The sequence below is a fragment of the Polynucleobacter sp. JS-JIR-II-50 genome, assembly GCF_018687895.1.
GTDB lineage: Bacteria > Pseudomonadota > Gammaproteobacteria > Burkholderiales > Burkholderiaceae > Polynucleobacter.
Genome location: NZ_CP061307.1, coordinates 57672 through 112145, shown reverse-complemented (window position 1 = coordinate 112145; position 54474 = coordinate 57672). Strand labels below are relative to the sequence as shown.

Annotated in this window: 72 protein-coding genes (2 of these 72 running past the window's edge); 13 read left to right on the top strand and 59 right to left on the bottom strand. The window is 45.9% G+C overall.

Going from position 1 to position 54474, the window contains the following annotated elements:
• Positions 1 to 1414 carry the 3' portion of a tetratricopeptide repeat protein gene (locus tag FD963_RS00655; protein ID WP_215362489.1) on the top strand. Its footprint begins 254 nt before the window's first position, so 1414 of the gene's 1668 nt are visible here — the last part of the coding sequence; its start codon lies beyond the left edge, outside the window; its stop codon occupies positions 1412 to 1414.
• 113 nt (positions 1415 to 1527) lie between these two features.
• Here the strand turns inward: FD963_RS00655 and FD963_RS00650 are convergent, their stop codons facing one another.
• Entirely contained in the window at positions 1528 to 2784 is a 1257-nt protein-coding gene (locus FD963_RS00650; RefSeq protein ID WP_215362488.1) for a porin, read from the bottom strand.
• A gap of 208 nt (positions 2785 to 2992) precedes the next feature.
• On the opposite strand from FD963_RS00650, the gene FD963_RS00645 reads away from it, so the two are divergent.
• Positions 2993 to 4453, top strand: a complete 1461-nt coding sequence (locus tag FD963_RS00645) for a sel1 repeat family protein (protein ID WP_215362487.1) — start codon at positions 2993 to 2995, stop codon at positions 4451 to 4453.
• On the opposite strand, the gene tatC is transcribed toward FD963_RS00645, so the two are convergent.
• From tatC to hisI, 6 genes are read right to left on the bottom strand one after another with little or no spacing between them, the layout of a single operon-like run.
• Positions 4429 to 5220 carry a twin-arginine translocase subunit TatC gene (tatC, locus tag FD963_RS00640; RefSeq protein ID WP_215362486.1) on the bottom strand — a complete coding sequence of 264 codons (792 nt, stop codon included), beginning with the start codon at positions 5218 to 5220 and terminating at the stop codon, positions 4429 to 4431. The two genes, FD963_RS00645 and tatC, sit on opposite strands and share 25 nt — an antisense overlap.
• A gap of 37 nt (positions 5221 to 5257) precedes the next feature.
• A complete protein-coding gene (gene tatB / locus FD963_RS00635; protein WP_215362485.1) occupies positions 5258 to 5734 on the bottom strand; it encodes a Sec-independent protein translocase protein TatB in 477 nt (158 codons plus the stop codon).
• A gap of 45 nt (positions 5735 to 5779) precedes the next feature.
• On the bottom strand, positions 5780 to 6001 hold the full coding sequence (gene tatA / locus FD963_RS00630) for a Sec-independent protein translocase subunit TatA (RefSeq protein ID WP_215362484.1): 222 nt from the start codon (positions 5999 to 6001) through the stop codon (positions 5780 to 5782).
• Between the two features lie 16 nt (positions 6002 to 6017).
• Complete coding sequence (locus FD963_RS00625) at positions 6018 to 6374, bottom strand: histidine triad nucleotide-binding protein (RefSeq protein WP_215362483.1); 357 nt, start codon at positions 6372 to 6374, stop codon at positions 6018 to 6020.
• A 24-nt stretch (positions 6375 to 6398) separates the two neighbouring features.
• Entirely contained in the window at positions 6399 to 6800 is a 402-nt protein-coding gene (locus tag FD963_RS00620) for a phosphoribosyl-ATP diphosphatase (protein WP_215362482.1), read from the bottom strand.
• 41 nt (positions 6801 to 6841) lie between these two features.
• Complete coding sequence (gene hisI / locus FD963_RS00615; RefSeq protein ID WP_215362481.1) at positions 6842 to 7237, bottom strand: phosphoribosyl-AMP cyclohydrolase; 396 nt, start codon at positions 7235 to 7237, stop codon at positions 6842 to 6844.
• A gap of 139 nt (positions 7238 to 7376) precedes the next feature.
• Between hisI and FD963_RS00610 the strand changes: the two genes are divergently transcribed.
• Both FD963_RS00610 and FD963_RS00605 read left to right on the top strand, forming a co-directional pair.
• The gene (locus FD963_RS00610) at positions 7377 to 7571 is read left to right on the top strand and encodes a type II toxin-antitoxin system HicA family toxin (RefSeq protein ID WP_215362480.1); all 195 of its coding nucleotides are present in this window, start codon (positions 7377 to 7379) and stop codon (positions 7569 to 7571) included.
• Entirely contained in the window at positions 7571 to 7963 is a 393-nt protein-coding gene (locus FD963_RS00605; protein ID WP_215363731.1) for a type II toxin-antitoxin system HicB family antitoxin, read from the top strand. Before FD963_RS00610 ends, FD963_RS00605 begins: the two co-directional genes overlap by 1 nt.
• Before the next feature lie 9 nt (positions 7964 to 7972).
• On the opposite strand, the gene hisF is transcribed toward FD963_RS00605, so the two are convergent.
• Genes hisF through hisB form a run of 4 tightly spaced genes read right to left on the bottom strand, consistent with a single transcriptional unit; the run spans position 7973 to position 10806 of the window.
• The gene (hisF, locus tag FD963_RS00600; RefSeq protein ID WP_215362479.1) at positions 7973 to 8731 is read right to left on the bottom strand and encodes an imidazole glycerol phosphate synthase subunit HisF; all 759 of its coding nucleotides are present in this window, start codon (positions 8729 to 8731) and stop codon (positions 7973 to 7975) included.
• Positions 8731 to 9492, bottom strand: coding sequence for a 1-(5-phosphoribosyl)-5-[(5-phosphoribosylamino)methylideneamino]imidazole-4-carboxamide isomerase (gene hisA / locus FD963_RS00595; protein WP_215362478.1), 762 nt, complete (start codon positions 9490 to 9492; stop codon positions 8731 to 8733). The genes hisF and hisA overlap by 1 nt, the downstream gene beginning before the upstream one ends.
• Before the next feature lie 18 nt (positions 9493 to 9510).
• Positions 9511 to 10167, bottom strand: a complete 657-nt coding sequence (gene hisH / locus FD963_RS00590) for an imidazole glycerol phosphate synthase subunit HisH (protein WP_215362477.1) — start codon at positions 10165 to 10167, stop codon at positions 9511 to 9513.
• A gap of 51 nt (positions 10168 to 10218) precedes the next feature.
• Positions 10219 to 10806 (bottom strand): imidazoleglycerol-phosphate dehydratase HisB, encoded by a 588-nt coding sequence (gene hisB, locus FD963_RS00585; protein WP_215362476.1) that lies wholly within the window; start codon positions 10804 to 10806, stop codon positions 10219 to 10221.
• Between the two features lie 116 nt (positions 10807 to 10922).
• Here hisB and hisC point away from each other — a divergent pair, with 116 nt between their 5' ends.
• A complete protein-coding gene (hisC, locus tag FD963_RS00580) occupies positions 10923 to 11990 on the top strand; it encodes a histidinol-phosphate transaminase (RefSeq protein ID WP_215362475.1) in 1068 nt (355 codons plus the stop codon).
• A gap of 11 nt (positions 11991 to 12001) precedes the next feature.
• On the opposite strand, the gene hisD is transcribed toward hisC, so the two are convergent.
• The 16 genes from hisD to FD963_RS00500 all read right to left on the bottom strand — a co-directional run bounded on the left by hisD (position 12002) and on the right by FD963_RS00500 (position 30542).
• Positions 12002 to 13324 carry a histidinol dehydrogenase gene (hisD, locus tag FD963_RS00575; RefSeq protein ID WP_215362474.1) on the bottom strand — a complete coding sequence of 441 codons (1323 nt, stop codon included), beginning with the start codon at positions 13322 to 13324 and terminating at the stop codon, positions 12002 to 12004.
• Between the two features lie 27 nt (positions 13325 to 13351).
• Positions 13352 to 13978, bottom strand: a complete 627-nt coding sequence (hisG, locus tag FD963_RS00570) for an ATP phosphoribosyltransferase (protein WP_215362473.1) — start codon at positions 13976 to 13978, stop codon at positions 13352 to 13354.
• Between the two features lie 20 nt (positions 13979 to 13998).
• The gene (gene murA, locus FD963_RS00565; RefSeq protein WP_215362472.1) at positions 13999 to 15273 is read right to left on the bottom strand and encodes a UDP-N-acetylglucosamine 1-carboxyvinyltransferase; all 1275 of its coding nucleotides are present in this window, start codon (positions 15271 to 15273) and stop codon (positions 13999 to 14001) included.
• 49 nt (positions 15274 to 15322) lie between these two features.
• Positions 15323 to 15571 (bottom strand): BolA family protein, encoded by a 249-nt coding sequence (locus FD963_RS00560; protein ID WP_215362471.1) that lies wholly within the window; start codon positions 15569 to 15571, stop codon positions 15323 to 15325.
• Positions 15572 to 15604: 33 nt separating this feature from the next.
• Complete coding sequence (locus FD963_RS00555) at positions 15605 to 16393, bottom strand: ABC transporter permease (protein ID WP_215362470.1); 789 nt, start codon at positions 16391 to 16393, stop codon at positions 15605 to 15607.
• Positions 16390 to 17142 (bottom strand): ABC transporter ATP-binding protein, encoded by a 753-nt coding sequence (locus tag FD963_RS00550; RefSeq protein ID WP_215363729.1) that lies wholly within the window; start codon positions 17140 to 17142, stop codon positions 16390 to 16392. Before FD963_RS00550 ends, FD963_RS00555 begins: the two co-directional genes overlap by 4 nt.
• Positions 17143 to 17147: 5 nt before the next feature.
• Positions 17148 to 17405 (bottom strand): lipid asymmetry maintenance protein MlaB, encoded by a 258-nt coding sequence (locus FD963_RS00545; protein ID WP_215362469.1) that lies wholly within the window; start codon positions 17403 to 17405, stop codon positions 17148 to 17150.
• A gap of 18 nt (positions 17406 to 17423) precedes the next feature.
• Positions 17424 to 18065 (bottom strand): phospholipid-binding protein MlaC, encoded by a 642-nt coding sequence (locus tag FD963_RS00540; protein ID WP_215362468.1) that lies wholly within the window; start codon positions 18063 to 18065, stop codon positions 17424 to 17426.
• A gap of 69 nt (positions 18066 to 18134) precedes the next feature.
• On the bottom strand, positions 18135 to 18887 hold the full coding sequence (locus FD963_RS00535) for a VacJ family lipoprotein (RefSeq protein WP_251367246.1): 753 nt from the start codon (positions 18885 to 18887) through the stop codon (positions 18135 to 18137).
• The gene (gene mlaD, locus FD963_RS00530; protein WP_215362467.1) at positions 18884 to 19366 is read right to left on the bottom strand and encodes an outer membrane lipid asymmetry maintenance protein MlaD; all 483 of its coding nucleotides are present in this window, start codon (positions 19364 to 19366) and stop codon (positions 18884 to 18886) included. The genes FD963_RS00535 and mlaD overlap by 4 nt, the downstream gene beginning before the upstream one ends.
• Before the next feature lie 21 nt (positions 19367 to 19387).
• On the bottom strand, positions 19388 to 20176 hold the full coding sequence (mlaE, locus tag FD963_RS00525; RefSeq protein WP_215321295.1) for a lipid asymmetry maintenance ABC transporter permease subunit MlaE: 789 nt from the start codon (positions 20174 to 20176) through the stop codon (positions 19388 to 19390).
• On the bottom strand, positions 20173 to 21027 hold the full coding sequence (locus tag FD963_RS00520) for an ABC transporter ATP-binding protein (RefSeq protein WP_215362466.1): 855 nt from the start codon (positions 21025 to 21027) through the stop codon (positions 20173 to 20175). Before FD963_RS00520 ends, mlaE begins: the two co-directional genes overlap by 4 nt.
• 10 nt (positions 21028 to 21037) lie before the next feature.
• Positions 21038 to 22501 carry a glutamate synthase subunit beta gene (locus FD963_RS00515; RefSeq protein ID WP_215362465.1) on the bottom strand — a complete coding sequence of 488 codons (1464 nt, stop codon included), beginning with the start codon at positions 22499 to 22501 and terminating at the stop codon, positions 21038 to 21040.
• A gap of 47 nt (positions 22502 to 22548) precedes the next feature.
• Entirely contained in the window at positions 22549 to 27294 is a 4746-nt protein-coding gene (locus FD963_RS00510; protein ID WP_215362464.1) for a glutamate synthase-related protein, read from the bottom strand.
• Between the two features lie 194 nt (positions 27295 to 27488).
• Positions 27489 to 28193: a transposase gene (locus tag FD963_RS00505; RefSeq protein WP_215362463.1), complete on the bottom strand. Its 705-nt coding sequence runs from the start codon at positions 28191 to 28193 to the stop codon at positions 27489 to 27491.
• Between the two features lie 12 nt (positions 28194 to 28205).
• Positions 28206 to 30542 (bottom strand): penicillin-binding protein 1A, encoded by a 2337-nt coding sequence (locus FD963_RS00500; RefSeq protein WP_215362462.1) that lies wholly within the window; start codon positions 30540 to 30542, stop codon positions 28206 to 28208.
• 105 nt (positions 30543 to 30647) lie between these two features.
• On the opposite strand from FD963_RS00500, the gene FD963_RS00495 reads away from it, so the two are divergent.
• From FD963_RS00495 to aroB, 4 genes are read left to right on the top strand one after another with little or no spacing between them, the layout of a single operon-like run.
• A complete protein-coding gene (locus FD963_RS00495) occupies positions 30648 to 31376 on the top strand; it encodes a hypothetical protein (RefSeq protein WP_215362461.1) in 729 nt (242 codons plus the stop codon).
• On the top strand, positions 31373 to 32494 hold the full coding sequence (locus tag FD963_RS00490; RefSeq protein WP_251367245.1) for a secretin and TonB N-terminal domain-containing protein: 1122 nt from the start codon (positions 31373 to 31375) through the stop codon (positions 32492 to 32494). The genes FD963_RS00495 and FD963_RS00490 overlap by 4 nt, the downstream gene beginning before the upstream one ends.
• A 51-nt stretch (positions 32495 to 32545) precedes the next feature.
• Positions 32546 to 33031, top strand: coding sequence for a shikimate kinase (locus FD963_RS00485; RefSeq protein WP_251367340.1), 486 nt, complete (start codon positions 32546 to 32548; stop codon positions 33029 to 33031).
• A 16-nt stretch (positions 33032 to 33047) separates the two neighbouring features.
• Positions 33048 to 34130 (top strand): 3-dehydroquinate synthase, encoded by a 1083-nt coding sequence (gene aroB / locus FD963_RS00480; RefSeq protein WP_251367339.1) that lies wholly within the window; start codon positions 33048 to 33050, stop codon positions 34128 to 34130.
• On the opposite strand, the gene cyaY is transcribed toward aroB, so the two are convergent.
• Positions 34127 to 34534, bottom strand: a complete 408-nt coding sequence (cyaY, locus tag FD963_RS00475; protein ID WP_251367244.1) for an iron donor protein CyaY — start codon at positions 34532 to 34534, stop codon at positions 34127 to 34129. The genes aroB and cyaY overlap by 4 nt on opposite strands.
• A 17-nt stretch (positions 34535 to 34551) precedes the next feature.
• On the opposite strand from cyaY, the gene FD963_RS10320 reads away from it, so the two are divergent.
• Together FD963_RS10320 and lysA are read left to right on the top strand one after the other, a co-directional pair.
• Positions 34552 to 34743: a lipoprotein gene (locus tag FD963_RS10320; protein ID WP_251367243.1), complete on the top strand. Its 192-nt coding sequence runs from the start codon at positions 34552 to 34554 to the stop codon at positions 34741 to 34743.
• Positions 34743 to 36041 carry a diaminopimelate decarboxylase gene (gene lysA / locus FD963_RS00470; RefSeq protein WP_215362458.1) on the top strand — a complete coding sequence of 433 codons (1299 nt, stop codon included), beginning with the start codon at positions 34743 to 34745 and terminating at the stop codon, positions 36039 to 36041. The genes FD963_RS10320 and lysA overlap by 1 nt, the downstream gene beginning before the upstream one ends.
• A gap of 99 nt (positions 36042 to 36140) precedes the next feature.
• Here the strand turns inward: lysA and FD963_RS00465 are convergent, their stop codons facing one another.
• Positions 36141 to 36866: a cytochrome c gene (locus FD963_RS00465; RefSeq protein WP_215362457.1), complete on the bottom strand. Its 726-nt coding sequence runs from the start codon at positions 36864 to 36866 to the stop codon at positions 36141 to 36143.
• Positions 36867 to 36980: 114 nt separating this feature from the next.
• Between FD963_RS00465 and yihA the strand changes: the two genes are divergently transcribed.
• The gene (gene yihA, locus FD963_RS00460) at positions 36981 to 37646 is read left to right on the top strand and encodes a ribosome biogenesis GTP-binding protein YihA/YsxC (protein WP_215362456.1); all 666 of its coding nucleotides are present in this window, start codon (positions 36981 to 36983) and stop codon (positions 37644 to 37646) included.
• Positions 37624 to 38658, top strand: a complete 1035-nt coding sequence (hemB, locus tag FD963_RS00455) for a porphobilinogen synthase (protein WP_371818477.1) — start codon at positions 37624 to 37626, stop codon at positions 38656 to 38658. Before yihA ends, hemB begins: the two co-directional genes overlap by 23 nt.
• An 18-nt stretch (positions 38659 to 38676) precedes the next feature.
• Here hemB and dsbD read toward each other — a convergent pair whose 3' ends face one another.
• From dsbD to rplC, 30 genes are all read right to left on the bottom strand, one after another.
• Entirely contained in the window at positions 38677 to 40353 is a 1677-nt protein-coding gene (gene dsbD, locus FD963_RS00450) for a protein-disulfide reductase DsbD (protein ID WP_215362455.1), read from the bottom strand.
• Positions 40350 to 40700 (bottom strand): divalent-cation tolerance protein CutA, encoded by a 351-nt coding sequence (cutA, locus tag FD963_RS00445; RefSeq protein ID WP_215362454.1) that lies wholly within the window; start codon positions 40698 to 40700, stop codon positions 40350 to 40352. Before cutA ends, dsbD begins: the two co-directional genes overlap by 4 nt.
• A gap of 69 nt (positions 40701 to 40769) precedes the next feature.
• Positions 40770 to 41162: a 50S ribosomal protein L17 gene (gene rplQ, locus FD963_RS00440; RefSeq protein ID WP_072582073.1), complete on the bottom strand. Its 393-nt coding sequence runs from the start codon at positions 41160 to 41162 to the stop codon at positions 40770 to 40772.
• A 16-nt stretch (positions 41163 to 41178) separates the two neighbouring features.
• Positions 41179 to 42159, bottom strand: a complete 981-nt coding sequence (rpoA, locus tag FD963_RS00435; protein WP_215321281.1) for a DNA-directed RNA polymerase subunit alpha — start codon at positions 42157 to 42159, stop codon at positions 41179 to 41181.
• A gap of 23 nt (positions 42160 to 42182) precedes the next feature.
• Positions 42183 to 42806: a 30S ribosomal protein S4 gene (rpsD, locus tag FD963_RS00430; protein WP_011901924.1), complete on the bottom strand. Its 624-nt coding sequence runs from the start codon at positions 42804 to 42806 to the stop codon at positions 42183 to 42185.
• 118 nt (positions 42807 to 42924) lie between these two features.
• On the bottom strand, positions 42925 to 43332 hold the full coding sequence (gene rpsK, locus FD963_RS00425; protein WP_011901923.1) for a 30S ribosomal protein S11: 408 nt from the start codon (positions 43330 to 43332) through the stop codon (positions 42925 to 42927).
• Positions 43333 to 43350: 18 nt separating this feature from the next.
• Complete coding sequence (gene rpsM, locus FD963_RS00420) at positions 43351 to 43716, bottom strand: 30S ribosomal protein S13 (RefSeq protein WP_071464450.1); 366 nt, start codon at positions 43714 to 43716, stop codon at positions 43351 to 43353.
• A 24-nt stretch (positions 43717 to 43740) separates the two neighbouring features.
• Complete coding sequence (rpmJ, locus tag FD963_RS00415; protein ID WP_012357167.1) at positions 43741 to 43857, bottom strand: 50S ribosomal protein L36; 117 nt, start codon at positions 43855 to 43857, stop codon at positions 43741 to 43743.
• Positions 43858 to 43892: 35 nt separating this feature from the next.
• Positions 43893 to 44111 (bottom strand): translation initiation factor IF-1, encoded by a 219-nt coding sequence (gene infA, locus FD963_RS00410; RefSeq protein ID WP_068320132.1) that lies wholly within the window; start codon positions 44109 to 44111, stop codon positions 43893 to 43895.
• A 4-nt stretch (positions 44112 to 44115) separates the two neighbouring features.
• A complete protein-coding gene (secY, locus tag FD963_RS00405) occupies positions 44116 to 45453 on the bottom strand; it encodes a preprotein translocase subunit SecY (protein ID WP_215362453.1) in 1338 nt (445 codons plus the stop codon).
• Between the two features lie 17 nt (positions 45454 to 45470).
• Positions 45471 to 45911 carry a 50S ribosomal protein L15 gene (rplO, locus tag FD963_RS00400; RefSeq protein WP_215362452.1) on the bottom strand — a complete coding sequence of 147 codons (441 nt, stop codon included), beginning with the start codon at positions 45909 to 45911 and terminating at the stop codon, positions 45471 to 45473.
• A 27-nt stretch (positions 45912 to 45938) separates the two neighbouring features.
• Complete coding sequence (rpmD, locus tag FD963_RS00395; protein ID WP_046329387.1) at positions 45939 to 46127, bottom strand: 50S ribosomal protein L30; 189 nt, start codon at positions 46125 to 46127, stop codon at positions 45939 to 45941.
• A gap of 24 nt (positions 46128 to 46151) precedes the next feature.
• Entirely contained in the window at positions 46152 to 46670 is a 519-nt protein-coding gene (gene rpsE, locus FD963_RS00390; RefSeq protein ID WP_011901917.1) for a 30S ribosomal protein S5, read from the bottom strand.
• 18 nt (positions 46671 to 46688) lie between these two features.
• The gene (gene rplR, locus FD963_RS00385) at positions 46689 to 47042 is read right to left on the bottom strand and encodes a 50S ribosomal protein L18 (protein ID WP_215360615.1); all 354 of its coding nucleotides are present in this window, start codon (positions 47040 to 47042) and stop codon (positions 46689 to 46691) included.
• 13 nt (positions 47043 to 47055) lie between these two features.
• Positions 47056 to 47589: a 50S ribosomal protein L6 gene (gene rplF / locus FD963_RS00380; RefSeq protein WP_071464447.1), complete on the bottom strand. Its 534-nt coding sequence runs from the start codon at positions 47587 to 47589 to the stop codon at positions 47056 to 47058.
• Positions 47590 to 47599: 10 nt separating this feature from the next.
• Positions 47600 to 47995, bottom strand: coding sequence for a 30S ribosomal protein S8 (rpsH, locus tag FD963_RS00375; RefSeq protein ID WP_011901914.1), 396 nt, complete (start codon positions 47993 to 47995; stop codon positions 47600 to 47602).
• Positions 47996 to 48019: 24 nt separating this feature from the next.
• Positions 48020 to 48325, bottom strand: coding sequence for a 30S ribosomal protein S14 (rpsN, locus tag FD963_RS00370; RefSeq protein ID WP_011901913.1), 306 nt, complete (start codon positions 48323 to 48325; stop codon positions 48020 to 48022).
• Positions 48326 to 48334: 9 nt separating this feature from the next.
• A complete protein-coding gene (rplE, locus tag FD963_RS00365; protein WP_046329383.1) occupies positions 48335 to 48877 on the bottom strand; it encodes a 50S ribosomal protein L5 in 543 nt (180 codons plus the stop codon).
• A 16-nt stretch (positions 48878 to 48893) separates the two neighbouring features.
• Complete coding sequence (rplX, locus tag FD963_RS00360) at positions 48894 to 49202, bottom strand: 50S ribosomal protein L24 (protein WP_011901911.1); 309 nt, start codon at positions 49200 to 49202, stop codon at positions 48894 to 48896.
• A 9-nt stretch (positions 49203 to 49211) separates the two neighbouring features.
• Positions 49212 to 49580: a 50S ribosomal protein L14 gene (rplN, locus tag FD963_RS00355; RefSeq protein ID WP_015420241.1), complete on the bottom strand. Its 369-nt coding sequence runs from the start codon at positions 49578 to 49580 to the stop codon at positions 49212 to 49214.
• A gap of 183 nt (positions 49581 to 49763) precedes the next feature.
• On the bottom strand, positions 49764 to 50033 hold the full coding sequence (rpsQ, locus tag FD963_RS00350; protein ID WP_011901909.1) for a 30S ribosomal protein S17: 270 nt from the start codon (positions 50031 to 50033) through the stop codon (positions 49764 to 49766).
• A 12-nt stretch (positions 50034 to 50045) separates the two neighbouring features.
• Positions 50046 to 50240 (bottom strand): 50S ribosomal protein L29, encoded by a 195-nt coding sequence (gene rpmC, locus FD963_RS00345; RefSeq protein WP_215362451.1) that lies wholly within the window; start codon positions 50238 to 50240, stop codon positions 50046 to 50048.
• A gap of 14 nt (positions 50241 to 50254) precedes the next feature.
• Positions 50255 to 50668 (bottom strand): 50S ribosomal protein L16, encoded by a 414-nt coding sequence (gene rplP / locus FD963_RS00340; RefSeq protein WP_011901907.1) that lies wholly within the window; start codon positions 50666 to 50668, stop codon positions 50255 to 50257.
• A gap of 2 nt (positions 50669 to 50670) precedes the next feature.
• A complete protein-coding gene (gene rpsC / locus FD963_RS00335; protein ID WP_072582068.1) occupies positions 50671 to 51498 on the bottom strand; it encodes a 30S ribosomal protein S3 in 828 nt (275 codons plus the stop codon).
• An 8-nt stretch (positions 51499 to 51506) separates the two neighbouring features.
• Positions 51507 to 51839: a 50S ribosomal protein L22 gene (gene rplV / locus FD963_RS00330; protein WP_215363714.1), complete on the bottom strand. Its 333-nt coding sequence runs from the start codon at positions 51837 to 51839 to the stop codon at positions 51507 to 51509.
• 7 nt (positions 51840 to 51846) lie between these two features.
• Positions 51847 to 52125 (bottom strand): 30S ribosomal protein S19, encoded by a 279-nt coding sequence (gene rpsS / locus FD963_RS00325; protein ID WP_046329379.1) that lies wholly within the window; start codon positions 52123 to 52125, stop codon positions 51847 to 51849.
• Positions 52126 to 52144: 19 nt separating this feature from the next.
• A complete protein-coding gene (gene rplB / locus FD963_RS00320; RefSeq protein WP_215362450.1) occupies positions 52145 to 52975 on the bottom strand; it encodes a 50S ribosomal protein L2 in 831 nt (276 codons plus the stop codon).
• 2 nt (positions 52976 to 52977) lie between these two features.
• On the bottom strand, positions 52978 to 53292 hold the full coding sequence (rplW, locus tag FD963_RS00315; RefSeq protein WP_215362449.1) for a 50S ribosomal protein L23: 315 nt from the start codon (positions 53290 to 53292) through the stop codon (positions 52978 to 52980).
• Positions 53289 to 53909 carry a 50S ribosomal protein L4 gene (gene rplD / locus FD963_RS00310; RefSeq protein WP_011901901.1) on the bottom strand — a complete coding sequence of 207 codons (621 nt, stop codon included), beginning with the start codon at positions 53907 to 53909 and terminating at the stop codon, positions 53289 to 53291. Before rplD ends, rplW begins: the two co-directional genes overlap by 4 nt.
• An 11-nt stretch (positions 53910 to 53920) precedes the next feature.
• On the bottom strand, positions 53921 to 54474 hold the 3' portion of the coding sequence (gene rplC, locus FD963_RS00305; RefSeq protein ID WP_072582122.1) for a 50S ribosomal protein L3. 103 nt of this gene lie beyond the right edge of the window; the window shows 554 of its 657 coding nt (coding positions 104-657); its start codon lies beyond the right edge, outside the window — the gene reads right to left on this strand; the stop codon is at positions 53921 to 53923.

Here is a 54474-nt window from a genome sequence, read left to right as displayed (position 1 = left end):
AAATGACAAACAGTTCACTTTGGCAATAAAACTATTAAAGACTTCTCTTGACAAAAACGGGCCATTTTTCGAGGCGCTACATGATCTTGGCTTGGCATTGGCGGGCAACAAATGCCCTCAAGAGGGTATAACCGCCCTAAAGAAGGCGCTAGACATCAATGCTTTTTCGGCAGAAGCTCATTACAACTTAGCCAAAATTCACGAGGATCTAAAGGCCTTTCCAAAAGCCCTTGAACACTATAAAAAAGCCTTGGAAATAAATCCCAACTTTATTCAAGCATTAGTAAGTAAAGGGGTTGTTTTGCATCGTTTACAACAGTATCCAGAATCCTTAGCCTGTTATGAGAAAGCGCTTACTCTGGATGGTGGCCTTATTGATGCTTGGGTAAATATGGGTTTTTGCCTCCATAAACAGAAGCAATTTCAAGAAGCGTTGGCCATTTATAACCATGCAATCGCTTTAGACGCCACATCAGCTGAATCTCACTGGAATAAAGCGTTAACACTCCTAATACAGGGTGATTTTATAAATGGTTTTGCTGAATTTGAGTGGCGCTGGAAATGCAGGGCATTTGCTCACAAAATTCGAAGGTTTTCATCTCCCGCTTGGTTGGGAGGGGTTGATATAAAGGATAAAACCATCCTCTTGCATAACGAACAGGGATTAGGTGATTCAATCCAGTTTTCTAGATATGTTGCATCTGTAGCAAATTTAGGAGCTAAAGTTATTTTAGAGGCGGATCCATCTTTATGCGCTCTCTATTCCACCCTGCCTGGCAATTTTCAGCTAATAAAAAAGGGGGATCCACTACCCCGATTTGACTACCACTCTTCACTATTAAGTCTTCCATTTGCATTAAATACAAATCTTCAAAATATTCCTCATTCAATAAGTTACCTTGCCGCTGACCCCAAAAAAGTAAAAGCTTGGCAGTTAAAGCTAGGCGACAGAAAAAAAATTCGGGTTGGCATAACCTGGAGCAGTGTTTCAACCTTTGAAAATGATCAAGAAAGAAGTCTTGGTTTATCGACATTTATCGAAGCTTTTCCCAATGACAAATATGATCTTATTTGTCTACAAAAAGTAATCAAGCATGAAGACGTGGGCGCTCTGAACGCTAGATCTGATATTCGTTTTTTTGGAGATGAGCTAAAAGACTTTAGCGATACTGCCGCTCTTATTGAATGTGTTGATCTTGTGATATCAACCTGCACAAGCATCCCACATCTTAGTTGCGCACTGGGTAAGCCAACATGGTTACTTCTATCTTATGTCGCAGATTGGCGCTGGTTAACTGACAGAGAAGATAGTCCATGGTACCAAACCGCTCGCCTATATAGACAAACCAATTGTGGCGATTGGAATGCACCACTTCAAAGAATAGCTATAGATTTAGATTCGCTATCACCTTAACCTATATACGCTCCTAAGTAGTTTGTCGATTTACCAAAAGAAAAACCCACTGCGTTTCCACAGTGGGTTAATTTGATACCAAACTAATTGAACTAGCTTACGCTAGCAAGTAATTAGAAAGTGTGACGTACGCCAACTGCGTAGTTGTTGTAACCAGAGCTTGTTGTAACACCAGCAGCAGCACTGTTAGATGTCAAAGTTTGACCGTAGATCGCATACAAGTTTGTACGCTTGCTGAGGTAGTAGTTTGAACCTAACTGCCAGCCGTTGAAGTTAGCTGTTGGCTGATTAGCACCATATGATGTGTAACGACCCAAACCAGCAGAAGCCCAAGCTTCAACAGTTGGAGTGATGTAGCTTCGTACACCGATCTGCTCAGCAGAACGCTTCAAGTAGAAGTTTGAGCTTGCTGTGTTTGTAGCTTTACGGCTTACATACTGAGCATAGGCTTTCAAAATACCGAAGTCATAAGTTGCACCAGCGTAGAACTGGTTGTCCTGGATATTCAATGGGTTACCAGCAGAAGCAAAACCAGCTCCAAGGGCTTCACCACTTGCAGATGTCCATGGGCTTGAGCCAGTAACTGTTACAGCACCTGTGCCAGCACTAGTAGCTACTGTTGGGTTCAAGTTAGAAGCAGTAGTTAACTGCTTGAGCGCTTGATAAGATGCAGCGATAAAGAACTTGTTGTATGTGTAATCAGCGCCTAAGCCCCAACCGCTAGCATTAGTGTTTCCGCCTGAAGTAGCGTTAATCTGGCTAACGTTCTTGTTGTTCAATGTGTAGATTGCGCTTGCAGTAAAGCCGCCAAAGTTGTCAGACTTAACTGACAAAGTGTTTGATGTTCTGTTGGTGAACGCAGCATTGTTGATGCTTGAACCAGTTGCGCCTACACCTGTAGTTGCGGAGTAAACAACGTTACCAGCCATGTTGTTCAACTGACCAACGTCAGTAGCAGCAGCAGCATTAAATACTGGTGTGTATTGCAAACCAATGGCGGTTTGACCAATACCATTTTTCTTCAAACCAACAAAAGTTTGACGATTCAACAAACCACCGTTGCTGTCGCCTGAAACTGTTGTGCTTTCTGGGTAGAGTTGGAATTCTGCAGTAAAGAATGCAGATGTACCGCCGCCCAAATCTTCAGTGCCTTTAAAACCTAAACGGTTTGATTGCTCAGCGCCTTGACCAAACTGGCTACCAGTTTGCTTGTACTGACCACCGTTAGATGTGATTGCAGAACTAGACACACGTGAGTTAGATCCGATATAACCAACGTCCAAGATACCGTAAACGGTTACGCTGGACTGAGCTTGAGCAGCAGATGCAAATGCACCGATAGCTGCAACTGCTAATAGCGATTTTTTCATTCTTTAAATCTCCAAAAATTAAAAGTAATGCCCAAATAAAACTGGGACCTATGAATTTTGCTTCTTTTGCCTCACCAGACTGGGGGTCAGGGTATTTAGGAGCTCTTTTTGCTTGTCAAAAGGTAGTTTTTTGGCTTTCTTCGTTGTATCTCGGCAACAAGACCTTTGTTTTCTGTCTTTTATGGGTCTTAGATGACAAAATTGTCATATGGCAAGCCGCGAATTCTTAAAAATCCTCAGTTCAGCACGATTGGGTGACGTTTCTGCGCAACAAAAACTGGCTTCCGCATACTTAACGGGCGCTTTTAAAACCCCCATTCAGCCCGCCAACGCCCTCATTTGGCTGGAAAAATCCTATTTTTCCATTACAAATCAATCACTTGAGAATAAAAGCTCGAGTGATGCTGAAATTTTTGATCTTTTAAGCCAGATTGCCAATATTCCGCTTGCTGAAACCTTTAACTCCCCTGCCTTCGGGTTTGGCTGGGACTCTTTTTGGAAGTTAGCCGAAGCTGAAAAGGCCCCTGACTCCAATCTTGCCGCCAAATGGCAGCTTGTTAATCTATTAATTAATCCCGCCAATCAAGATATCCAATTGCAACTAACGGATTGGCTCAAAAAGAATTCATCAACAACTCTAGAAAAATTGTCTTCTTTGGATTTTGCTGGCATTCAAAAGATTGCTAAACAATATCTACAGGATCTTGCAGATGGAGAATCCCTTTTCGCAAACAATGCAAAAGAGTTGCTGATTAAATTACAACCCAAGAATGAAGCTCTCTCCTCGCTCTGGAAGGTATGGCTTAACGAACAAAATGAAGATGCGTTAATTCAAGCGGCTGAGCTTGGTTTGACCGTTGCAAAACTAACCTTAGGTTTACGCCTCGCACAACTCGACGAACGGGTTGAGGTGGCAGAAACAAAATCCAACGCCTCATTAAAGAAAGCGGCCTATTGGTTAGAGCTCGCCGCCAAAGATGGTGATCGCGATGCCTGGTATGCACTCGGTGAAATTTATCGTCGCCCGCAGTTTTCTGGTTACAACGCCACAGAGAGTGATCGCTGTATCGATCGTGCTGCTGATCTAGGTCATGCGCAAGCGCAATTGCGTAAAGGCGCGAATCTGTGGCGCAAGCGTGAAAAGAGCGAAGAAAAGGTGCGCGGTCTACAGGCTTCCTATTGGGTATGGCAAGCCCACCAGCAAGGCGTGGCAGAAGCTAAAGAGTTGCTCAGCAAGATTTTGGAAAGCTGCCCTAATCCCAAATCCAATGAATGGTATGAATTAGCTCAATGCGCCGAAGTGGCGATTAATCACCATGCCGAACATAAGGTGGATGAAGATTGGTTATTGCTTTGCCATCGCATCATCATTGCTAACCAATTTAATTTTAGTAAAGCAGAATTGTTATTAAGTGAGGTAGGTCAGCTACAGCACGAGCATTGTGTGGTGGTAGATATTCGTTGGGAATTACCAAAGATCTTGCCTAGATTGATTCAGATTGAAACGATTCAACAACGTCGCGCCCTCTTGGCGGCTGGCAAAGCCTTTGCAGGCTCAGAGATGGATCTGGAGGGCAATTTACGCCAAAGACGCTATCGCTTTGATCGCGTTACCAACTGGCTTACAACTACTTTTTCCAAGAATCAAGCCGACGCAGAAGTCGATTGATCAGTTTCGGCATCCTCATCGGAGGGTTTTGGCACGTAAAAGCGCGCAACCAATAAACCCAACTCATAAAGCAAGGTCATTGGTACAGCTAGCAATAATTGAGAAAGTACATCGGGTGGTGTCACTACAGCTGAAATGACGAAAGCGCCCACAATCACATAAGGGCGAATTTCCTTCAGCTTAGCGAGGGGCACCATACCCATACGCACCAAGACAACCACCACAACAGGTACCTCAAAAGTAATACCAAATGCCAAGAAGGTTGTCATGGCAAAACTTAAATAGTTATCAATGTCGGTCGACATCTCCGCACCCAAAGGTGCGTTGTAACTTGCCATGAACTTAAATACCGTTGGAAACACTAAAAAGTAAGCAAATGCCATGCCAATAATGAACAGGGTATAGCTACTCACCACCAAAGGCAGAATGAGTTTTCTTTCATGCAAATACAAACCAGGCGCAATGAATGCCCAAAGTTGATACATCACCACCGGCAATGCAATGATGAATGCGACTAGCATGGTGACCTTCATCGGCACAAAGAATGAACCTGTGACGTCAGTCACAATCATCTTACCGCCAGCAGGTAAAGCTTCCAATAAAGGCTGTGCAAACAAATGGAAAATATCCGGCGCCCAATAGACTAGACATACGAAGACAACAATAATTGCAAGCGCTGCTTTAATTACGCGATCACGCAATTCAAATAAGTGGGAAAGAAAAGTTTCCTGTAATCCCGAGTCTTGAGTTGAATTGTTTTCAGTCATGCGTAAGTATTTTTATTTTTTGCTTTTACTATTATTTTTATTTGCCAGCGCTGTGATGAAAACGCTTCATCCTGGCAGCACCAGATTGCACCCGAGTACGAATGCCTGCGGAACGTTTGAACCAAAGCGGCCTTGCAGCACGGCGTACACCCCAGCTATTGCGTCCTTGACGCTTAGTATTGCGCAGCACTTCTTTTTCATCTAAGGGCGGCTTATCAAAGCTCGTTTCAAAAATATCTGCTTGATCGCTTAAGTTAGCGCCAGCCTCTTGAACCGTAGAGCCGATGCTGTTTTCAACCTCTTTGAGAGTGGCAGCAGTTTCTTCTCGAAACTTTTTAAATTCTTCCACCTCCATCTGACGACTCACTTCAGACTTGACGTCGGCCATATAGCGCTGCGCACGGCCAAACAAATTACCAGCCATGCGAGCCACTTTAGGCAGGCGCTCCGGCCCAACCACCACCAGAGCAACTACAGCAATCAGCGCAAGTTTTGAAACTCCGAGATCAATCATTTAACGCAGTTATTTAAATGCAGCATGAGTTTCAAATATGCACAATTATTTATTTACGTCTTTAGCTTGCACATCAACAGTCTTGTCTGCTGTTGCAGTACTTTGTTGAATTTGCTCTTTAGGCTCGTCAGCAGTTTTCATGCCATCCTTAAAGCCTTTTACAGCGCCACCTAAATCTTGGCCGATATTGCGCAATTTTTTGGTACCGAATACCAACATCACGATCACCAAAACAATCAACCAATGCCAAATGCTAAATGAACCCATCTTTAATCTCCTTGGATTATTTTTTCCAGGGGCGGGGACCGCCCATCACATGTAAGTGCAAGTGATAAACCTCCTGCCCACCATCCGCACCATTGTTCACCATCAACCTAAAGCCACCATCCTTACCAGGACGACAGCCTTGCTCTTTGGCAAGACGCGGTGCTAACTCCATCATTCTACCCAGCAAAGGGGCATCTATGCTTTCTGTTGACTCCAGCATAGGGATATGTTTTTTTGGAATCATCAGAAAATGGATTGGCGCTGCTGGGTGGATATCTTTAAAAGCATAGATCTCTTCATCCTCATAGACCTTCTGGGAGGGAATCAAACCTTGAGTAATCTTACAAAACAGGCAATTAGGATCGTGTGACATACTTTTTCTCGTATTTATCCGTACTTACTCTTTACCAGCAGCTTTTCTAGCAGCCTTCTCTTCGATACCGGAAGTTCCCAGACGACGATCAAGCTCGGCAATGACATCTTCCGGGCGTAGGTTAAATTGAGACAAAGCAATCAAGCAGTGAAACCACAAATCAGCCATTTCGCCCACCAAGAGCTTTTGCTGATCAGCCGCCAAATTAGAATTACGCGCATCTTTTGCGGCCATAACGGCCTCAGTCGCTTCTTCACCAATCTTTTTCAAGATCCCGTCATCACCCTTTGAAAAGAGCAAAGCGGTATATGAAGTTTTAGGATCTGCTTGACCCGCCTTAAACGCATCACGACGTTGATCCACCACATCCGCCAAATGAGCGAATGCAGAATCTAAATTAGAAGGTTTATTTGCAGAACTAGTCATCTGGTCATTTTATGTCTTTTAAGCAAAAGACTTTAGGTTCTCTATTTTTTAGAAACGGACTCATCAACCCAAACCGACTTAGCTGAGTCCCAATGCATAAAGAAGCAACTGTGCTCACCGGTATGGCAAGCAATGCCATCTTTTTGCTCAACTAAAAGCAAAATCGTATCGCCGTCACAATCCAAGCGAATGTCTTTTACTTTCTGGGTGTGGCCAGATTCTTCGCCTTTGTGCCATAACTTCTGTCTAGACCGAGTCCAATAAACCGCCTCCCCTAAACGGATAGTCTCTAACAAAGCGTCGCGATTCATCCAGGCCATCATCAAGATATCCTTGCTGCCAACTTCTTGGGCAATTACTGGAACCAATCCTTGATCATTCCAAGTCACCGCCTCTAATAAGGCCTGGTGTTGTGAGTTTTTATTCGTATCTGACATTTGTCCAATTTTGACAGAATTGTTAAGGGCTGCCCAAATAAGCAATCGCCTTCGACTTACTGCAACAGCCCGTCCGACTCACTAGATAGACAATAACCCTGTTAGTGTGTATGATGTGTATAAAATTTATAATGCATTAATGAATAGCAAAGAACTAATCAAGGCATTAGAAAAAGATGGTTGGGTATTGCGGGGCTCAAAAGGCTCTCATCATGTTTTTAACCATCCCCGCAAAGCTGGGCACATTACGGTTCCTCACCCTAAAAAGGATCTGGGAATTGGATTGGTTCAAAAGCTACTGAAACAAGCAGGAATTAAAATGAAGGATGAATGATGAAATATCCAATTGCTATTGAACCGGGTGGAGATAAGTTAGCGTGGGGTGTAATTATTCCCGATATGCCAGGTTGTTTTTCTGCTGCTGACAGCGGAATTGATGAGGCAATTGAGAATGCCAAAGAAGCGATTGAGCTTTGGATTGAAGCTGCATTAGACGCGGGCGAAGATATACCAAAGCCCAGCTCTATTACCGACCTACAAAAGAAGAAAGAGTTCAAAGGATATATCTGGGCAATTGCTGAGATTGACCCGGCATTACTGTCGGACGATATCGAAAGAGTAAATATCTCTTTACCAAAAAGGGTTCTAGCAAGATTAGATGCTAAGGCCAAATCTGCTGGTGAAAATCGCTCCGCCTTTATCGCGCATATGGCGATTAGGGCTTAAGAACACCGATTAAATCCGAACCGGAATTCCTTGGGCTGCCATATATTCTTTTGCCTGCTCGACGGTGTAATCACCATAGTGAAAAATACTAGCGGCCAATACTGCATCTGCATGGCCCTTAGTAATGCCGTCGACTAAATGCTGCAAATTACCAACGCCGCCAGAGGCAATCACGGGAACAGAAACCGCATCACTTACTGCGGCTGTTAGAGCCAAGTCAAAGCCATCCTTGCTGCCATCGCGGTTCATGCTAGTTAAAAGAATCTCACCTGCACCACGTTTAGCCACTTCAGTGGCCCACGTGACTACATCCATTCCAGTCGCAGTTCTACCGCCATGGGTAAATACCTCCCAATTGCCAGCTTCAGTTTGCTTGGCATCAATCGCCACCACAATACATTGAGAACCGTAATAAGCGGCTGCATCGGAAACTAAATCGGGGTTAGCTACCGCAGAAGAATTCATACTTACCTTATCTGCGCCGGCATTGAGTAAGCGACGCACATCAGCCACTGCACGCACACCACCGCCAACAGTAAGCGGAATAAAAACTTGCGATGCCACATCCTCAATGATGTGCAAAATCAGATCGCGTCCATCAGAGGTGGCGGTGATATCTAAAAACGTCAGCTCATCAGCGCCCTGTGTGTCATACCGTTTTGCAATTTCGACGGGATCGCCCGCGTCTCTGAGGCCAACAAAGTTAACACCCTTAACAACGCGCCCTGCCGTGACATCAAGACAAGGAATAATTCGCTTCGTTAACACTAGATGATTTTCTTTGCGTACTTGAGGGTTAACTCATCAGCATATTTTTGAGCGGCCGCAAGATCAAGGTCGCCCGCGTATATAGAGCGGCCAGCAATCACGCCCATGACCCCCTCTTCTTCCGCCTTGCACAGCGCATCAATATCTTGATTATTTGATAGTCCACCACTGGCAATCACTGGAATGCGAATGGCTTGAGCCAGCTTGATTGTGGCTTCAATGTTGACGCCCTTGAGCATGCCATCCCGACCAATATCGGTATAGATAATGGCTTCTACACCCCAATCTTCAAACTTCTTGGCAAGATCAATCACTTCATGGCCAGTAATCTTGCTCCAGCCGTCAGTAGCGACTTTGCCATCGCGCGCATCTAAACCAACCATGACATGGCCTGGAAATGCTGTGCAGGCATCCTGAACAAAGCCGGGATTCTTTACGGCTGCGGTACCAATGATGACAGTGCTAATACCGTCATCTAATAAACGTTCAATGGTTTCAAGATCACGAATACCACCACCAAGTTGCACAGGGATTTCGTTGCCAACCGCTTTGAGAATCGATTTAATCGCGGCTTCATTTTTGAGCTTGCCGGCAAATGCGCCGTTGAGATCCACTAAATGTAAGCGTCGAGCGCCTTTGCTAATCCAATGCGCAGCCATTGCGCCAGGGTCTTCTGAAAATACCGTAGCTTTATCCATATCACCTTGTTCGAGTCGAACACAGTGGCCGTCTTTTAGATCAATTGCGGGAATCAGCAGCATAGCGAATGGTTAGAAATATTAAGGTTGCCAAGAAACAAAATTTTTATAAAGCTTTAAACCGTATTCTGCACTTTTTTCTGGATGAAATTGAGTTGCAAAAATATTATCTCGCGCCACCGCAGAAGTAAACCAATCGCCATATTCAGTAGAACCAGCTGTATCTTCATTACGCTGCGGCACAACATAGTAGCTATGCACAAAATAAAAGCTCGTTAAATCAGGTATGCCATCCCAAAGCGGGTGTTTTCGGTCTTGGCGCACTTGGTTCCAGCCCATATGAGGGACTTTATAGGAGGAGCCATCTGGCTGCTTTTGACCAACCAGCTCAAAACGACGCACTTCCCCAGGAATCAAGCCTAAGCAAGGTGTCCATTGCTCGGTAGCGCGTACCTCTGCACTTCTATCAAAGAGCATTTGTTCACCTACACAGACCCCTAAAAGCGGCTTGCTTTTAGAAGCTTCCAGCAAGGCATCCAACAATCCAGATTCTTCTAGATGCTTCATACAATCTGGCATAGCGCCTTGTCCAGGCAAAACGACACGATCTGCAGCGTGGATCTCTTCTGGCTGATGAGCAATCAATACATTGTCATCAGGTGCAACATGATGAAATGCTTGATATACGGAACGAAGATTACCCATTCCATAGTCGACGATCGCAATGGTTTGCGCCAAAATTTACCTGTTATCTACTGTTGTCTTCTGAGCAACCGTGGGGAGTCTAGATTACAGACTTCCTTTGGTTGAAGGAATGGTGCCTGAAGCACGCGGATCAACCGCCAAGGCCATACGCAAAGCGCGACCAAAAGCCTTGAACACAGTTTCAATTTGGTGGTGCGCATTAATACCGCGCAAATTATCGATGTGCAAAGTGACTCCAGCGTGGTTCACAAAACCACGGAAGAACTCAATGCTGAGATCCACGTCAAAATCACCTACGCGTGCACGGGTAAATGGAACGTTGAATTCCAAACCTGGGCGACCAGAGAAATCAATCACTACACGAGAAAGTGTTTCATCCAAAGGAACATAGGAGTGACCGTAACGAGTAATACCCGCCTTATCGCCCACCGCTTTGGCAAAAGCCTGGCCTAGCGTGATTCCCACATCTTCAACGGTGTGGTGATCATCAATATGGGTATCGCCATTTGCAACCACTTTGAGGTCAATCATGCCGTGACGGGCTATCTGATCGAGCATATGATCTAGAAAAGGAACCCCGGAGGCTAGCTCAGCCTTACCGGTTCCATCTAGATTGATGGAAATCTGAATTTTGGTTTCCGAAGTGTTTCGGGTGACGTCGGCTTGCCGCATGCTTCATTGCGCCGCGAGGCGAAGTGTTGATTGAAGCCTCATAATATCATTCCTAGAAGAGATTTAAATATCGATATCACTGCACTTTTATCCCGATTTTTGACCTGAGAACCCTCATGAGCCGTTTTTGGAGCCCCGTTGTTCAAACCCTAACCCCCTATGTTCCGGGGGAACAACCGCAAATGCAGCGGCTGGTAAAACTCAATACCAATGAGAGCCCCTATGGTCCATCGCCCAAAGCACTTGCTGCCATTGAGAGTCAAAACACCGCGGATTTGCGCCTTTATCCTGATCCAGAAGGTGCAGCCTTAAAACAAGCCATCGCTAAATTACATGGCTTAGATGCAAATCAAGTCTTTGTAGGCAATGGCTCCGATGAAGTGTTGGCGCACGTCTTTGCTGGATTACTCAAGCAAAGTAAACCGGTACAGTTTCCAGATATAACGTATAGCTTCTATCCCGTTTACTGCAAACTTTTTGGAATTAATGCCCAAATAGTTCCCTTGGACGAAAATTTTGAGATTAAAACTGCTGACTACCAGTCTCCCAATGGCGGAATTATTTTCCCCAACCCTAATGCTCCTACCGGTAGATCAATTCCCCGCTCAGAAATTGAAGCGCTGCTCTTGCGCAACAAAGATTCAGTAGTTGTTATTGATGAGGCTTACGTCGATTACGGAACTGAATCTTGCATTCCACTGTTGCGTGGCGCTGACTGTCCAGAAAATTTATTAGTAGTTCACACGCTCTCCAAGTCCCGCGCCCTAGCTGGTCTACGTGTCGGATTTGCCGTTGGCCATCCAGCTTTGATTGAGGGCTTAGAACGAGTCAAGAATAGTTTTAACTCTTACCCCTTGGGACGCCTTGCTCAAGCTGGTGCGGTTGCAGCCATTGAGGACCAAGCGCACCTAGAAGCAACTTCAGCCAAAGTGATGCAAACCAGAACAAAGTTAATTGAGCAACTCGATGTTTTGGGATTTGCAACCCTGCCTTCGACTGCTAACTTTATTTTCACTCGCCATCCGAAACATGCTGGTGCCAAGTTATATCAAGCCTTAAGGGATCGCGGCATCATCGTGCGTCACTTCAAATCGCCACGTATCGAAGAGTTCTTGAGAATTACGATTGGCACAGACGAACAAAGCAATGAACTTGTTGCTGCTTTAAAAGAAATTCTGAGTTAAGTTTTTTGGAATTACTTTTTTAAGCGCATCTCAGCTGCGCGTGCATGGGCTTGTAAGCCCTCACCGTGAGCCAACGTGCTAGCAACGGCACCCAAGGTTTGAGCGCCAGCCTCACTCACCTCAATCATGCTCGAGCGCTTGATGAAGTCATACACACCCAATGGCGAAGAGAATCGCGCGGTGCGCGCAGTCGGTAAAACGTGATTGGGGCCCGCACAATAATCACCCAAAGATTCACTAGTGTAGTTACCCATGAAGATGGCGCCCGCATGACGAATTTGGTCAGCCCACTGACGTGGATCGGCAGCGCAAATCTCTAAGTGCTCAGCAGCAATCGCATTAGCAATCTCACAGGCCTCAGACATATCCTTTACCTGTATTAACAAGGCACGATTTGTTAGGGAAGTTTCAATCACCTTTGCTCTTGGCATTTCTGGGAGGAGCTTATTGATGCTTGCTTGCACTTGTTCAATATATGCAGCATCTGGACAGAGCAAGATCGACTGCGCCTGCTCATCATGTTCCGCCTGAGAGAACAGATCCATTGCAACCCAATCCGGAGGAGTAGATCCATCACAAAGAACCAAAATTTCTGATGGGCCAGCGATCATATCGATGCCTACTATGCCAAAGACTCTGCGTTTGGCTGCAGCCACATAGGCATTGCCAGGTCCAACAATCTTATCAACCGAAGGAATAGTTTTTGTACCGTAAGCCAAAGCGCCAACTGCCTGAGCGCCGCCGATCGTAAAGACGCGATCTACACCAGCAAGATAAGCCGCTGCCAATACTAAAGGATTGCGCGCACCATCAGGGGTGGGCACCACCATAATCACCTCGGCAATACCCGCTACTTTTGCAGGAATAGCATTCATTAGCACGGATGATGGATAAGCTGCTTTGCCACCCGGCACATAAATGCCAACACGATCAAGTGGAGTTACTTTTTGACCGAGACGCGTTCCATCAGTCTCTTCGTACTCCCAAGAGTGACAACCCGCTTCAATCTTTTGTTTCTCGTGATAAGCACGCACTCTTTGTGCCGCAATATCGAGGGCATTTTTTTGCTCCACAGATAAAGACTGATAAGCCTGCTCTAAATCTTTGCGAGAAATCTCTAAATCAGAAACACTTGCCACATTCAAGCGGTCAAACTGTTTTGTAAAGCCTAGAACCGCCTCATCACCTTGAGCCTTGACTGCTGCCAAAATTTTCAATACTGCAGCGTCTATCGCCTCATCATCTGCAGTAGGCAAGGACAAACTCGACAACAGAATTTCTCTGAAGCCTGCATCGTTGCTATTGAGGCGCTTAACTTTAATGTTTGAAGGCATGGGGAAAGACTTCTCTTCTAGCTACTATTACTTCAGTAGCTCAAAAATAGGTTGTAGCTGCGCGCGCTTGCGTTTGTATGAAGCTTGATTGACCACTAGGCGAGCGCTGATATCAGCAATTGGCTCAACTTCCACTAAGCCGTTCGCTTTGAGCGTATTACCAGTAGACACCAGATCCACAATCGCATCTGCCAAGCCGACCAAAGGAGCGAGCTCCATCGAACCGTACAGATGAATCGTATCAATGTGGACACCTTTATTGGCAAAGTGTTCACGCGCGCAATTGACGTACTTTGTTGCGACTTTTAAGCGGGAACCTTGCTTTACAGCGGCAGCGTAATCAAATCCTTCGCGGACCGCGACAGACATGCGGCACTTGGCAATCTTTAAGTCGTAAGGGACGTATAAACCATCGCTCCCTTTTTCCATTAATACATCCAACCCAGCTACTCCAAAATCAGCGCCGCCAAATTGCACATAAGTAGGCACATCTGAGGCGCGAACAATAATGAGACGAACATCAGGATTAGAGGTCTCAATAATGAGTTTGCGTGACTTCTCAGGATCCTCCAGCGGCACTATGCCGACCTTGGACAAGATCTCTGCAGTTTCTTCGAAGATGCGCCCTTTGGAGAGGGCTAAAGTCAATTTCATGGACTAATTATCCATCAGCCTTACTTCACGCGCTCAATATTGGCGCCTAAGAGGGTTAACTTCTGCTCCATGCGGTCATAGCCACGATCTAAGTGGTAAATCCGGTCTACTTGGGTTTCGCCTTGGGCGGCCAATCCAGCAATCACCAAACTAGCCGAGGCCCGCAAATCGGTAGCCATCACAATCGCACCTGAGAGCTTCTCTACTCCCTGGGCAATCGCAGTATTGCCTTCAATAGCAATGTCCGCACCCAAACGATTGAGTTCTTGAACGTGCATAAAGCGGTTTTCAAAAATCGTTTCTGTAATCGTTGAGTTACCCGATGCGATTGCATTTACTGTCATCAATTGAGCTTGCATATCTGTCGGAAACGCTGGGTATTCAGAAGTGCGGAAATTGACTGCTTTAGGGCGACCTTGCATGGACGCCTTAATCCAATCAGGGCCGATCTCCATGTGCAGACCAGCCTCTTTTAACTTAACAATCACAGCATCCAAAGTATCTGGGCGACAGTGTTTGACTGTAATCTCCCCACCAGTGGCGGCAACTGCACATAAGAATGTGCCCGCTTCAATGCGATCAGGGATAACCGAATGCTCAGCGCCGTGAAGTTTTTCCACCCCCTCAATCACTAGACGATCGCTACCAATTCCAGAAATCTTCGCACCCATCTTCACTAACAATTCAGCCAAGTCACCAACCTCAGGCTCGCGTGCAGCATTTTCTAAAATGGTAGTGCCTGACGCCAAAGTGGCAGCCATCAATAAATTCTCAGTACCGGTTACGGTAATCATGTCAGTCAGGATGGAGGCGCCTTTTAAGCGATCCGACTGTGGCTTGGTTTCAGCCTGAATGTAGCCGCTCTTAATTTTGATACTCGCGCCCATCGCCTTCAAGCCCTTGATGTGCTGATCTACTGGACGTGCGCCAATTGCGCAACCACCCGGCAATGAAACTTTAGCGCTATGCATTCTGGCCAAAAGTGGGCCAAGCACCAAGATGGAAGCACGCATAGTCTTCACCATCTCATAAGTCGCTTCTGAACTTTTAATAACCGCTGCAGTCAGCACCATGTGACTATGATCACCAGCACTTGGGAAATCGACTGTTACACCAATTTCTTGTAAAAGCTTGAGCATGGTACGCACGTCTTGCAAATCAGGAACATTGCGCAATACAACTGGTTGATCAGTTAATAGACAAGCGCACAGAATGGGCAATGCGGCATTTTTAGCGCCAGCAATGACTACCTCTCCATTGAGAGGAGTGCCGCCAACCATTCGTAATTTATCCATGAAACGATTCCAGTAAAAACTTAGTTATTGATGTGCAATGCGGCAATTTTTATGCTGTTGAATTGTGTGCAAATTCTTCAGGCGTAAACGCCTTAATGGATAAAGCATGAACTTCCGCCTTCATGCGATCACCCATTGCGCCATATACCAACTGATGACGTTGCACCAAACGCTTACCCTCAAACTCAGGGCTCACGATGGTTGCAAAAAAGTGCTGGCCATCGCCTTCAACCTGAATGTGGGTGCAGGCTAGCCCTTGCTTGATATAGCCTTCAATTTGTTCTGGGGTGGGTAGCATTTCTTTTCCTAATCAAACTTGGGTTTTCAACAATTAATAACGGAGCTTATAGCCCTTTTGTAATAGGCGCAAAGCAATGACTGACACAACCACAAAGAAGCAGAACACAATCACTAAGCTGCTCCAAGGGGAGTTATCTGAAACCCCAAAAAAGCCGTAACGGAAGCCGTCAATCATGTAAAAGAACGGATTGAAATGTGACACTACTTGCCACGCTTGCGGTAAGGAATGAATCGAGTAGAAGACGCCTGACAGCATCGTTGCGGGCATGATGATGAAGTTCTGAAAAGCGGCTAACTGGTCATATTTATCAGCCCAGATACCGGCTATCAAACCAAGACTTCCCAAAATTGCTGCGCCCAAGAAAGCAAATGCCAAAATCCATAATGGATATTCCAAAGTAGGCGTTGCAAACCAAATGGTAATCAATAACACCCCTAGCCCCACAACAATTCCCCGAAATACTGCAGCCAAAATATAAGCAGAGTAAAACTCGAAATGACTCAGGGGGGCCAACAAAACAAACACTAAGTTGCCGGTGACTTTAGATTGAATCAAAGAAGATGAAGTATTTGCAAAAGCATTTTGCAAGACACTCATCATCACAAGCCCAGGAATTAAGAAGGCTGTGTAACTTAAACGTCCGTAGACTTCTCTGCCCTCAAGAACATGGCCAAAGATCATTAGGTAGAGGACGGCTGTAAGCACCGGTGCAGCCACCGTCTGGAAGGCCACTTTATAAAAGCGCTTTACCTCTTTAAACAATAGGGTAGGAAAACCGCTGCCATACTCTAGGGCAGGTCGATTGAGGCCATGCTTCATTGCGCACTCCCCGACATGATGTTGACGAAAACTTCTTCTAAGTCTGTTTTACCTTCACCATCTTTTTTGACAGATCCATAACGACTTAATAAATTAGCAGTGGTATCTAGCGCCACAATCTTGCCTTGTTTGAGCATTGCAATGCGTTGACACAAAGCTTCTGCCTCTTCCAGGTAATGGGTAGTCAGGACAATCGTATGACCGTCTTGATTCAGCCGACTAATGAATTGCCATAAGGATTGACGTAACTCAACATCCACTCCAGCGGTTGGTTCGTCCAAAATAATGACAGGCGGCCTATGAACTAGAGCCTGTGCGACAAGCACTCGACGCTTCATTCCACCAGACAAGGAGCGCATATTGCTATCCGCTTTGGAGGTGAGATCAAGATTAGCCATAATCTCATCAATCCACGCATCATTATTTTTAATCCCGAAATAGCCAGATTGAAAACGTAAAGTCTCACGCACAGTAAAGAAGGGATCAAAGACCAGCTCTTGGGGAACCACACCCAGCATCCGGCGTGCCTCACGAAACCCCCTCTGAACATCAGCACCCATAATGGCCGCATGCCCATGGCTAGGCCTCACTAGGCCAGCCAATATAGAAATCAAGGTAGTTTTGCCGGCACCATTCGGACCCAATAAACCAAAAAATTCCCCCGGCTCAATGGCCAGTGAAACATCATCTAAGGCCTGAAGCGCGCCATATTGCTTGGATATATTTTGGATGGAAATTGCAGGATGCATCGTCATTACAAGCCCAGCAAAGCAGAAACACCATAAACACCTGCCAAAACCTTGAGCTTTGCTGGTGCATGCTCTACCGAAATGGATTGCCCATCAGCCATAAGCTTTTTTTGCCATGCCAATAAAACAGTGAGTACGGTGGAATCAAAATCTTTTAATTCGGAGCAATCAATCGAGCGTAAGTTTGGGCTATTTAACAAGCCTTCTTTTTGCAACTGCAATGCATTTTCTTGCGTCACTTTTTTAGGCAAAAGAAATGGCATGATGTCTGTGCTTAACAATTAATTGGCCGGTTTAGCAGTAGCTAATTGCTTATTGCGGTCTTGCAAAAACTTCACCAAACCTTCAATGCCGTTTTGACTAATTTGGTTAGAGAACTGATTGCGATAAGCCTCAACCAACCAAACACCCATGATGTTCATGTCGTAGACCTTCCACCCATTAGCTGTTTTTTCAAGGCGGTAATCTAAAGGCACTGGATCGCCACGACCAAGTACTACAGTTTTAACAACCACTTCTTTATCATCAGGTGCGGCACGTAAAGCCTTAAATTGCACAGTTTGATCACGTAGCTGGCTCAAAGCACCCGAATATGTCCGAATGAGCAGATTCTTAAACTCGGAAGTCAGTTGAGCCTGTTGCTCAGGCGTTGCCTTTTTCCAGTTGGGGCCCATCGCCATTTCTGTAGTGCGACGCATATCGGTATATGGAACAATTTTCTTCTCAACTAATTCCACAACTTTGGGGATATTGCCTTTTTGGATATCGGGATCAGCCTTCACCGTTGCCATCACCTCAGTAACCACCATCTTAATCAGAGCGTCTGGGGGTGTTGATTGATCAGGAGTTTGAGCAAAAACAGTGCTGACCGAGAACATTAAGCCCGCAAAAATGAAACTGGAGATTGTTTTAAAGCTTTTCATATTGCCGCCCACTGTCTTTATCTAAATTGAGACTGATTTTAGTCGCTTCATACTGCATTGCTAAATTGTTTATTGGTATGGATTCTCATAAACTGGCATCTGAGGCTCTTCATCATCTCGACCCTCATTAATTTGATAAGCCCGCCTCTGAATATACGCATCACGCATAAAGCTGTACTTATCAATTGCAGCGCCATCCAATAAATCACCAGCCTCGTAATAAGTATTGCGTGCGTTCACCACACGCAAACCAGTAATACTGTTTCGTAAACCAATGTTCTTCACAAAGCTAAATAGATAGTCCGACTCTAAGTCACCCACAGTACCAACAGTGTCACGCACGTTACTTGGGCCAAAGAAAGGTAAGACCACATAAGGCCCCGAGGGCACACCCCAAACACCCAAAGTTTGACCCCAGTCTTCCTTATGCTTTTCCAGCCCGCCAGGGGTTGCTAGATCGATAAGCCCACCCAAGCCCATTGTTGTGTTGACCACTACGCGCATGAAGTCATTAAACGCATAATCTGGCTTACCTTGCAACAAGTTAAACAAGGCAGTGTAAATATCGTTGTAGTTACTAAAAAAGTTATATATTCCATCGCGTACAAATTCAGGCAATACAAAGCGATAGCCTGCAACTACCGGCTTGAGAAGATAAGCATCTAAGCCTTCATTAAATTCAAAGACTGAGCGATTGAATGGCTCCCAAGGGTCTTGGGGGGAGCGCTCTACGCCAGCAGGAATGGATGCGCAACCAATTAAAGAGGCAGTCAAACTAAGCAAGATTGCCATCTTGAGTTTGCGCATGAGGAGCAACGTCACTTTGCTGCGCCCTTTTCTTGGCCGCTATCTGCTGCTTTGTTGTAAAGGAACTGGCTAATCAAATTTTCCAAAACAATTGCTGATTGTGTCTGCGCAATCTTTTCGCCATTGGTCAACATATCATCTGACCCGCCCGCCTCAAGACCAATGTATTGCTCACCCAATAAACCGGATGTCAAAATCTTAGCGGAAGAATCCTTCGGAAACTTATAGGAGTCCTCAATAGTCATCACCACTGTTGCTTGATAGGTTTTGTCATCGAAGGAAATGTTGGCAATTCTGCCAACCACCACACCAGCACTTTTCACTGGTGCGCGAGGCTTAAGGCCACCGATATTGTCAAAACGTGCAGAAATTTTGTATGTAGGCGCAAATGACACTGCATTCATATTGCCAACTTTCAGTGCGAGGAATAGAGCTGCCAGCAAACCAATGGCAACAAAGATTCCTACCCAGATATCAATTGCACTTTTTCTCATAAGAGCCCCAGTTTATTCTTTCTAATTTGAGAACATCATCGCGGTTAGCAAGAAATCCAATGCTAAAACCGATAAAGAAGAGATCACCACCGTACGAGTAGTGGCTTGCGAAACGCCTTCAGGTGTGGGTTTGGATTCATAGCCCTGATACAGGGCAATAAAAGTGACCGCCACACCAAACACCATGCTTTTAATTAAGCCATTGCCAATATCTGAAAACAGATCAACTCCGCCTTGCATCTGTGACCAGAAGGCGCCCGAGTCGACTCCAATCAAAGGCACGCCAACCAGGTAGCCCCCAAGAACGCCGACCGCTGTAAAAATAGTTGCCAAGATTGGCATGGAAATAATGCCAGCCCAAAGTCGCGGTGCAATCACGCGCCCTAAGGGGTCAACTGCCATCATTTCCATGGCAGTTAATTGTTCTCCAGCCTTCATCAGGCCAATCTCCGCAGTTAAGGAAGTGCCAGCCCTACCGGCAAACAAAAGAGCGGTAATGACGGGACCCAATTCACGAGTTAATGAGAGGGCAACCAATAGGCCAAGCGCTTGCTCTGAGCCATAACGATTTAAGGTGTAGTAACCCTGCAAACCCAAAACGAATCCCACAAATAACCCTGAGACTGCAATGATCACAAAAGAATGATTGCCAACAAACAGAATTTGATCAATCACTAAACGAGGTCTTTTGAGTAAAAATCCTGAGCGTGCGATCACTGCTGCAAACATGCGAGCAGCCAAACCCAGACTACTTAGATTGCGACGTACAAAGAATCCAAGATCACCAAACAGATTCAGAAGTGTGGTCATGAGGCAATCACTCCAAAATCTTCTTCCAAGCTTTTTCCTGGGTAATGAAAAGGCACGGGGCCATCTGGCGCTGCATCTAAAAATTGCCTGACAAATGGATCGACTGAGCGACTCAATTCTTCAGGAGTTCCTTCTGCGCCAATGCGGCCATTCGCAATGAAATATACGTAATCAGCAATGGCAAAAGTCTCTTCAACATCGTGCGTAACCAATAAACTCGTAGCCCCCAGGGCGTTATTCAGATCACGAATTAAGCGCGCTGTAATACCAAGAGAAATAGGATCCAGACCAGCAAATGGCTCGTCGTACATGATGAGGGGTGGATCTAAAGCAATTGCTCTAGCGAGTGCAACACGCCTTGCCATACCACCAGAAATTTGTGAAGGCATTAAATCTCTCGCACCGCGCAAACCCACCGCATTCAACTTCATAAGCACTAAGGAGTGCAATAGTTCTTCACTGAGATCCGTATGTTCGCGGAGAGGAAAGGCTACGTTTTCAAAAACACTCAGGTCAGTGAACAATGCGCCAAACTGAAAAAGCATTCCCATGCGACGACGGGCAGCCATCAACTCGGCACCATTCATCTTGCCAATGTCTTGACCTTCAAATAAAACTTGACCTGATTGAGCATTAAATTGCCCGCCGATCAAACGAAGGATGGTGGTCTTGCCACATCCGGAGCCGCCCATCACAGCCACTACCTGGCCGCGTCGAAACTCCATGTTGAGTCCAGACAGAATCTGCCGCTCACCTGGAGCATAGGAAAAGTTGACGTCTTTAATAGAGACGACAACTTCATCTGCAGCTTGCTTACTTACATCCAATGAGTTTGGCTGGCTACTGTTCATATCCCCGATATTATCGGGGTAAAACAGATGACCCCATTAAATACTGGTCTACTGCTTGGGCGCATTGACGACCCTCACGAATTGCCCAAACCACCAAAGATTGTCCCCGACGCATATCGCCAGCAGCAAATACCTTAGGAACGTTCGTTTGGTAGGCATTTTGACCATCTACAGTTGCTTTTGCATTACCGCGAGCATCTTTCTCAACGCCAAACGCGTTCAATACCTGCTGAACTGGGGATACAAAACCCATAGCCAAAAGTACTAAATCTGCCTTAATTTCGAATTCTGAGTTTGGCACTTCTGCCATCTTGCCGTCTTTCCACTCCAGACGAACACCAATCAGCTTCTCAACTTTGCCGTTTTTGCCTTCAAAACGCTTAGTACCAACAGACCAGTCGCGATCACAACCCTCTTCATGAGAGGAAGAAGTGCGTAATTTCGTTGGCCAATATGGCCACACTAAAGGCGTGTTCTCAACCTCTGGGGGCTGAGGGAGTAATTCAAACTGAGTAATCTTGGTTGCGCCGTGACGGTTTGAAGTACCAACGCAGTCAGAACCCGTATCGCCACCACCGATAACAACTACATGCTTATCTGTTGCACGAATTTCATTCTTTAAATCGCCAGCATTTTCTTTATTTTGTGGAATCAGGAATTCCAATGCATAGTGCACGCCAGCCAACTCACGGCCTGGAACAGGCAAATCACGTGGCTGTTCTGCGCCACCAGTGATCACTACCGCATCAAAATCTTTCATCAACTGTTCAGGAGAAACTGTCTTGTTGGAGTAATTTTTTACTTCAGCACCAATGGCTTCTTTTCCAACAAAAACACCTGTCTCAAATTTCACACCTTCAGCTTGCATCTGCTCAACGCGACGATCAATCAACCACTTTTCCATTTTGAAATCAGGAATGCCGTAGCGGAGTAAACCACCAACACGATCATTCTTTTCAAACACGGTCACGTCATGGCCGACACGCGCCAATTGCTGTGCAGCCGCCATACCTGCAGGTCCACCACCAACAACCGCTACTTTCTTACCTGTCTTGGTCTTAGATGGCTGAGGCTTAACCCAACCACTCTCCCAGCCTTTATCAATAATGGCGTGCTCAATAGACTTAATACCAACTGCAGTGCTATTAATGCCCAGAGTACAAGCAGCCTCACAAGGAGCTGGACAAATACGGCCAGTAAATTCTGGGAAGTTATTGGTTGATTGCAAAACATCTAACGCATTCTTCCAATCGCTATGAAATACCAAGTCATTGAAATCCGGAATGATGTTGTTAACTGGGCAACCGTTATTACAAAACGGGATACCGCAATCCATACATCGCGCACCCTGAACTTTAGCTTCTTCATCAGTTAAAGCAGCAACAAACTCTTTGTAATGATGGAGGCGTTTAACCGGCGCTTCGTATGTCTCGCCGACGCGCTCAAACTCCATAAATCCAGTGACCTTACCCATATCGAATCCTTAGTATCTTTTCTTAATGTCTTTATTAATTAAGTGGCTTATGCCGTAACAGTTTTGTTTTGAGCCTTTTCCCACAATTCACCTAGAGCACGCTTGTACTCAGTTGGGAGAACCTTCACAAAGCGACTGCGGGTATTTTCCCAATCAGCCAAGATTGCCTTAGCGCGCTCAGAGCCAGTGTGACGGAAATGACGCTCGATCAAGCCCTTCAAAATTTGCTCGTCCGTCAAACGCTCACCGCCGTCTTTCACATCGATAGGAGCATGCCATTCTGACTTCGGCATCTTGGCGATCTGTTCAGCAGAAGGCAGTACTTTTTCCAAAGTCGCCATACTGGTGTTGCAACGCTTATCGAACAATCCATCCTCGTCGTAAACGTAAGCAATGCCACCGCTCATACCTGCAGCAAAGTTACGGCCTGTTGCGCCCAATACAACCACTGTTCCACCAGTCATGTACTCACAACCATGGTCGCCAGTACCCTCAACAACCGTTGTAGCGCCAGAGTTACGAACTGCGAAACGCTCACCAGCTACGCCATTAAAGAAGGCTTCACCAGCAATTGCGCCGTAGAGAACAGTATTACCAACAATGATGTTCTTGGCGGTATCACCACGGAACTCATGAGGAGCACGAACAATTACGCGTCCGCCTGATAAACCTTTGCCAACGTAGTCATTGCCGTCGCCAACTAAGTCTAATGTGATGCCGCGTGACAAGAAGGCTGCAAAGCTTTGACCAGCTGTGCCATTCAATTGAATGTGAATCGTGTCATCTGGCAAACCTGCGTGACCATAACGCTGCGCAACTTCTCCAGAGAGCATTGCGCCTACAGTACGGTTCACGTTCTTCACCGGAACAATGAAGGAAACCTTCTCGCCACGCTCTAATGCAGGCTCACTCTTCTCGATCAAGATGTTATCCAGAGCACTGGCTAAGCCGTGATCTTGGGTTAACACTTGGTAACGTGGAACTTCGCTTGCTACTTGTGGTTCAGCAAATATCTTGCTGAAATCTAAGCCATGCACTTTCCAGTTTTCAATGCCTTTACGGGTATCCAAGAAATCAACGCGGCCAATTAAGTCATCAAACTTGCGAATGCCGAGTTGCGCCATGATCTCGCGAGCCTCTTCAGCAATAAAGAAGAAGAAATTCACCACATGCTCAGGTTTGCCTGAGAATTTCTTACGCAGCTCTGGGTCTTGTGTAGCAACGCCAACTGGGCAGGTATTCAAATGACACTTACGCATCATGATGCAGCCTTCAACTACCAACGGCGCTGTCGCAAAACCAAACTCATCTGCGCCTAACAAAGCCCCGATCACTACGTCACGGCCGGTTTTCATTTGGCCGTCAGCCTGAACACGAATACGGCTGCGCAAACCATTGAGAACCAATGTTTGCTGTGTTTCAGCTAAGCCGAGTTCCCATGGAGAGCCAGCGTGCTTGATTGAAGACAGTGGAGATGCGCCAGTACCGCCATCATGACCAGCGATCACAACGTGGTCTGCTTTCGCTTTTGCCACACCAGCAGCAATAGTTCCAACACCCACTTCAGATACCAGCTTGACAGAAACGTCAGCCTTTGGATTAACGTTCTTCAAGTCATGAATCAATTGAGCAATATCTTCAATCGAATAAATGTCATGGTGCGGAGGAGGAGAAATCAAACCAACGCCCGGCACAGAGAAACGCAACTTACCGATGTAATCGGAAACCTTGCCACCAGGCAATTGACCGCCTTCACCCGGCTTGGCGCCTTGGGCCATCTTGATCTGAATCTGATCAGCAGATCGCAAGTACTCTGTAGTCACACCAAAACGACCAGAAGCAACCTGCTTAATCTTGGAGCGCAATGAGTCGCCATCCAATAATGGAATATTGGCTTCAACCACATCACTACCCAAGATGCTGGCTAAAGTCTCGCCCTTCTTGATTGGAATACCCTTGAGCTCGTTCACATAACGATTTGGATCCTCTCCACCTTCACCAGTATTGGACTTGCCGCCAATACGGTTCATGGCGATCGCCAAAGTAGCATGCGCCTCAGTAGAGATAGAGCCCAAAGACATCGCGCCCGTTGCAAAACGCTTAACGATTTCTTTTGCAGACTCCACTTCATCCAAAGGAATCGCCTTTGCTGGATCGATCTTGAATTCAAACAAACCGCGCAAAGTCATTTGACGCTTAGTTTGATCATTGATGATGTTGGCGTACTCTTTATAAGTCTGATAGCCCTTCTCAGCACCAATACGGGTGGAGTGTTGTAACTTCGCAATCGTGTCTGGCGTCCACATATGATTCTCACCACGAATACGGAAAGCATATTCGCCACCAGCATCAAGCATGTTGGTCAAGACTGGGTCATTACCAAATGCGGCTGTATGCATGCGCAATGCTTCTTCAGCCACTTCAAATACACCGATACCGCCCACGTTTGATGGAGTACCTTTGAAGTATTGATCAATGATGTCGTGATTTAAACCAATGGCTTCAAAAATCTGTGAGCCGGTGTAAGACATATAGGTAGAGATGCCCATTTTGGACATCACCTTTTGCAGACCCTTACCTACAGCTTTTACAAAGTTCTTCACTGCTTTTTCAGCAGATAAATCTCCAGACAATCCTTTGGCCATTTCAGCCAAAGTTTCCATGGCGAGGTATGGATGAATGGCTTCTGCACCATAACCAGCCAAGAGTGCAAAGTGATGAGTCTCACGTGCGCTGCCAGTTTCAACCACTAGGCCAACACTGGTGCGCAAACCTTTTTGCACCAAATGCTGGTGAATAGCAGAAGTTGCCAACAAAGCAGGAATGGCAACATGCTTCTCATCAACCTGACGATCACTCACGATCAAAATGTTGTAGCCAGAACGTACGGCATCTGCGGCTTCAGCGCACAAGGAAGCCAAGCGAGCTTCAATGCCAGCCTTGCCCCATGAGGCTGGATAGCAAATATCCAATTCGTAAGAACGGAATTTGCCGTTGGTGTAGTGACCAATGTGGCGAATCTTGGTGATGTCATCAAAATCCAAAATCGGCTGACTGACTTCCAAACGCATTGGCGGGTTGATGTTGTTGGTATCTAACAAATTCGGCTTAGGCCCAATGAAAGAAACCAAAGACATCACCATATTCTCGCGAATCGAGTCGATTGGAGGATTGGTAACCTGCGCAAATAATTGCTTGAAGTAGTTATAGAGAGGCTTGTCCTTATTAGAAAGAACAGCCAATGGGCTGTCATTACCCATTGAACCAATAGCCTCTTCACCATTCATGGCCATTGGAGCCATCAAGAATTTGATGTCTTCTTGCGTATAACCAAATGCCTGTTGACGGTCTAATAATTTAGCTGCCGGACGAATAGTCGTTTTCTCGTCAATCAAATCTGCTTTGCTGGCATCAACTTCATCTAGCTTGACACGAACCGCATCAATCCAGCTCTTATATGGCTTTGCTTTAGAAACGGCATTCTTCAGCTCAACGTCATCAATGATGCGGCCTTGTTCCATGTCGATCATGAACATCTTGCCTGGTTGCAAACGCCATTTTTGAACGATCTTGCTTTCAGGAATTGGCAACACACCCGCTTCAGAACCCATGATGACCAAATCATCATCCGTTACGTAATAACGTGCCGGGCGCAAACCATTGCGATCCAAGGTTGCGCCAATTTGACGACCATCAGTAAATGCCATCGCCGCAGGTCCATCCCATGGCTCCATCATCGCTGCGTGATATTCGTAGAAGGCACGGCGATTGTCGTCCATCAATGCATGCTGTTCCCATGCCTCAGGAATCATCATCATCATAGCTTGAGCTAATGGGTAGCCGGACATCACAAGCAACTCTAAGCAGTTATCAAAACACGCAGTATCTGACTGACCTGGATAAATTAATGGCCAGAGTTTTTGCAAATCATCGCCAAGCACTGGGGAGCTAATTGCGCCCTCACGTGCATTCACCCAATTGACGTTACCTTTAACAGTGTTGATCTCACCGTTGTGCGCAATCATGCGATACGGATGCGCTAATTCCCATGCAGGGAAAGTATTAGTTGAGAAACGTTGATGCACTAAAGCAAGCGCGGATACAGCGCGCTTGTCTTGCAAGTCTTGGTAATAAGCGCCGACTTGATTCGCTAACAGCAAACCCTTGTAAACAATGGTTCTAGCGGACATTGATGCAACGAAATATTCTTTACCGTGCTTCAAATGCAAATCTTGAATTGCATGACTTGCTGTTTTACGAATCACATACAACTTACGCTCGAGAGCATCGGTTGTCATGATGTCGCGACCACGACCAATAAAAATTTGACGGATAAATGGCTCTGTCATTTGTACAGTTGGAGACATCGGCAATTTCACATCTACCGGAACATCTCTCCAACCCAAAACTACCTGACCTTCTAAACGCACAGTGCGCTCTAATTCTTGTTCACATGCCAGACGTGAAGCATGCTCTTTCGGCAAGAAAATCATGCCAACGCCATACTCACCTAATGGTGGCAAAGTCACACCTTGCTTAGCCATTTCTTCGCGATACAAAGTATCTGGGATCTGAATCAAGATACCGGCGCCATCACCCATTAACGGATCAGCACCAACGGCTCCCCGGTGATCTAAGTTCTCAAGGATCTGTAAACCCTGAGAAACGATCTCATGAGATTTCTTGCCTTTGATATGCGCAACGAATCCTACGCCGCAAGCGTCATGCTCATTACTAGGGTCATATAAACCATGAGCGATAGGGCGAAGATCTGTATTTAATTTTGTAGTCATAGTATTTCCGAGGGGCGACAAAGGCCTAATTACTTTTGGAGGATCCAATATAGGTGAATACCCACACCGATGCAATAGAAATAAAATGAGTCTGTCCCATTTATTTAGATGTCGCACCAATATGAATTCTATATATGGGGACAGAGTCGCAATACTCAACGCCCTATTTGAAGCATAGGGAAACTATTATTTTTCTAAGCTATTGAATTTAATGAATTAATTTTTCTAGGGCGTCCACGATGGCGAATTAATGCAAGCTCCGGAGCATCTTTAAAGAGCTTTTTCGCATAAATATCACTCACCCAAGGCTTGGAGCGCAATAAAGATTCCGTGATTTGGCGGTCTTCCCAGTGGGGCGCCCCCTCTTTTACAAAGTTCGACCAGCTCAACTGTCTCTCAAAAGGGGTATTACCCAGCCTCCAAAAATGCTGATGATCTACCAACCAAGGCTCTGCATTGCCCCCAATGTGGGTTGCAAAACTCGTCCATACGGAGCTTTGGGGATTGGATTCATATCCAGATCTCACTGGATTGAGCTCTATGTAACGCTGGCAGCGTAAAAAATAATCTGGGTCAATCAAAGACGAGCGATAGCGCCCCTCCCAAATAGTTCCAGAGCGGCGATGCTGTTGATTGAAATATTGCGCATAACGACGGCCAAGGGACTGCATTGTTTTAGCAAGCGAATCTTCGCCTTGGGGAGTCATAAGCAAATGCACATGGTTAGGCATTAAAGCAAAGGCATGCACAGCACAACCAAACTGCCTAGCTGCTTCTCGCAACCACTCTAAATAAATGGAACGATCTTCATCGGCAAAGAAAATGGTTTCACGATTATTACCACGGACCATCACATGCATTGCTTGGCCTGGTATTACTGTGCGGGCTTGCCGTGCCATGTTGAAAACGAACTATTGCAGTTCGCGCACACCGCCGTTAGTAGAGAAGTCCGGGATAAACCAGTCGCCATCAACTTGCGTTACACCGCTTGGTACTTCGCGGGAGATCTGAGGGCTATCTTTTAATGCAGTCGCCATATAAGAAATCCACATTGGCAAAGCAAGTCCACCGCCAGTCTCTCGATCACCTAAACTCGCAGGCTTATCAAAGCCAATCCACGCAATCGCAACTACTTTAGGGTTATAGCCAGCAAACCAGGCATCGTGTGAATCATTCGTTGTACCTGTTTTACCAGCAATATCGCTGCGTCCCAACTTACCACGCGCTGAGGCTGCTGTACCCGTCTTGGTCACTTCTTGCAGCATGCTGTCCATCACAAATGCAGTGCGCGCATCCAAAACACGCGGCGCATCTTCACCCGCATGCGTAGGCTTTGCTTCGAACATAACGGTGCCTTTAGAGTCCACCATCTTGTCAATTAAGAATGGGTCTACACGATAGCCGCCATTGGCAAACACACTATAAGCAGAGGCCATCTGCAATGGGGTTACAGAACCCGCGCCCAAAGCCATTGTTAAGTAAGGGGGGTGCTTTTCTGGTTCAAAGCCAAAACGCTGAATATATTCCTGCGCATAAGAAGGACCAATGGCGCGAATAATGCGAACCGAGACTAAGTTCTTTGATTTTGCCAAGGCATTGCGCAGGCGCATCATGCCATCATACTTACCATCGTAGTTTTTTGGCTCCCAGGCCTGGCTGCCAGTCTCCATACTACCAATGGATAAAGGTGCATCGTTCACCATCGTGCTTGGGGTAAAGCCTTTTTCAATGGCTGCAGCGTAGATGAATGGCTTAAACGAGGAACCAGGCTGACGTAAGGCTTGTGTCACGTGGTTGAATTGGTTGCGACGGAAATCAAAGCCGCCCACTAAAGACAGAATTGCACCGGTCTCCGCATTCATGGATACAAAGGCAGCCTCCACTTGCGGCAACTGGGCTAGCTTCCAAACTCCGCCATCAGACAGCAAACGCACCACTGCGCCAGGACGCAAGCGCTTTTTGGGCTGAGTGCTGTCGGTAATAGATGCGGCTGCCAACTTCATACCCTCGCCTTTAATGGTGATGGTGTCTCCAGTTGAAATCATGACTTGCATTTCTTTTGGTTTCACATCAAGTACAACACCAGACTGCAAATCATCTAACTGTGGGTAAGCAAGCAATGCCTCATCAATCGCGCGCTGACGCTTTACAGAATCCTCTGGAAGATCGATAAAACCTTCTGGGCCACGATAAGCATGCCGTAAATCGTATTCAAAAATTCCACGGCGGACTGCTTTATAGGCCGCATCTTGATCTGCCTTCAAGATGGTCGTGTAGACGTCGATCCCTTGTGAATAGATTGCCTCGCCATACTGCGTAAAGAGTAATTGACGAACCATTTCAGCAGGGAAGTCAGCGCGAACCGCAAACTCATTACCCAAGCCGCGAATATGCAATTCTTCAATCATCGCTTTTTGGTATTCCTCTGGCGTGATGTAACCCAGATCGCGCATGCGCTGAAGAATGTACTCTTGACGAATCTTGGCACGGCGGAAATTGCTAACGGGGTTATAGGCTGACGGCGCTTTTGGCAAGCCAGCGAGCATTGCTGATTCCGCAATGGTGATGTCTTTGAGGTCCTTGCCAAAATAAATCTGTGCGGCACTCGAGAAGCCAAAAGCCCTCTGACCCAAGAAAATCTGGTTCATATAGATTTCCAAGATTTTGTCTTTGGTTAATTGAGACTCAATCTCCCAGGCCAGGAGTACCTCATAAATTTTTCGGCTAAAGGTTTTCTCATTACTCAGGAAGAAGTTGCGAGCCACCTGCATAGTGATAGTGGACGCACCTTGCGAAAGGTGTCCGCGCAAATTGGTTACCGCTGCCCGCAAAATGCCAACGTAGTCCACGCCACCGTGAGAATAGAAACGATCATCCTCAATTGCTAAAACAGCGTTGCGCATACTCAACGGTATTTCATTTAAGGGGATGACTTTGCGACGCTCTTCGCCAAACTCACCAATCAATACCTTGTCTGCGGTATAGATACGCAAAGGAGTCTTAGGGTTGTAATCCGTTAAAGCAGAGATCTTCGGTAGATTGGGTTTAGCAACCAAGAACGCATAACCCATCAATAGCGTGATTACCAAAGCAAAGACTACGCCGATGATCAGCAAAGCCTTTACGAGTGGATTACTGGAAGTCTTGCGCGGCAAGCCAGGCTCAACTCGTGAATTCCGAGGACGTCTATCGGATGGACGAATGGGACGCTGATTCAGCGGCGGCTTGTCTTTTGGAGGTAAGGCCATATGTCCAAATTATAGGGTGCTTAGGCAATTTCCCTAAAAGCTCCAAAACCCCTCTCCCGCTTATAGACAAGATCTAATTTCTGACGGCGGGTTCAATCTAGGCTGATGGATTTTCAGCATCCAAAACCGAAGAATATGGGCATGCCCGCACGCCATATTTCCAGCCAATCTTTTGATGAAATTCTGAGTGATCTTGGTGATGATCCAGCCATCCCCGACCCCCATGGAATCCGCAAACCACCACCCCAACAAAGTGCACCGCCTAGAGCTCCAAACCAAGGCAGAAACAATCCCTTCCCAGAGCCTTTAGTTCCTATTCAGATCAGAAATTCACTCCAAGGAATTGCACTTCCAATCGCCTTGATTGGTATCTTGTTGGCAGCGGCTATTGCATTTTTTGTGGCCTACACCTCACTGAATAAGCAATCCCAAGATGCTTTGGAGGCATCCCAACAACAAGTTTCGGAATTGAAAAAAGAGATGCTATTAATGCGTGATCAAATTAATCAAGATCAGGATGAGCTATATCTAGCAATTGATGAAATAGAAGTAAGTATTTACTCTTTAAAGGAAAGAAAGGCAGAAACAAGAGCTCCCAACAGGCCGCAAGCACCAACTCATGAGTCGGAGCTACGCCGCTGGCGCTACTTTGGCACATCCCAAATTGGCAATACCCAGCAAGCCTATTTTCATACTGGGAAAAGCCATCTTGCCTTTGAGAAGGGGGCGCAGGTTTTAGGGGAATGGCGCCTAAGCTCAATCGAAAAAGGACTTGTGACCCTGACGCATCCCCAGGGCAAATCTATGATTCTGAGGGCCTCAAAAAGCGAATGAAGCTCAGCCTAAATGACGCCCAGAAATACTTCAAACTGATCACCTGTTGGTTAGCTGTATTGATGCTTTTATCCAGCAATACAGCAATGAGTAATACGCCTGCACAAAATCATTTCCTGATCCCTATTAGCCTGCAATTTACCGATATCGAATTAACAGAACTTTTAGAGACCATGGCCAAATTGGGTAATACGAATTTTTTATTAAGCGAATCCATTAAAGGGAAGATTTCTATAGATCTTAAAAATACCTCTTGGCAAACAGCGCTTCACTCCATTCTGGCGAGCCGCGGTTTACGACTGGTGCGCAACGGAGAAATCTACTGGATTGGGCCTCATGCAGAAATCCAAGCTTTTCAGAAATTCCGGCGTGAAGATGCAGCCCTTCCCTTTGGCGGAGACCACATTAATAGTCCAAGGCAAATCCTCATAGAGGCCCGAATAGTTGAGGCTGATGAACGCTTTGCCCGTGAGCTAGGGATTAAGCTGGGATATCAAGCTAATGGTGTCGGAGATAAAACAGATCAAAAATTGATTGGCAGCATGGATCTGGGTGGCGCCGGTTTGAGTGGTTTTAATCCAGCAACCATGGCGGCAACCTTAGTCTCCAAAAATGGGAGCCGCATTCTGCAGGCAGAACTTTCTGCGCTTGAGTCTGAAGGCCAAGGAAAGATTCTCTCCAACCCTCGCATCATGACTGGCGACCAAGTAAAGGCAACCATTGAGCAAGGCACAGAACTGCCATACCAAACCTCTAGCCAAAATGGCAGTAAATTGCAATTTAGAAAGGCAAACCTTCGCCTAGAGGTTTTACCAAAAATCCATCCAGACGGAAAGATTTCAATGCTAGTGGGCATTAATAAGGACACTGTAGGCATGAAAACCGAGCAAGGCTATGCGATTGATACCAAAAGCCTCAGTTCGGAGGTCACCGTTGAGAATGGGGGAACGGCCATCATTGGTGGCATCTTCCAAACAACCGATCGGGAAGATGAAGTCAAAATCCCGCTATTGGGTGATATACCCCTCATTGGTCATTTTTTTCGCCATAAATCCAAATTACAAGATAAAACCGAGCTGCTGGTCTTTTTAACTCCGACCGTTCTCGACAAACCCTAATAAAATCGAAGGGTGAACTCCTCGACAAACAATATCTTTCTGATCGGCCTCATGGGCGCGGGGAAATCGACCGTTGGTAAAGTCTTGGCAAAAAAATTAGGGCGCCGCTTTCTAGATGCCGACCATGTGATTGAAGAGCGCTGTGGCGTAAAAATCCCCGTCATTTTTGAAATGGAAGGCGAAGACGGATTTCGCAAAAGAGAAGCTCAAGCCATTCGAGAAATCACTGCCGAGCAAGATATTATTTTGGCAACCGGGGGTGGCGCTGTTCTCTCGCCAGAAAATCGGCAGGCATTAAGTGAAGGTGGCACCGTGATTTATCTTCACGCAAATCCAATTGAACTTTGGCATCGTACCAAAGGTGGCGAGGGTCGCCCCCTATTAAAAAATGGGGATGCCAAAAAGATTTTAGAAAACTTATACGCCGTTCGCGATCCTCTGTATCGTGAAATCGCTGACTATGTGATTGAGACTGGAAAGCCCAGCGTTAATCAACTAGTTAACACCTTAATCATGCAGCTTGAACTTTCCGCTTAAATACATTGGCAATATGATGAAAATACTTGAAGTTGATCTCGGTAATCGCAGTTACCCAATTTATATTGGCAAAGATCTGATTGATCAAGCAAGCTTATTTAAGGCCTGTGAAAAAGCCACCTCTATTTACATCGTTAGCAACACTACGGTTGCCCCTCTTTATGCCGAGCGCCTAACTAAAACACTCAACACCTTTGGCAAACCCGTCAGAACAATTGTTCTACCTGATGGTGAGTCATACAAAGACTGGAAAAATCTTCAGTTAATTTTTGATGACCTTTTAAAGTTTGGTGCTGATCGCCACACCATGTTGATTGCTTTAGGTGGTGGCGTTATCGGCGATATGACTGGATTTGCTGCAGCCAGCTTTATGCGTGGCATTCGCTTTATCCAAGTACCCACTACCTTGCTTGCACAGGTAGACTCTTCCGTTGGCGGTAAAACAGGCATCAATCATCCGCTAGGTAAAAATATGATTGGCGCCTTTCATCAGCCAGTCGCCGTGATTGCCGATCTCAATACCTTAAAGACTCTACCTCCGAGAGAGTTATCTGCTGGTCTTGCTGAAGTTGTGAAGCATGGCGCTATTGCAGACGCCCAATTCTTAGACTGGATTGAATCTAATGCGACGCCGCTGCTAGCCTGCGACACAGAAGCAATGGGTCATGCCGTCTTACGTTCCTGTGAAATTAAATCTGCAGTGGTTTCTGCAGATGAAAGAGAGGGGGGTATTCGTGCAACCCTCAATTTTGGTCATACCTTTGGTCACGCAATTGAAGCGGGTATGGGCTATGGCGAATGGTTACATGGCGAAGCTGTCGGATGCGGCATGGTGATGGGAGCTGATCTATCGCGTCGACTCAATTACATTAGCGACGCTGATGTTCAGCGCCTCACCACAATCATCCAATCTATGAATTTGCCCATTACGCCGCCCAAGCTTGGCGCGGGGCGCTATATGGAGCTCATGCAAGTGGATAAAAAAACTGAGGGTGGGCAGATCCGTTACGTTGTTTTAGAAAAAATTGGTAAAGCCCAGATTAAAAGCGTAGATGATGCCCAAGTGATTGAAACTTTAAACGCTACTGGCGCGGCTTAAATCAAGCCAATTTTGACTGCTTGACCAGCTTGAGCGCTCGCAAACTCAGTCAAGTCGCTCAATAACTCTTTCCCTGTCTTGGTATCCAGCCACAAGGGTTGTGCCATCGTACCAGCCCAGCGATAGTGATAACCGCCGGATTTGGCAGCAACCCAAATCTCATGCAAAGGTGGTTGTGTATTGATCACAATGACACTTTTATCCTTAAAACGAATATTGATCACATTCCCACCCTGGCGCTCGATATCCAAGTCGAGGTCTAACGCATCATCAGCAGCCTCCAATGCCACCTCTATGGATTGCAATAAATTGCTTCCTAGCTGGTAAAACTGCTTGTCATCAATGGTTTCTACGCCTGGATTATTTGGATTCATACCGGAGTCCTGCATGCTATATTCAATCATTCGTTTTAGAGACATTCATGATAGCGATTCTTAATAGAGCCCTCTGCCTTAGCCTTCTAATATCCCTTGTTGGGTGTGGGGTAAGGGGACCGCTATTTATGCCAAATGTGCCGCCAGTTCCAACAGCCCCTACAGAGCCGGAACCTAAAGGCAAGTTATACCCACCTCAAACCCCTGCTAGCACAAGCAATTCTTCATCGGCTAAGTAATGACAAGCAAAGCAATTCCCCTTCCTAAGTTATCTGGGTTTACTGAACGCGATGGCTATTGGCATGCCGAAGAAATTCCACTCGCAGATTTAGCAAAAGAATTTGGTACGCCGCTATACATCTATAGCAAAAAAGCATTAACTGAAGCTTACCAAGCCTACGACAAGGCATGCGTTGATAGCAATGGCAAACGTCGTGCCCGCGTGCACTATGCCATGAAGGCAAACAGCAATTTAGCGGTAATTGATTGCTTTAAAAAACTGGGAGCCGGGTTTGATTTGGTGAGTGGCGGTGAGTTAGCTCGTGCATTGGCAATTGGCGCAGATCCAAAGAGCTTAGTGTTTGCCGGTGTAGGCAAATCTGCCGCTGAAATCACTACTGCCCTCAAGGCGGGCGTCAAATGCATCAACGTAGAATCCATTGCAGAGCTACACAAGATTAATCGCGTAGCCACTGAACTCAACTGCCGCGCCCCAATTTCTTTGCGTGTTAATCCTGATGTAGATGCACAAACCCATCCCTATATTTCCACCGGACTTAAGGGCAATAAATTTGGCATCGCCTATCACGAGGTTCTAAAAACCTATCGTGAAGCATCGCAACTCTCTCAAATTGATGTTGTAGGCATTGATTGTCATATTGGCTCACAGATCACCACCACTGCCCCCTATTTAGACGCCCTAGATAAAGTCTTAGATCTTGTCGCGCAACTGAAAAAAGAAGGTATTGTGATTCACCATCTCGATCTTGGTGGTGGTCTTGGTATTTCTTATAGCGATGAAACCCCGCCAGACATTACTGAATTTACAAACACCTTATTGAATCGAGTGGCTGAGCGTGGTTTTGGTCACCTTGACGTTGTGCTTGAGCCAGGCAGGTCATTAGTAGGCAATGCCGGCGTGCTACTAACAACTGTAGAGTATTTAAAGCCTGGTGCTGAGAAGAACTTCTGCATTGTTGATGCTGCAATGACTGAACTGATGCGACCTGCCCTATATGAAGCACATCATGGAATAGTTCCCGTGCAAAAGAAGGCAGCAAAAGCATTGACCTATGACATCGTTGGTCCTGTTTGCGAATCTGGCGACTGGCTAGGAAGAGATCGTCATCTCGCAGTAGAAGAGGGCGATCTTCTGGCCATTTTGTCAGCCGGCGCTTATGGTTTTGTGATGGCATCTAACTACAACACACGCCCTAAACCTGCAGAGATTATGGTTGACGGGAAAAATGCTTACGTGATTCGCGCACGCGAAAAAACTGCCGACTTGTTTTCTTCAGAGACAGTTTTACCAACCTAACGATAGGCAATCGGAATGTATCTAAAACCTTTGTAAAAGTTTTTAGATAACAAAAAACCCCGCTGAAGTAGCGGGGTTTTGTTTTAATGCTTTGGCTAATTAATGCAATCCTGCTATGTAATCAGCTACCGCTTTCATTTCTTTATCCGAAAGCTTAGAAGCAATCGTTGTCATTTGACTACTGTTGGTGCGAACGCCTTCACGGAAAGCTAGCAACTGGGCATTATTGTATTCAGCCCATTGACCACCAAGGAGTGGGTACTGAGCAGGAATGCCAGCGCCTGTTGGGCTGTGGCAGGCAGCACAGGCTGGAACGCCTTTTGCTGCAATACCACCGCGATAAATACTTTGGCCTAATGCGATTGTTTCTTTATCTTGAGCAACACCCTGGGAGATAGGCTGCTTGGATAAAAAAGCTGAAATATTTTGCATATCTTGTTGAGTCAAAGTGGCAGCCATACCCATCATGATTGGATTTGCGCGAGTGCCTTCTTTAAAGTTTTTTAACTGCTTTGTGAGGTATGCAGCATGCTGAGCGGAAAGCTTTGGCCATGTACCAATCGCACTTTGGCCTTTAGGGCCATGGCAAGTGATACAGGCGGTTACGCCACGAGTTGCATCGCCATTTGAATACAGTGCCTCACCGGCTGCTGGATCAACCTTAGGCTTACCTGGAACTTCTGCTTTAGCTTCTGGAGCAGCCGCCATAGGAGCAGCATCGGCCGCAAAAACTGCACCCGATACGCTGATCAGAGCGAAAATGGAGAGAACCGCAAAACCAGCCCGTAAGCCAGTTAATTTGGAGATTTGAGAGGTTTGACGCATTATGTTTACCTTGGCAAAAATTCCTAAAAGTGTTTGGGCCCTGCATTTACAACTTTTTACCCAACACCATGAGATATTTCATGATTTTGCGTGATTTTACAATAGCTTCTGGACATGTCTAAACTCTTTCAAGCCCGATTCGCCACCACAGTCAATGACACCCATTGTCTGCCTGCCACCCCGCTGCGAGAGGTGGCCTTCGCTGGCCGTTCAAATGCGGGCAAATCTAGCGCCCTGAATGTGCTTTGCAACCAAAAAAGGCTGGCTTTTGCCAGTAAAACGCCTGGACGCACCCAACATATCAACTATTTTGGTGTTTTTGCAAAAGATGACCTGCTGGCTTATTTAGTCGACTTACCAGGCTACGGCTATGCGGCAGTCAATCATGAGACCAAATACCACTGGAATGCCCTTCTAAGCGATTATCTGCAAGAGCGAGAGCAGTTGGTAGGCATGATCCTCATCGTGGACTCCAGACGCGGAATAACCGATCTAGATGAGCAAATGATTCAGTGGTTTGTCCCTACCGGCAAGCCAATTCATGTTTTGCTGAGTAAGTGCGACAAATTGAACAAAAGCGAGTGCAAGCATGCTCTTGAGGCAGTCACTAAGCGACTGCAGCAATATGACCCAGCACTACCCGATGGAACGGGTGACTCGAAGCAACTTACGGCACAATTATTTTCAAGTACCAAGCGGATTGGCCTTGAAGAGGCAGATAATTTAATTATTAAATGGCTATTTGAAGCAAAAACTCATGAAGATGAAATCACCAGCTAACTCATTGCTTAATTTTCCAGGGCATCGTCCTCGTCGCATGCGTCGTGATGATTGGTCACGTCGCCTCATGCAAGAGAACAGTATTTCGGCGAACGATTTAATCTACCCCGTCTTTTTGCTTGAAGGTCAAGGCAAATCCGAAGCAGTTATCTCTATGCCTGGTGTTAACCGCCTTTCATTAGACCAACTTATACCGGTTGCACAAGAATGCGTGGATTTAGGTATACCAGTGCTTGCGCTTTTTCCAGTAATCGACATTGCATTAAAAACCCCTGATGGCAAGGCGGCCTTTAATCCAAAAGGGCTTATTCCTACTGCTGTTCGCGAACTAAAAAAACGTTTCCCCAATTTAGGCATCATGACTGATGTAGCGCTTGATCCCTATACAAGCCATGGTCAAGATGGGGTGCTCGATGAGCAAGGTCGTATTCTGAATGATGAGACAACGGCGATCTTAGTTCAACAAGCCATCACTCAAGCTGAAGCAGGTGTTGATATCGTTGCCCCATCAGACATGATGGATGGGCGCATCGGAAAAATTCGTGAAGCGCTCGAGCAAAAGAATTTAATTCACACCCGGATCATGGCTTACTCAGCTAAATATGCCTCTGCTTTTTATGGCCCCTTTAGAGATGCAGTTGGTTCTGCAAAGAACCTAGGTAAAGCTGATAAAAAAACATATCAAATGGATTGCGCCAATGGTGACGAGGCTTTGCGGGAGGTTGCTCTCGACATCAGCGAAGGTGCAGATATGGTCATGGTGAAGCCTGGTATGCCTTATTTGGACATCGTGCGTCGCGTCCGTGAAGAGTTTAACTACCCCACTTATGCCTATCAAGTAAGCGGTGAATACGCCATGCTTAAGGCTGCCGCACAAAATGGCTGGCTAGATCATGATGCTGTGATGATGGAATCGCTGCTCGCATTTAAACGCGCAGGTGCTGATGGTATTTTGACTTACTTTGCACTCGAAGCGGCGCGCTTACTTAAAACAAACGCAGCAGGCAAATAAAAAAACAAATTTGATTTTCTATTGAGTGTTTGCTACTTGTTTTAAGCGTTCAATAAAACGCTGCGGTGGCATATAGCCAATCACACGTTGGTCTTTTAGCTCTTGTGAATTTTGATTAAAGATCAGAATTCCGGGGGGACCAAATAATCCAAAGCGCTTAAGTAATGCCTGGTTCTCAGGGCTATTTGCAGTAATGTCCGCTTGCAATAAGACAAACTGTTTTAACTCTTTATTTACCTCTGGATTAGTAAAGGTATTTACTTCCATTTCTTTACAGCTAATACACCAGTCTGCATAAAAATCTAGGAGGACCAATTTCTTTTCTTCTCGAGCTTTACTTAATTGCGCATCTAACTCTGCAGGTGAATGAATCACTGCAAAAGATAAATCACCCACTTGATGAATTCGCTGACCATTGACTGTTTTTGTGGTTACTGCAACATCATTTTTCTGGAGTAATGGCGAGGCAATCCATGCTGCCGTGGCGACCAGAAGAACTCCCAAGGTACGCTGCAAGTAGACCATCCAAATACCCGTGGATGGAATCAGAATACGGGCCTCAATCGCAATAAAGAATAGTGGTAGACCCATGCCTAAGGCCATTACAAAAAGGAGTCCTGCGCCTAGGCTCATAGAGCCGGTTTGCGCAATAAAGCCCAAAACGCCTGCCAGGGGCGCAGTAATACAGGGGCTGGCTACTAAAGTAGAAATACCCCCCAAAGCAAAAGCACCAAATACATTACCGCCCTTTTGGCGCCCCGCCAACCGATCTACATGGTGATGCCATGATTGCGGCAACCGAAGGTCATATAAACCAAACAAACTACCTGAAAGGGCCAAAAGTAATAGGGCAAAAGCAGCTAATGCAAAGGGACTCTGCAAAGCACGCTGTACGCTCCCACCAAGGGCTGCCATAAGCACTCCAGCCAAGGCATATATCAATGCCATACCCAAGACATAGGCCAGCGCTAAGATGCTGGCACGCCCCTTGGTTACAGTCTTACCGTCTTGAGTGCCAAAGATAACGCTCGACAAAATAGGCAGCATGGGAAGGACGCAGGGTGTAAAAGCGAGCGCAAGCCCCAATACAAAGAAAGCTAGAAATAAATAAGCGGTCGAAGTACTTTCTAAAAAGCGACCAATAGCATTGACGTCATCGCGCTCACGCCATAAGTCAGCCAAGCTGAATTCGGCCGAAGAATTATTTATGGGCTGGACACCATCCAATGCCTCTGGTATTGGCGCAGCTTTTACTCCAGGGCCAGCCAGTAAAAATTTCAGCGTCATCGGTGGGTAGCAAATACCCGCTTCTGCGCAACCTTGAAGCGTCACTTCAGCAAGAATCGGTTTGCCGTCAACAGTCTTTACATCCAAAAATACCAAGAAGGGCTCTTTATAAACTTGTAATTTTTTCTGAAAAGTTTCATCAAATTTCACCACGCCCGATGGCAATGAAGGCTTTATATTACTTAGCTTCTCGGCCTGCGTCCCCGCTTGGAACCTTAAAGATTCTTGATAGATGTAATAGCTTTTAGCAGGCAAAAATTCCAACTCCACTTGATTGGAATTTTCTAACCAAGTAGCCTCCACTCGGAACGCTTTCTCTGGGAGCAAGAAATCCGGCGCAGCAAAAACTTGCGCGGACAGGAATAAAAATAGGGCAAAGATCTTTGCTACAAAGGAATGCATTCTCATGACTTCGAATTTACCTCAGACTTTACCCACTTGCCGTATTGCTGTTCATATTGCTCTGGAGAAAAGGCCAATATTTCCGGCAAGTCATAAGGATGTTGTTCTTGAATAAAGCTGGAAATTTCTAGCCATTTACTTGCGGTAGTTTTTGCCGAAAGCAACACTTCCTGCTCCTCGCAAACCTTGTCTTCCCAGCGGTAAATTGATTGGATGCCATCCATAAGCTGCACGCAAGCAGCTAAATTCTTCTCCACCAAGGAACGCGCCAAGACTTTGGCCGCCCCCATGTCTGGAAGACTCGACAACACTACTAAAAGCTTTTCGGAATTGACTGGGTAATTTTCAGACATTATCTATTTATAACTCGATAAATGAAAAAAGCCAGGCCGAAGCCTGGCTTTTTACCGTAACACCGAGACTTAAGCCTCTTCAGTTACTGCTGTTTCTTCAACTTCTGGGCGATCCACCAACTCAACCAAAGCCATTGGTGCATTGTCGCCATGACGGAAGCCAAACTTCAAAATACGAAGGTAGCCGCCTGGACGTGTTGCGTAACGTGGGCCGAGCTCTGTGAAGAGTTTAGCCACAATGTCGCGATCACGTGTGCGATTAAATGCTAAGCGGCGGTTTGCTAAGTTGTCTTTTTTACCTAAGGTAATCAAGGGCTCAACAACCATGCGCAATTCTTTTGCTTTTGGCAAAGTCGTTTTAATGACTTCGTGCTCCAAAAGTGAATTGGACATGTTGCGCAGCATCGCCAAGCGATGTGATGATGTTCTATTTAGTTTGCGTAAGCCGTTTCCGTGACGCATGATGCTTCCTTTCTAATTATTTCTCGAGGTTAGCTGGAGGCCAGCTTTCGAGTTTCATGCCAAGACTTAAGCCACGAGCCGCTAAAACATCTTTAATTTCATTCAAAGATTTGCGACCTAGATTAGGCGTCTTCAACAATTCATTCTCTGTACGTTGAATCAAGTCACCAATGTAGTAAATGTTCTCAGCCTTCAAGCAGTTTGCAGAGCGAACTGTGAGCTCGAGATCATCAACCGGACGCATCAACATTGGATCAACCATTGAAGAGCGGCTTGGTGCTAGATCACCAGAAACTTCGCTGCTCTCAAGAGCCGCGAATACAACTAGTTGGTCAACCAAGATGCTAGCTGCTTGACGAATTGCTTCTTCAGGAGACAGCACACCGTTTGTTTCAATCGTCATTACTAAACGATCGAGGTCGGTACGTTGCTCAACACGAGCAGACTCAACAGCATAGCTAACACGGCTTACTGGGCTGAATGAAGCATCCAACACAATACGACCAATAATCTTAGTAGCTTCGTCGCTGTACTGACGAACGTTACCAGGCACATAGCCACGGCCTTTTTCAACCTTGATCTGCATGTCCAATTTGCCACCAGCTGACAGGTGAGCGATCACGTGGTCAGGGTTCATGATTTCTACATCATGTGGCAAGTCGATATCTTTTGCTGTAACAACGCCTGGACCTTCTTTACGCAAATTGATAGTAACTTCATCACGTGACTGCAACTTAAATACGATACCTTTGAGGTTCAACAAGAGGTTTACTACGTCCTCTTGAACTCCATCCAATGTGGAATATTCATGAACAACACCGGCAATTGCTACTTCAGTTGGCGCATATCCAACCATCGAGGACAAGAGTACGCGACGTAATGCATTTCCGAGTGTGTGGCCATAGCCACGCTCGAACGGCTCCATAACAACCTTAGCTTGGTTGGCGGTAAGCGCTTCAACAGAAATAATCTTTGGCTTGAGCAAATTTGTTTGCATATTTTTTCCTTGAGAGTGCCTAATTAGCGTGAATACAATTCAACGATCAAACTTTCATTAATTTCACCGCTAATATCTTCACGGTCAGGCACTTGCTTAAATGTTCCCTCGAGCTTAGCTGCGTCAACTGAAACCCAAGTAACAGCTGCCATTTGTCCAACCAAATTGAGTGATTCAGTAATACGCGCTTGCTTCTTCGCTTTTTCACGAATCGCAACTACATCACCAGGCTTAACCTGAATTGATGGAATATTGACAGGGCTACCATTGAGCAAAATTGCACAGTGAGAAACCAACTGACGTGCTTCAGCGCGTGTTGAACCAAAGCCCATGCGATACACCACATTGTCTAAACGTGACTCAAGCAACTGGAGCAATGTTTCGCCAGTATTGCCCTTACGACGCTCAGCTTCTGCGAAGTAACGACGGAATTGACGCTCTAATACGCCATAGATACGCTTAACCTTTTGCTTTTCACGCAATTGATTACCGTAATCAGATGTTCTTGAGCCAGATGTACGGCCATGTTGACCAGGCTTAGTATCTAACTTGCACTTGTCTGACAGGGCGCGACGTGCGCTCTTTAAAAATAAGTCGGTACCTTCCCGACGTGCTAATTTGGCCTTAGGCCCTAAGTAACGTGCCACGATGCTTTCCTTTCTTTGCCGCAGCCTTACGACCGGCGGTGAGTTCGCCTTTTAAATCAGGCGAACAGTGGGCTTTAATAAAAAACTACTGAAACTGTTGTACTGCCAACTTCCAAGCTTAAATACGACGACGCTTAGGAGGACGGCAACCATTATGTGGAACTGGAGTTACGTCTTGAATCTCAGTGATCTTGATGCCTAATGAGTTCAATGCACGAACTGCTGATTCACGACCTGGGCCTGGGCCTTTGATCTGAACTTCCAAGTTCTTGATACCGCATTCAACGGCTGCTTTACCAGCAACTTCTGCAGCTACCTGAGCAGCAAAAGGTGTTGATTTACGTGAGCCCTTGAAACCCTGGCCGCCAGAAGTTGCCCATGAAAGCGCATTTCCCTGACGATCAGTGATCGTAATAATGGTGTTATTAAAAGAAGCGTGAACGTGTGCAATACCGTCAGCAACGTTCTTTTTAACCTTCTTACGAGCGCGCTGTGAAGCGGCGGAAGCGGATTGTTGTTTTGCCATGTCAATAAACTTTCTTGATTATTTCTTCAGTTGCACGCCAGACTTACGCGGGCCCTTACGGGTACGAGCGTTTGTCTTAGTACGTTGACCACGTACAGGCAAGCCCTTACGATGACGTACGCCACGGTAGCAACCTAAGTCCATCAAACGCTTGATGCTCATAGTTACTTCACGACGAAGGTCACCTTCAGTGATGAACTTACCTACTTCATCACGTAACTTTTCCAAGTCAGCGTCAGTAAGATCTTTAACTTTTTTATTGATTGCAACACCTGTGGTTTGACAAATTTTGTTAGCACGAGTTGTGCCAATGCCAAAAATTGCTGTTAAACCGATAACAGTATGTTGATGATTTGGGATGTTTACCCCAGCGATACGTGCCATGAGATTTCCTCTTAATTAACCAGATCAGCCTTGACGCTGCTTATGACGTGCGTCTGAAGAACAGATCACGCGAACAACGCGTTTGCGCTTAATGATCTTGCAATTTCTGCAAATACACTTAACGGATGCTAAAACTTTCATAACTCACCTCTAAAAAAATTGGTACTTCTTAATCTTTACTTCGCGCGGAAAATGATTCTGGCGCGCGTTAGGTCGTAAGGAGTCATCTCCACCGTCACCTTATCTCCCGGCAAAATACGAATGTAGTGCATCCGCATCTTTCCGGAAATGTGCCCTAGAACCACATGTCCGTTTTCCAGCTTCACGCGAAACATCGCGTTCGGCAAATTCTCTACAACCTCTCCCGCCATCTGAATTACATCGTCTTTAGACATTCAGTTAAGCGCCCATCTTAAAGTTGGCTTTCTTCATCAAAGAGCCGTACTGCTGTTGCATCACGAATGACTGGACTTGAGCCATGAAATCCATTGCAACAACCACAATAATCAACAATGAAGTGCCACCGAAATAGAACGGTACGTTGTACTTCAATACTAAGAACTCTGGCAACAAGCAAACCAGAACCATATAAATTGCACCAGCCAAAGTTAAGCGCACCAAGATCTTATCGATGTAACGCGCTGTTTGGTCGCCCGGACGAATACCAGGAACAAATGCACCACTCTTCTTTAGATTCTCAGCAGTCTCACGGCTGTTAAATACCAATGCGGTATAGAAGAAACAGAAGAAAATAATCGCAGCTGCGTACAAAATCGTATACACAGGTTGACCAGGAGCTAATGTTGCTGCCAAGTCTTTAATAATTCTGCTGAACATATTGGTTGGCTCGCCTGATGTAAACCAACCAGCAATCGTTGCAGGGAATAAAATAATCGATGAAGCAAAAATCGGAGGGATAACACCTGCCATATTTAACTTCAATGGGAAGTAAGAGGATTGCCCACCGTAAATCTTGTTGCCAACTTGACGCTTAGCATAGTTCACCAAGATACGACGCTGACCGCGCTCTACAAACACTACAAAGTAAGTTACCGCTACTACGATCACAACGATCAAGAGGGCGGAAATAATATTCATTGAGCCAGTGCGTACCAACTCTAACAAGCTAGCTAAGGCATTTGGTAAGCCAGAAACAATACCGCCAAAAATAATGATGGAGATACCGTTACCAAGACCACGCTCAGTAATTTGCTCACCAAGCCACATTAAGAACATTGTGCCGGTTACTAAAGTAACTACAGTATTGAGTTCAAACATCAAACCTGGGTTAATAACTAAACCTGGCTGAGCCTGCAATGCAACTGAAATGCCTAATGCTTGGAATGTTGCCAAGAACACAGTGCCGTAACGAGTGAATTGGGTAATCTTGCGTTGACCAGCTTGACCTTCTTTTTTCAAAGACTCTAAAGAAGGTACAACAATGGTCATTAACTGCATGATGATCGATGCAGAAATGTACGGCATGATTCCCAAAGCAAATACTGTAAAGCGAGATAAAGCACCGCCTGAGAACAAGTTAAACATTCCCAAGATACCGTCTTTTTGGCCAGAGAACAGCTGTGCCAATTGGTCAGGATCAATTCCAGGGACTGGAATATGAGCACCCAAACGGAACACGAGCAAAGCCAACACCAGGAAGACTAAGCGTTGGCGTAATTCGCCAAACTTACCGCCTGTTGCTGCAGTGCTTGCGTTATTGGTAGGTGCTAATGCCATATCTACTAAAAGACCTATTAAACCAATTCAACCAATTTACCGCCAGCTGCTTCAATAGCTGCTTTTGCGCCGGCAGTTGCTGTAATACCTTTGAGGGTTACAGCAATCTTGATTTCACCAGTCTTAATTACTTTAATTGCATTGATTTGCTCACCAGCAAAACCGTGAGCCTTCAATACCAATAAGTCCACTTCTGGCAAGTTGATTTTTGCTAAGTCGTTCAAAGTAATTTGACCAACGTGACGACGTGTCAAAGATACGAAACCACGTTTTGGCAAACGACGGTACATAGGCATCTGACCGCCTTCAAATCCAACCTTGTGGAAACCACCAGAACGGGATTTTTGACCTTTGTGACCACGGCCAGCAGTTTTACCAAGACCAGAACCGATGCCGCGTCCAACGCGACGACGGTTTTTCTTGGAGCCTTCTGCAGGTTTAATTGTATTGAGTTGCATATTCTTCGCCTATTTACTTGCTAGTTATTAGCCAACGACTTTAACTAGATAAGAAACTTTATTAATCATGCCGCGAACAGCTGGAGTGTCTTCCAATTCAGAAACTGAATTGATGCGACGAAGGCCTAAGCCTCGTACAGTTGCACGGTGGCTTTCGCGTGTACCGATCAAGCTGCGTACTAATTGCAGTTTGACTTTGGAGTTAGTTGTTGTCATTTGTAGATTCCTAATCTTTTGGTCTTAGCCGAGAATCTCTTCAACTGACTTACCGCGCTTAGCAGCAATCTCAGCAGGAGTACTCATTTTGCTCAAACCATCAATGGTTGCGCGAACCAAGTTGTATGGGTTTGTAGAGCCAAGTGACTTAGCAACCACGTTAGTTACACCCATCACGTCGAAAATTGCGCGCATTGGACCGCCAGCAATAATGCCAGTACCGTCTTTAGCTGGAGAAATCAAAACGCGTGACGCGCCATGTTGACCAGTAACAGTGTGCTGCAAAGTGCCTTTACGCAAAGTTACTTTGATCATCTTACGACGAGCTTCATCCATTGCTTTTTGAACAGCAACTGGAACTTCTTTTGATTTGCCTTTACCCATGCCGATGCGGCCATCGCCATCGCCAACTACAGTGAGTGCAGCGAAGCCGAGAATACGACCACCCTTAACCACTTTAGTTACACGATTAACAGCGATCATCTTCTCGCGAAGACCATCATCACGCTCTTCGTTTTGCATCTTAGTTTGCATTTTTGCCATGTTTTTTCCTAAACCCTATTAGAACTTCAGGCCGGCTTCACGCGCAGCTTCAGCTAAGGCCTTAATACGGCCGTGGTAACGATGTCCGGAACGATCAAACGCAACATCAACAACGCCTGCTTTAACAGCACGCTCAGCAACTAACTTGCCGATTTGTTTTGCCGCTTCAGCGTTGCCGCCGTTTTTGATCGCTTGGCGCAAATCTTTTTCCATTGTTGAAGCAGCTGCTACAACTTTGGTTCCGCATGGGCTATAAACCTGAGCAGAAATATGAGTATTGCTACGGATAACTGTTAAGCGATTTGCCAATGCTTCGGCAATGCGAATACGAGTCTGCCTAGCGCGTCTTTGTCTGGATTCGTCTTTATTCATTTTCTAATCTCGCTTACTTCTTCTTAGTTTCTTTCAGATGCACAACCTCATCCACGTAGCGAACACCTTTGCCTTTGTATGGCTCTGGTGAACGGTAAGCGCGAACTTCAGCTGCGACCTGGCCAACTTGCTGCTTGTTGGAACCTTTGATAATGATTTCAGTTTGAGTTGGAGTCTCAGCCTTCACACCCTTTGGCAGGTTGTAAATAATGTCGTGTGAGAAACCTAACTGCAACTTCAATGTTTCGCCCTGAGCAGCAGCACGGTAACCAACGCCTACCAAGCTGAGCTTGCGCTCAAAGCCAGCAGTTACGCCAACAACCATGTTGTTAACCAAAGCACGAGCTGTACCTGACTGTGCACCAGCTTCTGGTGAGTCGTTATTTAAAACGACTGTCAATACGCCATCTTCTTGTTTCAAACCAACTGAAGGGTGCAAGTTGTGTGTCAAGGTACCCAATGGGCCTTTAACTGTAACGTTTGCACCGTTGATGCTGATTTCAGCGCCTTTAGGAACTGTAATTGGTGATTTACCTACGCGGGACATATTTCGCTCCTTAAGCTACGTAGCAAATAACTTCGCCGCCCACGCCTGTTGCACGTGCTTTACGGTCTGTCATTACGCCTTGAGGGGTTGAAATAATTGCAATGCCCAAGCCATTCATTACCTCTGGAATGTCATGGCGGCCTTTATAGATACGCAGACTTGGTGTAGAAACACGGTCAATACGTTCAATAACAGGACGGCCTGCATAGTATTTGAGATCGATATGGAGCACTGGCTTAGCTGCCTCACCTTTGATTTCAAAACTTTCGATATAGCCTTCATCTTGCAAAACTTTTGCGATGGCTACTTTTACTTTTGACGACGGCATCAAGACTACGGGTTTCTGCACTGCTTGCGCATTGCGGATCCTTGTCAACATGTCGGCGATTGGATCGCTGATACTCATGAGTTCTCCTAATTCTTTCGCCGCTTACCAGCTGGCCTTGGTTAAACCGGGGATTTCGCCACGGAAGGCGATTTCACGAATCTTGCTACGAGCCAAACCGAATTTACGGAATGTGCCACGTGGTCGACCGGTTAATGAACAACGATTTCTTTGACGAATCGGGCTTGCGTTACGTGGAAGTGCCTGTAGTTTCAAGCGAGCTTCATAGCGCTCTTCATCGCTGCGTGATTGATCAGCGATGATCGCTTTGAGTTCGGCACGCTTTACAGCGTACTTCTCTACAGTTTTTGCGCGCTTATTCTCGCGCTCAATTAGGGATAGTTTTGCCACGTTAGCCTCTTAATTGCGGAAAGGGAATTTGAATGCTGCCAACAAAGCTTTTGCTTCTTCGTCGGTTTTAGCAGTCGTCGTAATACTGATATTGAGACCGCGGAGGGCATCAATCTTGTCGTATTCGATTTCAGGGAAAATGATCTGTTCTTTAACGCCGATGTTGTAATTACCACGGCCGTCAAATGCTTTGCCAGAAATTCCGCGGAAGTCACGTACGCGTGGCAATGCAACAGTAACGAAGCGATCTAAAAATTCGTACATGCGTGCGCCACGCAATGTCACCATGGCACCGATTGGGTAACCTTGACGAATTTTGAAACCTGCAATCGCTTTTTTTGCCTTAGTTACAACTGGCTTTTGGCCCGCAACTTTAGTTAAATCACCAACTGCATTTTCGATAATTTTCTTGTCGTTCACTGCATCGCCTAAGCCCATGTTCAGGGTTACCTTAGTGATACGTGGAACTTCCATTACAGATTTGTAACCAAACTTGGCGATCAAATCTGCAACAACTTTAGCTTGATAGTGCTCTTGAAAACGTGTGCTCATAATTTCTCCGTGCCCCTTATGCGCTTAAAGTTGCGCCAGTGGTTTTGAGGAAACGCTGCTTTTTACCATCCACGAGTTTGATACCAACACGTGATGGTTTGCCGTTACCGTCAACCACAGCCACATTAGAAATGTGAACAGGCATCGTCTTGTCAATCATGCCGCCAGTAACACCGGCTGCTGGATTTGGCTTAACGCTCTTTTTATAAATGTTTACGCCTTCGATCACTAACTTGTTCTCGAGAACGGCTGTAACAGTTCCTTGCTTGCCCTTATCGCGGCCAGTCAACAGAACTACGGAATCACCTTTACGAATCTTTTTCATATCAGCCTCTTAAATAACTTCTGGGGCGAGAGAAACGATCTTCATGAACTTTTCAGTACGCAACTCGCGCGTCACTGGTCCAAAGATACGTGTGCCAATTGGCTCTAACTTAGCGTTGAGCAATACCGCAGCGTTGCCATCAAACTTAATCAATGAACCGTCTGGACGGCGAACACCCTTAGCAGTTCTCACTACTACGGCGTTATAAATGTCACCTTTTTTTACACGGCCACGTGGAGCAGCAGACTTTACAGTCACTTTAATGACATCACCGATACTGGCGTAACGACGCTTAGAGCCGCCCAATACCTTGATGCACAAAACTTCACTGGCGCCTGTGTTATCGGCAACCTGTAATCTACTTTCGGTTTGTATCATTTCTAATCCCCAACTTGTTGGCCAGAGGCAAACAGTCTTGGTTCCGTCTATGGGCTTTAACGAAAGCTAAAACCCGGAATTAATGAAAAACACTGCTTCTCCAATAAAACCAGAGAAGCCTTCTATTCTACTACGTAAAATAGGGATTTGGGAAGAAACTTCACCAAAATCCCTAATATTTCTTTAAATACCCTTTGAAGCCTCAACTAAACGGGTCACAACCCAAGATTTAGTGCGTGAAATTGGCTTGGATTCAGCAATTTCAACCGTATCACCCATCTTGTATGTGCCAGCTTCGTCATGAGCGTGGTACTTTTTGGACTGGCCAACGTACTTACCAATCACCGGATGCTTAACTTGACGCTCAACTAACACGGTCACAGTTTTTTGCATTTTGTCGCTAACAACACGGCCCACTAGGGTGCGGCGTAAGGGTTTAGATAATTCTGTCATATCCCTTTTTCCTTATTTCTGTGCAGTCTTTTGGGCGATAAAAGTTTTAACACGAGCGATGTCGCGCTTATTTTTACCCAATTGGCTGGTATTTGTGAGTTGCTGAGTGCCTTTTTGCATGCGGAGCTTGAAACCGGTCTTAAGCAACTCGGTTAACTCTGCATTTAAAGCTGTCAGATCTTTTGAAGCTAATTCTGTATTTTTCATAATCTCTATCCCGATCAACCTAAGTGGCGAATCACGAAAGTGGTCTGTAAAGGCAACTTAGCAGCAGCAAGCTTGAAAGCTTCGCGCGCCAATTGCTCGTCAACACCGTCCATCTCGTAGAGCACTTTGCCTGGTTGAATTTCAGCTACGTAGTACTCTGGATTACCTTTACCGTTACCCATACGTACTTCAGCAGGTTTCTGTGAAATTGGCTTATCTGGGAAAATGCGAATCCAAATACGGCCACCACGTTTAATGTGACGAGTCATTGCACGACGTGCTGACTCGATTTGGCGAGCAGTCAAACGACCACGGCCAACGGCCTTCAATCCAAAGTCACCAAAGGCTACAGAACTACCGCGTGTTGCCACGCCAGTGTTACGGCCTTTTTGTTCCTTACGATACTTGCGACGCTTTGGTTGTAGCATGCTTACTCTCCTGACTTCTGCGTATCTGCGGCTGGTGTTTCAACCTTACGCACACGCTTTACTGCTGGTTTAGCAGCAACTAATGGCTTGTCTGTGCCAGCAGCTGGTTTACGAGCGGCTGTCTTGCTTGGAGCACGACGAGTTTTCTTTTCTTCGGCAGCTGGTTCAGCAGATGGAGCAGCTACTTGAGCTTCTGCACCACGACCCAATGTGTCGCCTTTGTATACCCAAACTTTTACACCGATGATGCCGTATGTAGTTTCAGCTTCGGAAGTTGCGTAATCGATATCCGCCTTCAATGTATGAAGTGGAACGCGACCTTCACGGTACCATTCACGACGAGCAATCTCAGCACCATTCAAACGACCTGATGACATGATCTTGATGCCTTGTGCGCCAAGGCGCATTGCATTTTGCATTGCACGCTTCATTGCACGACGGAACATGATACGTTTTTCGAGCTGCTGAGTAATTGAATCAGCAATTAATTGCGCATCAACTTCTGGCTTACGAATTTCTTCAATGTTTACATGGACTGGAACACCCATACGCTTTTGTAATTCGCGGCGGAGTACTTCAATATCTTCGCCTTTTTTGCCAATTACAACGCCTGGACGTGAGCTATAGATAGTAATGCGAGCATTCTTTGCAGGACGCTCAATCACAACCTTACTTACGGATGCATTCTTCAACTTCTTCTTGAGATAGATGCGGACATCTACGTCCTCTTTCAACATCTTCGCGAAGTCAGTATTGTTTGCATACCAACGTGATGTCCAATTCTTCGTTACCGCGAGTCGGAATCCGGTTGGGTTTATCTTTTGTCCCATATCTTTCCTTAGTTACTCAAGGTCACGGTAATGTGACATGTTTGTTTTTCAATTTGATTGCCACGACCCTTAGCGCGTGCTGTGAAGCGCTTCAAGGAAGTACCTTTATCAACAATAATTGCTGATACCTTGAGCTCATCAATATCAGCACCTTTATTGTGTTCAGCATTGGCCACTGCAGACTCAACTACTTTTTTCACAATGAAGGCAGCTTTCTTGGGGCTGAAATTCAAAATGTTTAATGCGCGAGCAATCGGCAAACCACGAATTTGGTCTGCGACCAAACGTGTCTTTTGCGCAGAAATGCGGGCGCTCTTGTGAATAGCTTTAACTTCCATCATCATCCCCTTACTTCTTCGTTACTTTCTTGTCAGCAGCGTGACCTTTGAAAGTACGGGTCAAGGCAAATTCGCCTAACTTATGACCCACCATGTTTTCTGATACATATACCGGAACGTGTTGACGACCGTTATGCACAGCAATCGTAAGACCAATAAAGTCTGGGAGGATTGTTGAACGGCGTGACCATGTCTTGATCGGTTTTTTGTCTTTGTTGGCTTGTGCGACTTCAACTTTATTTACTAAGCTGGCTTCGCAAAATGGGCCTTTTTTAGCTGAACGTGTCATATCTATTTATCCTTATCGCTTAACGTTTTTGACGACGTTGAACGATCATCGAAGTTGTACGCTTATTGCGACGTGTACGATAACCTTTGGTTGGCGTGCCCCATGGGGATACAGGTACACGGCCTTCGCCAGTTCTACCTTCACCACCACCGTGCGGGTGATCTACTGGGTTCATTGCCACACCGCGAACGGTTGGGCGAATACCACGCCAGCGATTTGCACCAGCTTTACCGATAACACGCAAGCTGTGCTCTTCGTTGCCAACTTCACCAATAGTGGCGCGGCAATCAATCAGAACACGACGCACTTCGCCTGAGCGCAAACGCACCTGAGCGTATACACCTTCACGAGCTAGTAACACTGCTGAACCACCAGCGGAACGGGCTACTTGAGCACCCTTACCTGGCATGATTTCTACACAGTGAATTGTGCTACCTACAGGAATATTGCGAATTGGCAAGTTGTTACCAGACTTGATTGGGGCTTCAGAGCCGCTCATCAATGCCTGACCAACAGTCATACCTTTTGCAGCAAGAATGTAGCGACGCTCACCATCAGCAAACACGATCAATGCAATATTTGCACTGCGGTTTGGATCGTATTCCAAGCGCTCAACTTTTGCAGGAATACCATCTTTATCGTTGCGTTTGAAATCAACAACACGATAGTGATGCTTATGACCACCACCCTTATGACGGGTAGTGATGTGACCATTATTGTTACGACCCGCTTTTTGGAATTGTGGCTCTACCAACGCTGCAAAAGGTTTACCTTTATGCAGGTCAGGATTTACCACCTTGACCATTGAGCGACGACCTGGTGAGGTCGGTTTTGTCTTCATCAAAGGCATGATTAATTCGCCTCCGCTTCAAAGTTAATTTCTTGGCCTGGCTTCAAATTCACATAGGCCTTCTTGGTGTGGTCACGACGACCCTCAAAACGACCATAGCGCTTAGGCTTGCCTTTTTGATTCACGATCTGAACAGAGTCAACTTGCACTTTGAAGAGCAATTCAACCGCTTGTTTTACATCGAGCTTGTTTGCGTCGCGAGCTACTTGGAAAACTACTTGTTCATTTTTCTCTGCAACCATAGTGGCTTTTTCAGAGATAACCGGTCCAAGCAGAACCCTCATTAGGTTGTGATCGTTTTTACGGACTTGGCTCATTTCAGCAACTCCTCAATTTTTGCGATCGCAGCTTTGCTTACCAATACTTTTTTGTATTGAACCAAAGCTAATGGATCAGCGTGCTGTGGCTCACATACAGCAACCTTGTGCAAGTTACGTGATGCCAAGTACAAATTCTCACTAACCTGATCAACAATAATCAAGACCGAATCCAAGCCCATTGCTTTAACTTTGTCAGCTAAAACTTTAGTCTTTGGAGCGTCAAGAGAAAATTGATCAACAACATTCAAACGACCTTCGCGTGCTAACTGAGACAAAATAGATCTCATACCAGCGCGGTACATTTTCTTGTTTACTTTTTGGCTGAAATTCTCTTCTGGAGAATTCGGGAATATACGGCCGCCTCCACGCCACAGCGGGGAAGAGCTCATACCAGCACGTGCACGACCAGTACCTTTTTGACGCCAAGGTTTCTTAGTTGTGTGCTTAACTTGCTCACGGTCTTTTTGTGCACGGTTACCGCTACGTGCATTTGCTTGGTAAGCCACTACAACTTGGTGTACCAATGCTTCGTTATATTCACGTTCGAATACTTCTGGTGAAGCCTGTACGCCTGCACCTAAAGTACCGTTGTCTTGGAGAAGCTTAAGTTCCATATTCGCTCTCCTTATTTCTTCTTCAACGGTGTTTTAACCGCTGGAGTAACAATAACTTTACCGCCTGGGGCACCTGGAATAGCGCCTTTAACCATGATCAGATTACGTTCTGAATCAATGCGTGCGATGACTAAATTTTGAACTGTACGTGTAACGTCACCCAAGTGACCGGTCATACGCTTACCAGGGAAAACGCGACCTGGATCTTGCGCCATACCGATAGAGCCTGGTACGTTATGTGAACGTGAGTTACCGTGGGATGCGCGACCAGAAGCGAAGTGATAACGCTTGATGGTACCTGCGTAGCCCTTACCGATAGACACACCTTGTACGTCCACTTTTTGACCAGCAGTAAATGCAGTGTCAGCAGGAATTACTTGTCCTGGCGTCATTTCTGCAATTTTTGCTGCGTCTAATTGGAATTCGTTGAGGCCGTTACCTGCCATCACACCAGCTTTGGCGAAGTGACCAGCCATTGCTTTAGTAACGCGAGTAGCTCTACGTGTGCCATGTGCTAACTGGATAGCATCATAGCCATCAGTTGCCTGGGTCTTGATTTGAGCGA

Excerpts from the sequence above, each read along its gene's own strand:
- rplD (WP_011901901.1), bottom strand. The coding sequence starts at position 53,909 with ATGGAACTTAAGCTTCTCCAAGACAACGGTACTTTAGGTGCAGGCGTA.
- FD963_RS00605 (WP_215363731.1), top strand. The coding sequence starts at position 7,571 with ATGAAATATCCAATTGCTATTGAACCGGGTGGAGATAAGTTAGCGTGG.
- yihA (WP_215362456.1), top strand. The coding sequence starts at position 36,981 with ATGTCTAAACTCTTTCAAGCCCGATTCGCCACCACAGTCAATGACACC.
- rplX (WP_011901911.1), bottom strand. The coding sequence starts at position 49,202 with ATGAAAAAGATTCGTAAAGGTGATTCCGTAGTTCTGTTGACTGGCCGC.
- rpsE (WP_011901917.1), bottom strand. The coding sequence starts at position 46,670 with ATGGCAAAAATGCAAACTAAGATGCAAAACGAAGAGCGTGATGATGGT.
- rpoA (WP_215321281.1), bottom strand. The coding sequence starts at position 42,159 with ATGCAAACAAATTTGCTCAAGCCAAAGATTATTTCTGTTGAAGCGCTT.
- hisI (WP_215362481.1), bottom strand. The coding sequence starts at position 7,237 with ATGTCAGATACGAATAAAAACTCACAACACCAGGCCTTATTAGAGGCG.
- tatA (WP_215362484.1), bottom strand. The coding sequence starts at position 6,001 with ATGGGTTCATTTAGCATTTGGCATTGGTTGATTGTTTTGGTGATCGTG.
- rpmC (WP_215362451.1), bottom strand. The coding sequence starts at position 50,240 with ATGAAAAATACAGAATTAGCTTCAAAAGATCTGACAGCTTTAAATGCA.
- secY (WP_215362453.1), bottom strand. The coding sequence starts at position 45,453 with ATGGCATTAGCACCTACCAATAACGCAAGCACTGCAGCAACAGGCGGT.
- rplB (WP_215362450.1), bottom strand. The coding sequence starts at position 52,975 with ATGCCTTTGATGAAGACAAAACCGACCTCACCAGGTCGTCGCTCAATG.
- tatB (WP_215362485.1), bottom strand. The coding sequence starts at position 5,734 with ATGATTGATCTCGGAGTTTCAAAACTTGCGCTGATTGCTGTAGTTGCT.
- murA (WP_215362472.1), bottom strand. The coding sequence starts at position 15,273 with ATGGATAAATTACGAATGGTTGGCGGCACTCCTCTCAATGGAGAGGTA.
- dsbD (WP_215362455.1), bottom strand. The coding sequence starts at position 40,353 with ATGAGAATGCATTCCTTTGTAGCAAAGATCTTTGCCCTATTTTTATTC.
- rpsK (WP_011901923.1), bottom strand. The coding sequence starts at position 43,332 with ATGGCAAAACAACAATCCGCTTCCGCCGCTTCACAGCGCGCTCGTAAG.
- FD963_RS00485 (WP_251367340.1), top strand. The coding sequence starts at position 32,546 with ATGGGCGCGGGGAAATCGACCGTTGGTAAAGTCTTGGCAAAAAAATTA.
- cutA (WP_215362454.1), bottom strand. The coding sequence starts at position 40,700 with ATGTCTGAAAATTACCCAGTCAATTCCGAAAAGCTTTTAGTAGTGTTG.
- FD963_RS10320 (WP_251367243.1), top strand. The coding sequence starts at position 34,552 with ATGATAGCGATTCTTAATAGAGCCCTCTGCCTTAGCCTTCTAATATCC.
- rpsC (WP_072582068.1), bottom strand. The coding sequence starts at position 51,498 with ATGGGACAAAAGATAAACCCAACCGGATTCCGACTCGCGGTAACGAAG.
- FD963_RS00495 (WP_215362461.1), top strand. The coding sequence starts at position 30,648 with ATGGATTTTCAGCATCCAAAACCGAAGAATATGGGCATGCCCGCACGC.
- FD963_RS00545 (WP_215362469.1), bottom strand. The coding sequence starts at position 17,405 with ATGCCATTTCTTTTGCCTAAAAAAGTGACGCAAGAAAATGCATTGCAG.
- rplR (WP_215360615.1), bottom strand. The coding sequence starts at position 47,042 with ATGAATAAAGACGAATCCAGACAAAGACGCGCTAGGCAGACTCGTATT.
- hisD (WP_215362474.1), bottom strand. The coding sequence starts at position 13,324 with ATGCCTTCAAACATTAAAGTTAAGCGCCTCAATAGCAACGATGCAGGC.
- hisC (WP_215362475.1), top strand. The coding sequence starts at position 10,923 with ATGAGCCGTTTTTGGAGCCCCGTTGTTCAAACCCTAACCCCCTATGTT.
- FD963_RS00505 (WP_215362463.1), bottom strand. The coding sequence starts at position 28,193 with ATGGCACGGCAAGCCCGCACAGTAATACCAGGCCAAGCAATGCATGTG.
- FD963_RS00645 (WP_215362487.1), top strand. The coding sequence starts at position 2,993 with ATGGCAAGCCGCGAATTCTTAAAAATCCTCAGTTCAGCACGATTGGGT.
- rpsM (WP_071464450.1), bottom strand. The coding sequence starts at position 43,716 with ATGGCACGTATCGCTGGGGTAAACATCCCAAATCATCAACATACTGTT.
- rpmD (WP_046329387.1), bottom strand. The coding sequence starts at position 46,127 with ATGACAACAACTAACTCCAAAGTCAAACTGCAATTAGTACGCAGCTTG.
- rplE (WP_046329383.1), bottom strand. The coding sequence starts at position 48,877 with ATGAGCACACGTTTTCAAGAGCACTATCAAGCTAAAGTTGTTGCAGAT.
- rplQ (WP_072582073.1), bottom strand. The coding sequence starts at position 41,162 with ATGCGTCACGGAAACGGCTTACGCAAACTAAATAGAACATCATCACAT.
- lysA (WP_215362458.1), top strand. The coding sequence starts at position 34,743 with ATGACAAGCAAAGCAATTCCCCTTCCTAAGTTATCTGGGTTTACTGAA.
- rplP (WP_011901907.1), bottom strand. The coding sequence starts at position 50,668 with ATGCTACAACCAAAGCGTCGCAAGTATCGTAAGGAACAAAAAGGCCGT.
- FD963_RS00610 (WP_215362480.1), top strand. The coding sequence starts at position 7,377 with ATGAATAGCAAAGAACTAATCAAGGCATTAGAAAAAGATGGTTGGGTA.
- rpmJ (WP_012357167.1), bottom strand. The coding sequence starts at position 43,857 with ATGAAAGTTTTAGCATCCGTTAAGTGTATTTGCAGAAATTGCAAGATC.
- cyaY (WP_251367244.1), bottom strand. The coding sequence starts at position 34,534 with ATGATTGAATATAGCATGCAGGACTCCGGTATGAATCCAAATAATCCA.
- FD963_RS00515 (WP_215362465.1), bottom strand. The coding sequence starts at position 22,501 with ATGGGTAAGGTCACTGGATTTATGGAGTTTGAGCGCGTCGGCGAGACA.
- FD963_RS00520 (WP_215362466.1), bottom strand. The coding sequence starts at position 21,027 with ATGAACAGTAGCCAGCCAAACTCATTGGATGTAAGTAAGCAAGCTGCA.
- rplF (WP_071464447.1), bottom strand. The coding sequence starts at position 47,589 with ATGTCCCGCGTAGGTAAATCACCAATTACAGTTCCTAAAGGCGCTGAA.
- rplN (WP_015420241.1), bottom strand. The coding sequence starts at position 49,580 with ATGATACAAACCGAAAGTAGATTACAGGTTGCCGATAACACAGGCGCC.
- FD963_RS00540 (WP_215362468.1), bottom strand. The coding sequence starts at position 18,065 with ATGAAAAGCTTTAAAACAATCTCCAGTTTCATTTTTGCGGGCTTAATG.
- FD963_RS00490 (WP_251367245.1), top strand. The coding sequence starts at position 31,373 with ATGAAGCTCAGCCTAAATGACGCCCAGAAATACTTCAAACTGATCACC.
- tatC (WP_215362486.1), bottom strand. The coding sequence starts at position 5,220 with ATGACTGAAAACAATTCAACTCAAGACTCGGGATTACAGGAAACTTTT.
- aroB (WP_251367339.1), top strand. The coding sequence starts at position 33,048 with ATGAAAATACTTGAAGTTGATCTCGGTAATCGCAGTTACCCAATTTAT.
- rplV (WP_215363714.1), bottom strand. The coding sequence starts at position 51,839 with ATGATGGAAGTTAAAGCTATTCACAAGAGCGCCCGCATTTCTGCGCAA.
- hisG (WP_215362473.1), bottom strand. The coding sequence starts at position 13,978 with ATGAAATTGACTTTAGCCCTCTCCAAAGGGCGCATCTTCGAAGAAACT.
- FD963_RS00650 (WP_215362488.1), bottom strand. The coding sequence starts at position 2,784 with ATGAAAAAATCGCTATTAGCAGTTGCAGCTATCGGTGCATTTGCATCT.
- rplO (WP_215362452.1), bottom strand. The coding sequence starts at position 45,911 with ATGCAACTCAATACAATTAAACCTGCAGAAGGCTCCAAGAAAAACCGT.
- rpsS (WP_046329379.1), bottom strand. The coding sequence starts at position 52,125 with ATGACACGTTCAGCTAAAAAAGGCCCATTTTGCGAAGCCAGCTTAGTA.
- mlaD (WP_215362467.1), bottom strand. The coding sequence starts at position 19,366 with ATGAGAAAAAGTGCAATTGATATCTGGGTAGGAATCTTTGTTGCCATT.
- FD963_RS00510 (WP_215362464.1), bottom strand. The coding sequence starts at position 27,294 with ATGACTACAAAATTAAATACAGATCTTCGCCCTATCGCTCATGGTTTA.
- hemB (WP_371818477.1), top strand. The coding sequence starts at position 37,624 with ATGAAGATGAAATCACCAGCTAACTCATTGCTTAATTTTCCAGGGCAT.
- FD963_RS00625 (WP_215362483.1), bottom strand. The coding sequence starts at position 6,374 with ATGTCACACGATCCTAATTGCCTGTTTTGTAAGATTACTCAAGGTTTG.
- FD963_RS00555 (WP_215362470.1), bottom strand. The coding sequence starts at position 16,393 with ATGAAGCATGGCCTCAATCGACCTGCCCTAGAGTATGGCAGCGGTTTT.
- rpsH (WP_011901914.1), bottom strand. The coding sequence starts at position 47,995 with ATGAGTATCAGCGATCCAATCGCCGACATGTTGACAAGGATCCGCAAT.
- FD963_RS00500 (WP_215362462.1), bottom strand. The coding sequence starts at position 30,542 with ATGGCCTTACCTCCAAAAGACAAGCCGCCGCTGAATCAGCGTCCCATT.
- hisA (WP_215362478.1), bottom strand. The coding sequence starts at position 9,492 with ATGCTGCTGATTCCCGCAATTGATCTAAAAGACGGCCACTGTGTTCGA.
- rplW (WP_215362449.1), bottom strand. The coding sequence starts at position 53,292 with ATGAGCCAAGTCCGTAAAAACGATCACAACCTAATGAGGGTTCTGCTT.
- FD963_RS00465 (WP_215362457.1), bottom strand. The coding sequence starts at position 36,866 with ATGCGTCAAACCTCTCAAATCTCCAAATTAACTGGCTTACGGGCTGGT.
- FD963_RS00620 (WP_215362482.1), bottom strand. The coding sequence starts at position 6,800 with ATGACTAGTTCTGCAAATAAACCTTCTAATTTAGATTCTGCATTCGCT.
- infA (WP_068320132.1), bottom strand. The coding sequence starts at position 44,111 with ATGTCTAAAGACGATGTAATTCAGATGGCGGGAGAGGTTGTAGAGAAT.
- hisB (WP_215362476.1), bottom strand. The coding sequence starts at position 10,806 with ATGCGGCAAGCCGACGTCACCCGAAACACTTCGGAAACCAAAATTCAG.
- FD963_RS00550 (WP_215363729.1), bottom strand. The coding sequence starts at position 17,142 with ATGCATCCTGCAATTTCCATCCAAAATATATCCAAGCAATATGGCGCG.
- FD963_RS00560 (WP_215362471.1), bottom strand. The coding sequence starts at position 15,571 with ATGCTACCCACCCCAGAACAAATTGAAGGCTATATCAAGCAAGGGCTA.
- mlaE (WP_215321295.1), bottom strand. The coding sequence starts at position 20,176 with ATGACCACACTTCTGAATCTGTTTGGTGATCTTGGATTCTTTGTACGT.
- rpsQ (WP_011901909.1), bottom strand. The coding sequence starts at position 50,033 with ATGACAGAATTATCTAAACCCTTACGCCGCACCCTAGTGGGCCGTGTT.